This is a genomic window from Variovorax sp. Sphag1AA (assembly GCF_014192575.1).
GTDB lineage: Bacteria > Pseudomonadota > Gammaproteobacteria > Burkholderiales > Burkholderiaceae_C > Variovorax.
Window position 1 is genome coordinate 164,294 of the sequence record NZ_JACHYC010000001.1, and the last position, 55,502, is coordinate 219,795.

The following is a 55,502-nucleotide window of genomic DNA, read 5'->3' on the forward strand; positions in this document are numbered from 1 at the left end:
AGCCTTCGGTGGCGCCGATGCGCACCAGTCCCGACAACCCTTCGTTGGAAGCTGGCGCAGTGCTTTCGACAGCACGGAAGGCGCTTTCCATCGCCTCGACCTGCGGCTGCAGCCGACGGCCGGCTTCGGTCAGCCGGTGCCCATCCGATTCGCGCGAGAAAAGGGCGGTGCCGATTTCCTTTTCGAGCGCCTGGATGCGCCGTGCGACGGTGGTGTGATCGACCGTCAGCCGACGCGCCGCGCCGACCAGCGTGCCGGTGCGCGCGAGTTCGAGAAAGAAGCGCAGGTTGTCCCAATCCATGCGTTGCAATTATGCAGATCGGTGATGCGTATTTGTCTATTGCAACGGCAAAAGTGCAAAGCTAGCATCCTTGCTCGCTTCGAACACATTGCATTCAGGAGACAAGGTTCATGGACGCCACCACCACCCCCGCGACGAAGGTCGCCACCGTCAAGCTGCTCATCGGCGGCAAGTTCGTCGAGTCGAAGACCACCGAGTGGCGCGACATCGTCAACCCAGCCACGCAGCAAGTGCTGGCCAAGGTGCCGTTCGCCACGCAGGACGAAGTCGATGCCGCGGTCGCTTCCGGCAAGGAAGCCTTCAAGACTTGGCGCAAGACGGCCATCGGCGCGCGGGCGCGCATCTTCCTCAAGTACCAGCAGCTCATCCGCGAGCACATGGGCGAGCTGGCCGCGATCCTCACGGCCGAGCAGGGCAAGACGCTTCCCGATGCTGAAGGCGACGTGTTCCGTGGCCTCGAAGTCGTCGAGCATGCGGCCGGCATCGGCAACCTGCAGTTGGGCGAGTTCGCGAACAACGTCGCGGGCGGTGTCGATACCTACTCGGTGCTGCAGCCGCTCGGCGTGTGCGCGGGCATCACGCCGTTCAACTTCCCCGCCATGATTCCGCTGTGGATGTTCCCGATGGCGATCGTTACCGGCAACACCTTCGTGCTGAAGCCGTCCGAGCAGGACCCGATGGTCACCATGCGCCTGTGCGAGCTGGCGATCGAAGCGGGTATTCCGCCCGGCGTGCTCAACGTGGTGCACGGCGGCGAAGCGGTGGTCAACGCGATCTGCGATCACAAGGACATCAAGGCGATCTCGTTCGTCGGCTCGACCAAGGTCGGCACGCACGTCTACAACCGTGCATCGCTGGCCGGCAAGCGCGTGCAATGCATGATGGGCGCGAAGAACCACGCCATCGTCATGCCTGATGCGAACAAGGAGCAGACGCTCAATGCACTCGCCGGGGCTGCCTTCGGTGCAGCGGGTCAGCGCTGCATGGCGGTGTCGGTCGCGGTGCTGGTGGGCGATGCGCGCAATTGGGTTCCCGATCTCGTCGAGAAGGCCAAGACGCTGAAGGTGGGCGCGGGCACCGAGAAGGGCGTGGACGTCGGCCCGCTGGTCTCGTGCGCGGCGTTCGATCGCGTCACGGGCCTCATCGAGCGCGGCGTGGCCGATGGCGCGACGCTGGCGCTCGACGGACGCAAGCCCACAGTGCCCGGCTACGAGAAGGGCAACTTCGTCGGCCCGACGGTCTTCGCGGACGTGAAGCCCGGCATGTCGATCTACGAGCAGGAAATCTTCGGCCCGGTGCTGTGCCTCGTCGGCGCGGACAACATCGACGATGCGATCGAGCTGATCAACGCCAACCCGAATGGCAACGGCACTGCGATCTTCACGCAGTCCGGTGCGGCGGCGCGGCGCTTCCAGGAAGACATCGACGTGGGGCAGGTCGGCATCAATGTGCCGATCCCGGTGCCGGTGCCGATGTTCTCCTTTACCGGTTCGCGCGCGTCGAAGCTCGGCGACCTCGGCCCGTACGGCAAGCAGGTGGTGCTGTTCTACACGCAGACCAAGACGGTGACTTCGCGCTGGTTTGACGACAGCACTGTCTCGCACGGCGTCAACACGACCATCAGCCTCAAGTAAGCTCGTCCGCATGGACTTCGAGCTGACTGAAGAGCAGCGCGCCTTCGCGCATACCGCGCGCGAATTCGCGCTCGCCGAATTCGCGCCGCACGCGGCCCGGTGGGACGCCGAGGCGATCTTCCCCAAGGAAGCGATCGCCAAGGCGGGTGAACTGGGTTTCTGCGGCCTCTACGCACCCGAGAGCATCGAAGGGCTGGCGCTGCCGCGCCTCGATGCGACGCTGGTGTTCGAGGAGATGGCGGCGGTCGATCCGTCGACCACCGCCTTCATCACGATCCACAACATGGCGACGTGGATGCTCGGCACCTGGGGAGGCCCTGCGGTGCGCGAGCGCTGGGGTGCCGACCTGACCAGTGGCCGCAAGCTCGCCTCGTACTGTTTGACCGAACCCGGTGCGGGCTCCGATGCCGGCTCGCTCAAGACGCGCGCCGAGTTGCAGGGCAACGAGTACGTCATCAACGGCGGCAAGGCCTTCATCTCCGGCGCCGGTTCGACCGACGTACTTGTGCTGATGGCGCGCACCGGCGGCGGCGGCCCGAGCGGCATCTCGGCCATCGCGGTGCCGGCCGATGCGCCCGGCATCAGCTACGGCAAGAAGGAACACAAGATGGGCTGGAACAGCCAGCCCACGCGCACCATCAACTTCGACAACGTGCGTGTGCCCGCGGAAAACCTTCTCGGCAAGGAAGGCGAGGGCTTCCGCATCGCGATGAAGGGGCTCGATGGCGGGCGCATCAACATCGCGACCTGCTCGGTCGGTGCTGCGCAGGGCGCGCTCGATGCGGCTCGGCGCTATCTGCATGAACGGCAGCAGTTCGGCAAGCCGCTCTCGAGCTTTCAGGCGCTGCAGTTCAAGTTGGCAGACATGGCGACCGAACTCGTCGCCGCGCGCCAGATGGTGCGTATGGCCGCAAGCAAGCTCGATGCGGGTCATGCCGATGCGAGCACCTATTGCGCCATGGCCAAGCGCTTTGCGACCGATGCGGGCTTCACCGTCTGCAACGAGGCGCTGCAACTGCATGGCGGCTATGGCTACCTGAGCGAATTCCCGCTGGAGCGGCTGGTGCGCGATGCGCGCGTGCACCAGATCCTCGAAGGCACCAACGAAATCATGCGAATGATCGTCGCCCGCAAGCTGCTGGATGGCGACGCCGATATCCGATAACAACCAGAACCAATGACCGATCCCGTCGTTCTCTTCAACGAAATCAAGACCGCCAATGGCAAGCGCTTCGGCGTGGCCACGCTCAATTCGCCCGCATCGCTCAACTCGCTCTCGGTTGCGATGGTGCGGCTGCTGATCCCCAAGCTGCGCGAGTGGGCGCAGGACGATGGCGTGGTTGGCGTACTGCTGGATGCATCGGGCGAGAAGGCCTTCTGCGCCGGTGGCGATCTGCGCCAGCTCTACCAGACGCTGCTCGAATGCGGGCCCGCGCGCAACACCTATGCCGAAGAGTTCTTCAGCGAAGAGTACGAACTCGACCACCTGATCCATACCTTTCCCAAGCCTTTCCTGTGCTGGGGGCACGGCATCGTGATGGGTGGCGGCGTGGGGCTGATGGCAGGCGCGTCGCATCGTGTGGTGACGCTGCAAAGCCGCGTGGCCATGCCCGAGATCAACATCGGCCTGTATCCCGACGTGGGCGGAAGCTGGTTCCTGCGCCGCGCGCCCGGGCGTGTCGGGCTGTTCCTGGCGCTCACCGCAGCGCCATTGAATGCAGCCGATGCGATCTTCTGCGGGCTCGCGGATATCGTCGTGCCGCACGAACGCAAGGCACAAGTGCTCGAAGGCATTGCGGGTGCAGCCTGGCAGGGTGAATCGAAAGCGGATCGCGCGTTGCTGTCGCGCCTGCTTGCCAAGGCGGGCGAAGGCGCCGAAAGGCAGCCGTCGAAGTTGCGCGACCACTTCGACACCATCAACGATCTGATGGCCGGCGACGATCTGCTCGACATCGCGAATCGCCTGCGCCAACTGAAGTCGGACGATGCATGGCTGCAGACTGCGGGCGCCACGTTCACGAAGGGCTCTCCGAGTTCCGCGGCACTGTCTTTTGCGCTCTGGCAGCGCGTCACACGCATGTCGCTCGCCGAAGTGTTCCGCCTCGAATACTGGGCGTCGCTCGGTTGCTGCGCGCACAAGGACTTTGCGGAAGGCATTCGCGCGTTGTTGATCGAGAAGGATCGCAATCCCCGCTGGAGCCCTGCGACGCTCGAAGAGATCACGCCCGAGTTCATCGAAGACCACCTGCGCGTGCGCGCGCCAGGGCCGCATCCGCTGGCCGCGCTCGTCTGAATTCCATTCATCGCCAACAAAGCAACGGAGACAAAGGATATGAAGATCGCATTCATCGGCCTCGGCAACATGGGTGGTCCGATGGCCCTGAATCTGAAGAAGGCGGGCCACGAAGTCCGGGGCTTCGACCTGTCGAAGCCGGCCTGCGAGAAGCTCGCGGCCGATGGATTGGGCATCGCCGCATCGACTGCCGAAGCAATCGCCGGTGCGGAAATCGTGATCAGCATGCTGCCCGCGAGCCAGCACGTCGAATCGCTCTATCTCGGCAGCGATGGCAAGGCTGGGCTCATGGAGCAGATCCCCGCAGGCACGCTGGTGATCGACAGCAGCACCATCGCTGCGGCGACCTCGCGCAAGGTGGCAGATGCCGGTGCGAAGCGTGGCGTGGCGGTAATCGATGCGCCGGTCTCCGGCGGCACCGGCGGTGCGATCGCGGGCACCCTGACCTTCATGGTGGGTGGCTCTGAAGCCGACCTCGAACGTGCACGCCCTGTGCTCGAAAAGATGGGCGCCAACATCTTCCACGCTGGTGCTGCGGGTGCGGGTCAGACAGCGAAGATCTGCAACAACATGCTGCTCGGCATCCTGATGATCGGCACGTCGGAAGCCATTGCACTGGGCGTTGCCAACGGGCTCGATCCCAAGGTGCTGTCGGAGATCATGCGCCGCAGTTCGGGCGGCAACTGGGCGCTTGAAAAGTACAACCCGCTGCCGGGCGTGATGGAAGCCGCGCCCGCTTCAAAGGGCTATGCAGGCGGCTTCGGCACCGACCTCATGCTGAAGGACCTCGGCCTTGCGCAGGAGAACGCAGCCGCCGTGCGCGCTGCCACGCCGCTCGGCGGGCTCGCACGCAATCTCTATGCGGCGCACAGTCTCGCAGGGCATGGTGCGCTCGATTTCTCGAGCGTCATCAAGCTGGTGCAGGCGAAGTCCGCCTGAGACCGAACGCCGCGTGTGCCGTTACTGCGGCACGACGCGGGCCATGTGGCCCTGGCCCTGGATGAATACGCGCTGACCCACGCGCAGGCCAGGCGTCGTGGGCTGGGTGACTTCCACCAGCACGCCGCTGTCGGTGCGCACGAAGATCTCCTGGCCGGGCATCTGCGCTGCGGCGTTGTTCGCGATTTGCGCACCGGCCATGGAGCCGCCGATTGCGCCTGCCACCATGGCCACGTCGCGACCCGTTCCGCCACCAATCAGGCTGCCGAGACCTACGCCGGTCAGGCCGCCGACCACGGCACCCACGCCGGTGTGGGCTTCGCTGCGGATGGTGGTGGGCGTGATCTGCTCGATCTTGCCCTGCGTGATCGCCATCGGTGCCTGTTGTTGCGGCGCCGCGCAGGCGGTCAGCATCAGGGCCGTCGTGATGGCTGCAATGCGGCCGTGCAGTTGGAATGCCATGGTGAACGTCGCTCCTTCGTTGAGATGAGTTGTCGTTTCTAGACTGCGAAGCGGAGTCTGACGCGAATCGCGATCGTCGCCAAGGGTCTTCGGGGCGCTTCCTTCCTCGTTCGGCTTCTGCTAGGACGCGAGGCCCGGCATCAGAACGCCAGCGTTGGATTGCGGTGCAGTTCGTCCCGCTTGCGTTGCTGGCGCACCAGGTCGCAGCGTGGGTGACTGGCGTACTGCGGCTTGTCGCAATGGGCGGCTTCGCAGCGTGCGGCGAAGACGAAGTTGAGTGTTTCGCAGCCGCTGCGTGGGTCGAGCGCGCCGACGCGGGTCGGGGGTGCTGCCCTGGGTGGCTGCCTGCGTTCAACCGGCGGGGGTGTGGGCGTCAAAGCGGCGACTGGGGGGGACGCCGCAGCAGGAGGCAGCGCCGGACTGGCGGCCAGTGTGACTGCGGTCTCGCCTGGATCGAGCGAAGCACCAAGGGACACGGTTTCAGGCGTCGCGGGCGATGTCTTGGACTTGTCGGTTGCAACCACTGGTGGTGCGCCGGTGGCCGGCCGCTCGACATGGGAGGCCACGGCGGGCGGAGGCACGGGAGGAGAGGGCTTGCGCAGCAGGTGCACGTACCACGCAGCAATGCTCGCCAGCAGCACGAACACCGCGACACCGACGCCGACCCACAGTCCCACGAGCGAGCGCGGTTCGATCTGTAACGGCGTGGCGATGGTCGCCGTCGAAACGATCGGGCGGGCCGGCATTGCCCGCATGGTTTCCAGCATCGACGGCTGGGTCGGGTGAAAATTCGGCAGCTTGCGCGCGCAGCCATGACAGAACATCGCAGCGTCGCGGTTTTCCGTCTGGCAGGCCGGGCAGATCACTGACATGGGGCACTCCGAGCGCGTCAGCGACGCGAAGCAACCACTTTCGGTCGAGTCTGGCGCGAAGTCTGCCAGCCGCGACCTACTTTTAGAAGTGCCCTCAGGCCCCGAGTTGGTCCTTGAAGAAGTCCATGGTGCGGGACCAGGCGAGCTTGGCCGCCTCGGCGTCATAGCGCGGCGTGGTGTCGTTGTTGAAGCCGTGTTGCGTGCCGGGGTACTGATAGGCGGTGAACTTCACGTTCGCAGCCTTGAGCGCGGCTTCATAGGCCGGCCACGCCGCGTTGATGCGTTCGTCGATGCCGGCTTGATGGACCAGCAGCGGCGTCTTGACCTTGGCGGCTTCGGAAGGTGCGGGCGTATTGCCGTAGAACGCCACCCCCGCATTGAGCTCGGGCAGGCGCGTGGTGAGGATATGGACCATGCCGCCGCCGTAGCAGAAGCCCACGACGCCGATCTTCCCCGACGAGTCCGGCCGGTCCTTCAGCCAGTTGGCCGCCGCGACGAAGTCTTCTCGCGCACGCGCCTGGTCGAGCTTGGCGAAGGCTTCGCGTGCCTTGTCTTCGTCGCCCGGATAGCCGCCGAGCGGCGTCAGTGCGTCGGGCGCGAAGGCCATGAAGCCATCGAGCGCGAGGCGGCGCGCGATGTCTTCGATGTGCGGATTCAGCCCGCGGTTCTCGTGGATCACGAGTACCACGGGCAGCTTTTTCGAGCCCGCGTTCGCAGGTCGCACGAGATAGCCGTTGACCGTCCCGTTGCCTGCCGTCGAGGGATAGCTGACGCGCTCGGCCTTGAGCCGTGTATCGCCGGGCGGCACTTGCTGGCCGGCGGCGAAATCGGGGCTCAACGCCGCGAGCAGCCCGGCCGCGGTGACGCCGGCCTTCGCGAACTTCTGCGCTTGCGCAAGAAAGCCGCGGCGATCGAGATTGCCATGCACGTAGGCGTCGAAAAGGATGAGCAGTTCCTGGTCGAAATCCTTGGCAGTGAGACGTGGTTGCATCGGAAGCTCCTGAGTAGAAAAGGATGTGTCGGCTCAGATCTCGCGGCCGAGCCCCTGCGCGCGCAGCACGGACTTGAGCCGGCGTACCTCATGCTCGAGGTCGAGGATCAGCGCAGCAGCGTCGACCTGCACGCCGAAGTCGCGTTCGAGGCGGCGGACTTCGAGTGCGCATTGCAGGTCGCTGCTGTAGAAGCGCCACTGCTCAGGGCGTTCTCCGGGTTCACGCGATTCGATGATGCCGACCTCGACCAATTGAATGACCCAGTCGATCTCCGCACCGCAGGCATGGGCGAGCTCCGCGGCGGCGAGGGGATTCGATGCGCTGAGCGCGGTCGTCGTGACAGTCACGGTAGCCATGGTCGTCAAACTCCAAGATGGCGGCGCGGGTTGAAGGGCGCAGCCTGTGCCAACTGTTCGTAAGCCTTTCGCGCCGCATCGGAGTCGGCCGGCGGCAGCGCAATCTCAAGCAGCAGGTACAGGTTGCCCGGTGGCTTGCCTGGCAGGCCGCGTTCCTTGAGCCGCAGCTTGAGGCCGTTGCGCGCGTTCGGCGGCACCGTGACTTCGACGATGCCGCCGGTCGGTGTGGGCACCTGTACCTTCGCGCCGAGTGCGCCCTCGGTTGGCGTGATCGGCAGCGTCATGTAGAGGTCGCGGTCCTCGATACGGTAGAGCTTGTGTGGCGCGATGCGCACTTCGAGGTACAGGTCTCCCGCTGGCTCGCCGCCATGGCCCGGCATGCCCTGGCCCGCGAGGCGGATGAACTGGCCCGGATGCACGCCCGGCGGGATCTTCACGCTCAGCGTGCGCGTCTTCCATTGAGGATGGCCCTTGTTGTCGATCTCCTGCGAGCGCAGCGTGATCTCGCGCTCGGCGCCCTGTAGAGCATCCTCCAGCGCAATCTCGATCGCGGCATGGTGGTCCTCGCCGCGCGCGCGGTAGTTCTGCCGCTGAGCGCCTCGTCGCTCAGCCGCACCGAACAGCGACGAGAAGAACTCGCTGAACTCGGCGTGATCGGCCGGTCCCGCATGCGGGCCACGGTGGAACTCGAAGCCTTCGTCCCATCCGGGTGGCGGCTGGAATCCACCATCGGGACTGCCGCCGCGCGCCACGTGATCGGCGAGCTGGTCGTAGGCCGTGCGCTTTTCCTTGTCGCGCAGCACGTCGTTCGCTTCGTTGATCTCGCGCATGCGCGCATCGGCGTCAGGCTCCTTGCTGACGTCGGGGTGGTACTTGCGCGCGAGCTTGCGGTAAGCCTTGCGCACATCGTCCTCGGAGGCGCCGCGTTCGAGCCCGAGGATCTTGTAGTAGTCCTTGAATTCCATGGCGATGGGTTCCAGAAGAATGCGGCGAACGGCGTGTTCAGGCCAGTGCGGCCCCGCCATCCACCTGCTGCAGGAGGGGTTTCAGGCGCCAAGTGGTGCCGCTGCGTTCGAATCGCAAGGGCTGCGCATTGCCGAGCACGCCGAGGTCCACCGGCACGCCCAGCAGCGCCGCGAGCACGTAAAGCGTGCCGCCATGCGCAACGATGAGTACTGGCCCTGGATGTGTCAGCGCATGCTCGAGCGCCGTGCGCGAGCGATCGATGAATTCGGGCAAGGTCTCGCCGTTCTCGGGCTCGCAGGCCCAGTCGATGTGGGCCGACGACGTACCGATGAGCGCGCCGAAGTTGCGTTCGCGCAGGCCCTCGACCACCAGTGGCGCGATGCCATGCGGCGCCGACACCGTATGCGCGGTCGTCAATGCGCGCACCACGCCACTGGTGAGGATGCTGCGCACCGGCTCCCCGGCAAGGATCGTGGCGGCGTTGTGCGCCTGCTGCACGCCGAGCTCGCTCAGCGGCTCATCAGTGGCCTGGAAGATGCGGCGCGCGTTGCAGGCGGTCTGTCCATGACGCAGAAAGTAGAAGTGGTCGCACGCGGGCGAGAGCGGCTGTCGGGCAGCCATTTTGGCAAGGAGTTTCAGGCCTGTTGTCATCTGAATGTTTGTCCTGTGTGGCAAGGGGCCCCCGCTGGGGCACCCGCGGAACCGGCTTGGCCGGGCCGCAGGGGTGCGCCCCCTTGAGGGGGTGCTGAGCCACACGAAGTGGGCGAGGCTGGGGGAGGGCTCAAAGAAGCCATTCGATGGGGAGGATTTCGAGGAAGTCGATCCACAGGCGCTTCATCGGGCCGGCACCGGGTTCGGTGGAATACCTCGTTTCGCCGGTCGGCTCCACGTCGATCCATTCGAGGCCGTGTCCGTCGGACTGCCGGCGCACAAGGTAGGCGCGTGTGGGGATGGTGGTGTCGAACTGCTTCGACAGGATGCCGGCGAGGGCCGGGCTTTCGATGACCACGCCCATCTCGGTGTTGAGCTTGGCGGAGCGTGGGTCAAGGTTGTAGGAGCCAACGAAGATGCGCTCGCGATCCACCGCGAAGGTCTTCGCATGCAGGCTCGCGGCCGAACTGCCGCGGCTGCCGCTGCCCGGCAGCCCGCGCGACCGCTCTTCGTCCTTGTCCTTGTCGGGTGGCGGCACGGCTGAGCCCGGCTTCAGCTCGTAGAGCACCGCACCGCCCTTGAGCAGCTCATCGCGGTACTTGGAATAGCCCGCATGGACCGGGCTCACATCCGTCGCCGAGAGCGAGTTGGTCAGCACGCGCACCTTCACGCCGTTCTGCGCGAGTTCGACGAGCGACTTGGTGCCATCGGCGCCCGGCACGAAGTAGGGCGACACCAGATCGAGTTCGCGCTTCGGCTGCCCCATGGCCTTGAGCAGCTGCGGCAGCATCTGGAGATCGCTGCGGTCCATCGGTTGGAGCACCTTCGACGGGTCGTCGTGCAGCACACGCGCGTTGGTCCACTCGAAGTCCACCTTTTCGCTTGCAAGCTGAGCCATCAACGGCGTGTTGCGAACGGCTTCCAGATACCGGACGGCTTCGGGGTTCTGGTGGACCTTGTCCCATGCCTCGCGCAGCGTCGCGGCGCTGTCAGGCTTGGCGGGCGCGAGCACGGTCGCGGCGGGGTAGGCCGAGGCGCTGTTCCAGAACAGGTCGAACTCGTTCGACACTTGCTGCACCACCGGACCGATGCCCAGCACGTCGAGGTCCTGGAAGCCCACTTCCATGTTCGCGCCGTAGTACTCGTCGCCGACATTGCGGCCGCCGACGATGGTCGCCAGGTTGTCGGCAGTGAAGGACTTGTTGTGCATGCGCCGGTTGACGCGCGAGAAGTCCGAGACGAAGTCGCCCGCGCGGAAGCCGCGATTCGCGAACGGGTTGAACAGGCGGATCTCGATGTTCGGATGCGCATCGAGCGCCGCGAGCGTCGGGTCGAGCCCGCCGGTGTTCGCGTCGTCGAGCAGCAGCCGCACGCGCACGCCGCGCTCGGCGGCATCCCAGATCGCCTGCCAGAGCAGCTGTCCGGTGGTGTCGTTGTGCCAGATGTAGTACTGCAGGTCGAGGCTGCGGTCCGCGAGTTTCGCGAGCACCACGCGCGCCGCGAAGGCGTCTTCCGCGAGGACCAGGGGATGGATGCCGGACTTGCCGGCGTGCGCTGACGTCAGCGGCCGGGTCGCCTTGCCGAGTCGCGTGTCGGCGGTGTTCGTGAGTGCGGTCGTCGGCGTTCGTTCGACGCTCGCCGGAAGACTCGCGCAGCCGGTCAGCAGCAGGCCGAGGATGAAGGCAACGATTGCGCGTGAAGCGGTCATGGTCACGATGCCGGCAATGACGATGCGGGCATTCTAGGGACCTGATGCCGCGACACGATTACAGCTTGGGGATGCGCAGGGTCTTGCTGATCATCAAGGTGCCGGAGAGCGCGAACAGCAGGGCCAATGGGTGAAGCACCCATGGGCCTAGCGTCCATGCGCCACCCCAGATCTGGCTGCCGATGCGCCCCTGCCATGCCGCAAGCGCGAGGATGCCCACGAGCACCACGCTGGTCGGGATGGGCGTGCCCTCGAAGTACTTGACCTTGGCCGCACCTTCCGAGAGGGCCTCGGCGGTGACGTTGTAGCGCGCGAGCCGGCTCACGCCGCAGCAGACGAAGTAGATCAGGATCACGCAATCCCAACCGCCGTTGAGGCCCGCTGCGAAGGCGAGCGAAGCGGGCAGCACGCCGAAGGAGATGACGTCCGCCAGCGAATCGAGCTCCCGCCCCAGTGCCGAATGCGTCTGGCGCCAGCGCGCGATGCGGCCGTCGAAGACGTCGAAGACGAACGCAGCGGGCGCGAGCGCTGCAGCCCAGAGGAAGTGCGCGACCGACTGGCTTGCGATGAAGGCCATCGCAAGAAAGATGGCACCGACGCCGCAGGCCGCATTCGCGAGGGTGAAGAAATCCGCGAGGTGGAAGCCGCGGATCATCGAGAAGTGCTTCGGGGCGGGGCGCGTGCCGGAGGCTGTGTTGGGCATGGGCTGTTCCTTGATCGGACCTGCGGGACACCTTAGCGCAAGTCGGGGCGGCCGGGTGTAGTTGCTACACCGACGCCGCCGACCGTTCCTCGACGATGCGTGCGAATCGCTGAAGCAGCCCTGAGGCCGCCGGCGTGGGCTTCACGTGCGCTTCCACCGCGTCAGGATCCGCACCTTCGGCCCGAATCGGATCGGCGAGGTGCTCGACGTAGCCGCGCATGATCTCGTCGTCGAACTCGGGGTGAAACTGCAGTCCCCAGGCGCTGTCGCCGATGCGGAAGGCCTGCGTCGATTCGAAGTCATTGCCCGCTAGGCGCACCGCATCCTTCGGCAGGCGCAGCGCGCTTTGGCGGTGCACTACGTGTGCGTCGAAGCGTGGCGGCAGTCCACTGGTGAGCGGATCGTCCGCCGCCTCGGGCTGGAGCTCGACCTGCACCGTGCCGATCTCCATGCCCACAGGATGGTCGCCGGCCTCGCCGCCGAGGGCATCCGCCAGGAGCTGGTGGCCGAAGCAGATGCCGAGCACCGGCGTGTGATGGGCGACGAGCTGCCTGAGCCATTCGCCAGTGCTTTCGCTCCAGGGTTCGCGGTGCGACACCATCGCATGCGAGCCGGTGACGATGGCGCCCGAGAGCGTGGCGGGGTCGGGCAGTGTGTCGCCGCGACGCGGATCGAGCACCACCACGGGCAGGGGCGTGTCGCCGAGTCCGGCGGCGATCCAGTGTTCGAAATCGCCGCGGCTTTCGCGCAGCGTCTCGAAGGTCTCGCCGACCTTGATGATCGCGAGGGGACGGGGTTCGATGTCTTCCATGCCTCGAATCATGCCGGAATCAGCGCGATCGCCTCTTGCAGGCGTCGGGCGGCATGCGAAACGAGCTCCTGCCGCTGCGGCGCCTCGCGCCGGCGCAATCGCGTGCCGGATTCCCAATCGGGATGGCTGCGCGCTGGCTGCGCAGTGCGCACCACGTCGGCCAGCGCATGGTGGTCGATGCCGTCCAGCCCATCGGCGCCGATCCGGTCCACCGCCGCATGCCCACGGTATTCGAGCGCGCGAAGAAGGCGCAACTGCCAGCCCATGAGAACGAACAGTACCCGGTCTTCCACGGTGAGTTCGTGCAGGTCGCGCAGCTTGTTCGCGAGCTTGCGTCCGAGTGGTCCCAGCCCTTGCGACATCGCGCCGCCGATCGCTCCGCCCAGCGCAGCACCGGTGCCGAGCGAAAGTCCGGCCAGCGCGAGATCTGCCACTACGCCCACCGCCGCGCCCACGGCCACGCCCTTGCCGAGAAGGATGCTCGCGTCCTTCAGCGCCTCGGGGTGGAAGAAGTCCATGGTCCAGCGGCCCTCGATCGCGGGCAGCGGCGCCTCGTCGGCATCGCCTTCGCGGAATCCATAGAGCGTCAACAGGTCGTCGGCGCAGCGCTGCGCCTTGTCGAAGAGCGACTTCTGCAAGTCGGAGATCAGGCGATGGCGTCCCTGCTCGTCGGCGAATTCGGCGGCCGTCGCAGTGCGGCGCATCGCGGTAGCGTCGACGAGCAGTTCGGCGATGCGTTGGCACGCGGCTTGCCGGCGCTGCGCGAACTCGGCTTCGAGCGACGCGGCCACCTTGTCGAGTTCCGTCCGGCGATCGCGCAGCAGCGTCGACAGGTCGCGGTACAGCTCGCGCTCAGCACCGACGAAAGGTGCGGCCGCGTCGAAGCGCACCACCACATGCAGGCCGTAGGCGGACAGCAGTTCTTTCCATGCGGCTTCTCGGTGCGCGGCACTGTGCAGGAAGTTCAGCACCGGCAGTACCGGCCGTGCGCAGGCGTTGAGCAGTTCGATTTCCGCGCGGAACTTGGGCAGCACGGCCTCGCGCGCATCGATGACGAGAAAGGCTGCATCGACGTCGAGCATCGCGCGAAGCACCTTCGCTTCCTGCTCGAATACGCCATGCGCTTCAGGGCTCTGCAGAAAGCGGCGGATGCGATCCGGCGGCGTCAGGCTCTTGTCGAAGACTTCGAGATGCTCGCGCAATGCAACAGCGTCTTCGAGGCCGGGCGTGTCGAAGAAGCGCACTGCCGGCTTGCCTCCGACGTCGAGATCGGCCGATTCGACGTGCCGTGTAGTCCCGGGCTGTTCCGACACCTCGCCAAAGTTCACCCGCCGCGTGAGGGTGCGCAGCAGCGAGGTCTTGCCGGCGTTGGTGTGGCCGACCACGGCGATGCGGATGGGCGGGGGAGTCGTCATGTCCAGTCGTGGAGCATAGGCTGCAGCGCGTCGGCAGCGCGGATGCCGTCGAGACCGGAATCGGCCAGCCAGGTGTGCCAGCGTTGACGCGCCTCGTCATCCGCAGTGCCAATGAGCCACAGACGGCATTCGCCGCAGAGCGCCAGCACTTCGCGCAGGAAGCGTTCGGTGCCGCGATCGGGGCTGGAGCCTGCATGGCAGCCCACGAGCACTCGCCTCGGGCGCAACTGTGCCAGCGTGTCGAGCACCTGGCGTCGCGATGCAGCACTGCCATCGATACGCATCGCGCGGGCGCCGCGCATGTCGAGTGCCGCGGGTGGCCAGGGCAGTTCGTCGGGCAGTTCGAAGCCGACGGCCATCAGCGTGTCGGTGGTGTCGCCTTGCGGCAGATGCTGCGGCGCAAGATGCGGCGCCTGACCCGGATCAGCGTCGACGATGCGCGGCGGCGCGAGCGCGTCGAAGCGTGCGATGAGCTTGCGGTAATAGGGCAGCGAAAGATCGGGCGATAGTGCCTTTCTACGCATGCGCCAGACGGCGGTGCACAGCAGCGCGAAGGCGGCGCGCGGCATCAGTCCGTAGACCACGATGCAACCGGTGAGCCATAGCGCCCAGTCGCGCTGGCTCGAGGCGGCAGCCGTCGGCGAAAGCACCGCCTGCGCATCGGGTATCGGGAAACCCAATCGCGCCGGCGCATAGCCCAGCCACTGCACTGCGTGCACGAAGAAGGACGGGTCGAGGATCGTGGTTTCCCAGTTCAGCGTGTAGTTGCGAAACGCCAGCGCGAAGAGCATGGCCGCGATCACCACCGCGAAGGAGAGCGCCCAGATGGCGTGGCTGACGAATCCCAGTGCCCATGGGAGCAGGCGAGCCTGTCCGAGCAGCCGCGTGGTGGCGCGCAGCAGGACCGGCGCCTGCCCGCTCTGGCCGCCTGCGACCCGCGCGGTGAGCGCCATCCAGATCCAGCCGAAGGATGCGTTGAAGGAGCCGAGCGGCACCAGAAGCCCGAACAGCCATAGCAGCAGCGTGAAGAGGTGCAGGCCCAGCAGGCTCGCGAGTGCGACGACGACGTTGATCCGCCGCTCGCCGTCGCCGAGGACATTGCCCGCGAGCGAGAGGCCGGCGATCACGACGACCGCCACGAGCGCGAGCAGCACCCACGGAGCCCATGCACGCGCGCGTGCGAGTTCGGGGGTGAGTCCGGTTCGGTCGGCGAGGATGCGCGCGCGCATGGCGATCCGGTGCGCAGCGCCGGCGGCGGCCGCCTCGCGCATGGCTTGCGAATCCTCGAGCGGACCGGTCTCTTCGATCAATCGCACCGCTTCGGTGAGCGTTGCGTCCTGGAACGAAGAGGGTTGCGCCACGGGTTTCGACAGCTTTCTTTTTTCACGGCTCGGGCACTCCGGCGCGCCGGAGAGGAGCGGGAAATTATGCCCGTGGCGAACAGGCAAGCGCCCCCATGGAAATGGGGGCGCAGGGCAGGGGATAAAGGAGGATTTCAGCGCAGGCCGAAGAACGAAAGCACAGCGACCACGACCACGACCAGACCGACGATGTAGATGATGGAATTCACGGTTGAAACTCCTCTGTTGAAGACGAATCCAGAATGCCCATCGCACCGATCCGCCGGTGTCGGCGGGGTGCACTGTCCACTGTAGGACTCGCGGGTCAGACTGTCGATGTCTCCGTCTCTTCGTTGTCTTCGTCCTCGCTCCCGTCGCCGAGGAATCCGCCGCTCTGGTGGGCCCACAGGCGCGCGTAGAGTCCGCCCTTCGCGAGCAGCGTCTTGTGATCGCCTTCCTCGACCACGCGGCCTTCGTCGAGCACCACGAGCCGGTCCATCGCGGCGATGGTCGACAGCCGGTGCGCGATCGCGACCACCGTCTTGCCCTCCATCAGGCGATAGAGGCTGGCCTGGATCGCCGCCTCGACCTCGGAATCCAGCGCACTGGTGGCTTCGTCCAGCAGCAGGATTGGTGCGTCCTTCAGCATGACCCGCGCGATCGCGATGCGCTGGCGCTGCCCACCCGAGAGCTTGACGCCGCGTTCGCCCACATGCGCCTCATAGCCCTTGCGGCCCGCCGGATCGCCCAGTGTCTGGATGAAGGCATGCGCCTCGGCCCGGTCGGCCGCGGCCCGGATCGCCGTGGCGGTGGCATCCGGCTTGCCGTAGCTGATGTTGTCGGTCACAGAGCGGTGCATCAGCGAGGTGTCCTGCGTGACCATGCCGATGTGGGCGCGCAGGCTGTCCTGCGTGACGTGCGCGATGTCCTGTCCGTCGACGAGGATGCGCCCGCTGTCCAGGTCGTGGAAGCGCAGCAGCAGGTTCACCAGCGTCGACTTGCCGGCGCCCGAGCGGCCGACCAGCCCGATCTTCTCGCCCGGTGCGACGGTGAGCGTCAGGTCGTCGATGACGCGCCGGCCCGCATCGCCGTAGCGGAAGCTCACGTGCTCGAAGCGGACCTCGCCGCGCGGCACGTCCAGTTCAGCGGCATCCAGCGCATCGACCACGGTTCGCGGACGCGACAGCGTCTTCATGCCGTCCTGCACCGTGCCGATGTTCTCGAACAGGCTCGTCATCTCCCACATGATCCAGTGCGACATGCCTTGCAGGCGAAGCGCCATCGCGGTTGCGGCGGCCACCGCGCCGACGCCGATCACGCCTTGCGACCACAGCCAGAGCCCCATGCCCGCCATGCCGGCGGTCAGGCCCATGCTGAGGGTGTGGTTGGTGATCTCGAAGGCGCTGACCAGCCGCATCTGTGCATAGCCGGTCTGCATGAACTCCTGCATTGCCGAGCGCGCGAAGCCGGCCTCGCGGTGTGCGTGCGAGAAGAGCTTGACCGTCGCAATGTTGGTGTAGGCATCGGTCACGCGGCCGGTCATCAGCGCGCGCGCATCGGCTTGCGCCTTGCCGATGCTGCCCAGGCGCGGCACGAAGAAGACGAGCTGCACGACATACAGCGCCAGCCAGATGACGAAGGGCAGCATCAGCTGCCGGTCGAGCACCGCGGCCAACACGATCATCGTCGCGACATACACGCACATCGCCACCAGCACGTCGGCCAGCACGAAGATGGTGTCTCGAACGGCGAGCGCGGTCTGCATCACCTTGGCCGTGATGCGACCCGCGAATTCGTCCTGGTAGAAGGCCATGCTCTGGCCGAGCATCAGGCGGTGGAAGTTCCAGCGCAGGCGCATCGGCAGGTTGATCGCGAGCGTCTGGTGCTTGACGATGGTCTGTAGCCCAACGACTGCAATGCTTGCGACCAACGCGAAGCCGAGCCATGCCAGCGTCGTGCCGCGATCTTCCCAAAGCCGCGACGGCGCCTGCCCGCCGAGCCAGTCGACGATGCGGCCGAGGATCGCGAACAGCAGCGCCTCGAAAGCCGACATCGCCGCGGTGAGCAGCGCCATCAGGGCGATCGAGCCGCGCAGCCCCTGCGTGCACGACCACACGAAGGCAAGGAAGCCGTTCGGCGGCAGTCCAGGTTCGGCGGGTGGATAGGCGTCGAGGCGTTTTTCGAAGAAGCGGAACAAGGCGAACGGTCTCCAGTGAGGGGCCGACTGTACCGGCGTGCGCGCTCCTGCGTGTGCCAATGGGTATGCAGTGGCGTGGTACCCGGCAGCTGATCCCCTGGATGTCTGAAGCGCCGATTCGACCTAAGGGCGTGGTCTTGCCTGCCTGTATTGACGCTTGTCGCCAATCCGCTGCCCATCGGGATCGATGTTCACGCAGACGCGCCCGCCACAGAGGACGGCATCAGAGGCAGTGAAGGCTTGCACGATGGGAAGGGCGTTCTCGTACCGCTGCAACTCGTCCTGGATGGCGGAGAGTTCGCGGCGGTAGTAGCCCAGGACCGCCCAGCCGACAAGAAGCACCAGCAGCAAGATCGATCCTGCGGCCCCGAACCATAGCCAGACGGTTTTGCTGGCTTCTTGCAGGTGCGCGGAGGTAGTCGAGACAGCGCGATCGTATTCGGCTGCGACGGGGGAAATTGCGCCCTTGGCCTCCTTTGCTATCTGGCTGCCGGCGCCGCTGACGATATCTGCGACGTCTCGGCGGAACCGGCTTGCATCTTCCCGGAGTGACTGAACCTGCTGATTGAACGACGCGTTCATGCGCGCCTCGCGCTGAGCCATTTCAGAACGCAGCATCAAGATGGCCTTCGCTGCATCCTGCAGGCCAGGTTGCATCGATCCCATGTCACCACTATTCATCGCAATGTTCCCCTGATCTTCTCGTTTCGGTATGGTTCATAGGCGCATGACGGGGCTCTGGCGGGCTTGCGTCATTTGCTGCTCCTGCAACTGTTGCTGCTCCTGCGCTTGCTGCTGGGTGAACAACTGGTCGCCAAGCTGAGCCATCCGCAGCCCTTCCGGGGACTGCGCGAACTCGATGGCGATCCGGTCGAGCTGATTGCTGTCGCCCGCTTGTAGCGCCGCGTAGGTTCTGTCGAGATAGGGGGCGTTGAACGGTCCTCGCTCTGGCAGATGACTGGCCTGAACCTCTTGCTCGCTTGGCTGTTGCTCCGCGGTCCACGGGCGAATGTCGACATTTCCATTGGGTCCGAACAGCGTGATTCCCAACTGCCCGTTCTGGAAATTCTCGATCACAGCTCGTTCCCGCAATGCCTCATCTGTCGCGAGCGAATCCGTGACCGAGAGATTGTTGCCTTCTACGGCATAGGTGAAGCGACCATCTTCGCTGCGGTAGCTATGGATGGGATCGGACGCCGTTCGCTTGCCGCCGGCCAGCCGTTGTCCGGCCCATTGCACCTCGCCCACGCCATCGCTGTCCATCACCGTGTCGCCGGCGCCAATCACGTAGGTGTCGTGGCCTTCGCCGCCTTCCATTCGGTCGTGGCCTGATCCACCAATGAGGATGTCATCGCCAAGGTGTGAACGGAGAGTATCGTTTCCGCCTTGTCCGATCAGCACGTCGTTGCTGGAAACCTCCTGTGGATTCAGCCCGCGCGACATCCGCTTCGAATCGATGACTGCGGCGTGATCTACATCGATATCTTCTGTGGTCGAGTTGCGCTGCTCGCGGCCAATGGCATTGATTGACGCAGCCCGGAGCGGATTGCGCCGGTTGGGCATCGCCGCAAGGTCCTGATCGACGTTTGCGGGATCTCGCAAGTCTCGATTCGGATCAAGGTGGATTCGGTCTGCCGAGAAGTTCTCTGGGATGAGACGGGCCGCCAGTGCAGGGTTCTCCTCGCGCACCTGCCCCAGCAGCGCCACACGGGCCGGCTCGAGCGAGTCGGCAATATTCTGGATGCGTCCATACTCACGGACGATGGCAGGGTAGTCACGGTTCGCCTCTGCGATCCGGTTCCGTTTGGCCTGATCGCCTCCGATCGATACGCCGTGGGCCCCTTCCACCCGGTCGATTTCGTCCCGGTGCAGGCCATGCATCTGCACAACGCTTTGGGCTTCTTCTGGCGAGACATTGCTCGGATCGTCGTAGAGCCCGAACATATGCGCCTCAGCGAACCGACGCTTGCGCAACCCGCCCTCGAACTTCACTTCGGCAGAGCCCCAGCAGTTGTATCGCATCTGGAACCACGCTTCGGCCCTGTTCCCTTCCCGAATGGCATCCATGATGGGGTGCTCCGGGATATTCCTGGTGCCCAACAACGCCCCAGGGCCGCGGTTGTAGGTCAATGAGACGATGGCGACGCGCTCTTCGGACAGCGGCATGCGCAGGGAATTCGCGGGTCCTTCATATTCCCGCATGGACGCACGCAGCAACTGCGCCGATTCCGCTTCGGTCAGCTCGCGCTGAAAGGTTAGTCCGAGACGCGTTCTGTCCTCGGCGGGCGCAGCATCGATGGCTGCGAGGGCTGCGACCTCTCGAGGTGTCAGCCTTATCCCGGAGTCATGCCAGATGTCGGCGTTATTGCCTCGATTGAAGGTGTATCCATAGCCGATGGTGGCCTTTCCATCGCCTACGTCTTGCGCCCGCGCATGGAGTCCTTCGGCTTCACTCACCACGATGCGAAGGCGATCGTAGTATTCCTCGTCGGTCAGTCCACGGTAGTCCATGCGTCACTCCGTCCCTTGCTGCTTACGCTGATTCCTACTCGTTGCCTTGCTGAGCTTGGCAGTCAGCCGCGATCTCTGCGTGCTTCAAAGCCAGGTCGCCTTCCAGAGGTCTTTTGTCCAGCCTTTCGTCAATCGCGATGATGTCGATGTCCCGATGGGCCTTGAGGACTGTTCCTCCCAATCTCCAATGGAGCTTGTCGCCGTCGAGCATTGCGTGGGCAATGTACTTTCCGCCGCTGCGCTCGCTTTCAATCGTCAGAACCGCGCTGTCACCCTTGGCTATCCCGAGAACGCTTCCACCATCAATCTGGGATAGCCTTACCCGCGCGCTGTCGTAAGTGCCGCACAACCGATTCCCCCTTTGGACAAGGCCAAGGTTGAAGCCTCCGCAATCCGCCTCCGGATTCGATTTGTCGCACCATGTTGCTGACCACTCGCCATCGAATGGCTTGTTGCCGCCATCATTCACATTGCGACGGCATGAAGCGATCGTCGTCCGCGCAGTGCGGACGATCGCTAGGTGGCGGTCGGCAAGCACAGGTGTCCACCCGTCTATCGCCGAGTTGTCATCCTTGTCGGCGTCTTCGATGTACTTGTCGAGCGTAGCCAGGCACTCCGTATACAGCCCGTTCTCGTATTGAGTGACCGCCAAGTCGTTTCGGATGTCGCCTTCTTCTTCCCACGCCAAGGTCCGCAGGCACCTTGTCAGTACGGGGGACAAAGTGGTCAAAGCTGCCTTGTAGTCTTTGGCCTGATAGAGGCGCTTGAACTCGTTGCGAGTACGCTCAAGATTTCCTCGGCCGCACTCGTGCTCGAGCTTCAGATAACGGCCTTCAAAGTCGCCGTTATAGCCACAGAACTCTTTGCATTGGGCAGAGGTGTTTGCGGTCACGTCTATTCCCTCTGAGGAGCTCGAAAACTTCACGGCACAGGCGGATGGGCCGTTGTCGTCCGTGGCGATACCTTGGTCGTCTCGGATCGTTCCACTTAGGGTGCAATAGTCTTCTCCAACCAAACTCTCAATGACGAACGAAAGTACGCCGCCCCGTTCCTTGAGTTCAAGCTGCCCCCAACCCTTCTCCGTCGCATATTCACCCGGTGACAGTGGATTGCTCCGACGGACCTCTGTCGTGGCTATCGAAACTCGATTGGTCCCTGGCGAAGGCAATGACGATGAGGCTGACGCCTGTACCGAGCAGATTGCGGAAATCAACAAGACAACGATGGCGCGAACGACCCGACGTATCTCATAGCCAACCATCGTCCCTCCCATGCACTTCTCCGCCGCTTCTCAGATGGGCGGCAGTCTAGCCATGGATCAGCGCTGGACGTTCTCTTCCGAGCGACGAATCTTCTTGCTCGGTAGCTACAAGCCTTTAGGCTAGCCCGTGCCCAATCGCGCACCGAGGAAATCGATGAAGCTGCGCAGTTTGGGAGCCATGTATTGCCGGCTTGTGTAGACCGCGAACAGGGTGACGGGCGGCGCTGCGTATTCCGGCACGAGACGAACCAGCCGGCCCGCGGCCAGGTCCTCGTCGATCAGCCATTCGGGCAGGAACGAAATGCCGATGCCCGCATGCACCGAGTGCAGCGTCAGGTTGGTGTCGTCGGACTTCATCACCGGCTGCAGCCGCAGTGGCGCTTGCCGGCCGCCGGGGCCTTTGAGCGTGAAGCCTTCGAGGTTCACGTAGCTGGGCACGATGGCATCGAGCTTCGCGAGGTCGGCCGGCGAGGTGGGCAGCCCGCTGCGCGCGATGCATGCGGGCGCGGCCACCAGATGGAACTGCAGCTTGCACAGCGTCCTTGCAATCAACGCGGGGGAGGGCTCCTGCGTTGCGCGCAGCGCGAGGTCATAACCGTCAGCCGCCAGGTCGACCTTTCGGTTCTCCAGATGCATGTCGACCACGACTTCCGGGCACTGCTGGCGGTAGCCAGCGAGTACGTTTGCGAAACGCGGAGTCGCGCACCACACGGGCGCGCTCACCTTGAGCTGTCCGCGCGGCGTGGCGCTGGTCTGGCCGATGGCGGCCTCGGCTGCATCGAGCAGATCGAGCGCGCGGCCGCTTTGCTCGTACCAGGCTTGTCCGGCTTCGGTGAGGCTCAGGTGGCGGCTGGAGCGATGAAGAAGCCGTGCGCCGAGCGAATTTTCGAGCTGCGCGACATGCTTGCTGGCCATCGGCGGTGAGATACCGAGACGCTCCGCCGCTGCAGCGAAACTGCCGGATTCGACCACCTCGCGGAAGAGGCGAAGGCTTGTCAGGCGGTCCATGTCGATTTCCTGTGGAGAAACGAATCGATGCATCGTAGCCCATCGATTTCTCATGCGGAAATCTCTAGACTCGCCCTCAAGGAGTAATCCATGAGCAATACCAACCCACGTCTTCCCACCTATTTCATCTCGCACGGCGGCGGCCCCTGGCCGTGGATGAAGAAGGAAATGGGCCACGCGTACGACAAACTCGAGGCCGCGCTGGCCGATATGCCGCGCCAGATCGGCCGCAAGCCGGACGCGATCCTGATGGTTTCCGCGCACTGGGAAGAGCCTGCCTTCACCGTGATGGGCAATCCGCGCCCGCCGATGATCTATGACTACGGCGGCTTTCCCGCGCACACCTACGAGGTGCACTACGACGCACCGGGCTCGCCCGAACTCGCGCGCCGTGTGCAATCGCTGATCGAAGCGGCCGGCCTGCCGGTGCGCATCGATGCCGAGCGTGGTTTCGACCACGGCATGTTCTCGCCGATGGCGGCGATGTATCCCAACGCCGAAGTGCCTGTGGTGCAGCTGTCGCTTCGTCGCGGGCTCGATCCGGCGGAGCACATCGCGCTCGGGCGTGCGATCGCTCCGCTGCGCGACGAGAACGTGCTGATCGTGGGCAGCGGTTTGAGCTATCACAACCTGCGCGCCTTTGGGCCGCAGGCGCGCGATGTGTCGAAGGCGTTCGACGACTGGCTCGGGCAGACTGCGGCGGGCACAACGGGCGACCGGCGCAACGAACGACTGCTGCAATGGTCTGCGGCCCCCGCAGCGCGCATTGCGCATCCGCGTGAAGAGCACCTGATTCCGCTGATGGTCGCCATCGGCGCTGCCGAGAACGAGGCGGGCGAGCTCGTCTATCACGAGGACGCTTTCATGGGCGGGATCGCAGTCTCGAGCTTCAGGTTTGGCGAGGCGGGCGCCTCGGCCAACGCCTGAGCGCCTGCTGAATCGCCACCGGCGCGTCACAATGCGCCGGTGCCTTACTTTTCCACCTTCGAACCCCTCGCGGAAGCAGAAGCCGTCCGCCTGATCGAGCGCGTCGATGCGCTCGCTACCCACCACGACGTCGAACATGGCGGTGTCCGCGTGCGATGGCGCCGATTCGGCAAAGACTCGTCGAATCCGCCGCTGGTGCTGCTGCATGGCGGCCACGGCAGCTGGATGCACTGGCTGCGCAATGTCGAGGCGCTTTCGGCCGCGCATACGCTGTGGCTGCCCGACATGCCGGGCTTCAACGATTCGAATGCGATGCCCGAACCGGCAGCGGGGCAGTCGCTCATCGACGCATTTCTCGACACGCTTCGCGCGACGCTCGACACGCTCGTCGGCGCCGAAACCGAAATCGACCTTGGCGGCTTTTCTTTCGGCGGCCTGATCGCGTCGAAGCTCGGCGCCCGCCGAGGCCGCATCCGCCGGATGATCCTGATGGGCAGCGGCGGCCACGGCACCCTGCGGCGCATGACGGTGGAAATGATCAACTGGCGCGCCGCCAGCGATCGCGATGAGGAGCGCGCCGCACTGCTGCACAACCTCGCTGCGCTGATGCTGCACGACAAGGCTTCCATCGACGCGCTGGCCTTCGCGATCCACGACATCTCGTGCCACGGCACCCGCTTCCGTAGCAAGGAGATCTCGCTGTCGGGCGGTTTGCAGGTGGCGTTGGAGACCATCGGCGGTCCGCAGTTGCTGGTCTGGGGCGAGCATGACGTCACGGCCGATTCGCGCCCACTGGTCGCGCAGCTCGTCAAGGATCATCCGCTGCGCGAAGGTACGGTGATCGACGGGGCGGGGCACTGGGTGCAGTTCGAGCGCGCGGATGAAGTCAACGCGCGGGTGCTGCGCTTCCTGTCGGAGTCGCGCGCATGAGCATCGTGATTGCCAAGTATTCGGATGGGGCCCATCGCGCGGGTGTCGTCGCGCTCTGGCGCAAGACCTTCGACTACGGAACGCCGCACAACGACCCGGACTACTCGCTCGACATGAAGCTGAAGGCCGACGATGGATTGCTCTTCGTCGCGCTCCAGGATGGCGCGGTGATCGGCACCACCATGGCGGGCTTCGACGGCCATCGCGGCTGGATCTACTCCGTTGCCGTCGATCCTTCCGCTCGCCGTCGCGGTGTCGGCGCCGCGCTGGTCCAGCATGCCGAGCAGGCGCTTGCCGCCATCGGCTGCCCGAAGATCAACCTCCAGATCGTCAGCAGCAACGAAGAGGTCGTCGGCTTCTACAAAGCGCTCGGGTTCAGCGTGGAGCCGCGCATCAGCATGGGCAAGCGGCTTCCCTGGCGTGGGTGAGGCGGCCGCTGCCTATTGCGCCTGCTTGACCAGACCCAGCTTGCGGATGGTGTCGCCCCATTCGTCGTAGGTCGATCGCGTCAGCGCGGCCAGTGCTTGCGGGGTCGATGATTCCGCCTCGTAGGCGCCCTGGCGGAAGAAGTCGCGTGTGGCCGGCATGGCAAGCACTTCCACCAGCGCGGCATTGAGCTTCGCGACCACGGCTTCGGCCATGTGCGGCGGGCCGTAGAAGCCGAGCCAGCTTGCCATGTCCACCCCCTTCACGCCTTGCTCGGACATCGTGGGCACGTCCGGGAGCATCGGGCTGCGCTTCGGTGCGGCGACCGCCAGCATGCGGACCTTGCCGGTGGCGGTGTTCTGGATGGCATTCCGAGCCGCGTCGAAGTAGTACTGGACGCGACCCGCGAGGAAATCCTTCGCGGCATCGCTGCCGCCCTTGTACGGCACATGCACCACGTCCAGCCCGGCCTGCCGCGCGAAGGCCTCGCCATAGATATGCGAGGACGTGCCGGTGCCGAAGGAGGCATAGCTCATCTTGCCCGGGTTGGCCTTGATGTAGGCGATGAGCTCCTGCACCGTCTTGGCAGGCACGCTCGTGTGGACCGTCAGGATCAGCGGGCCGCGTGCCCCGAGCGAGATCGGCGTGAGGTCCTTGAACGGGTCGTAGCGGACTTGCGCCAGCGTCTGCGGGTTCTGCGCCACCACGGAAGAGGGCGCATACATGAAGGTGTAGCCGTCGGGCGCGGAGCGGATCACTTCTTCCGTCGCAAGGATGAAGCTCGCGCCCGGCTTGTTCTCGACGATCACCGTCGTCTGCAGCACTTCGCCCAGCTTGTTGGCGACGAAGCGCGCCTGCGCGTCGGAGGCGCCGCCCGCGGCGAGGCCCAGCACGATGCGGATCGTTCGGCCCTTTTCCGGGAAGGGCGCAGCGGCGGACGTAGCTAGCGGCAACGCGCCCGCGCTCAGCGCCAGCCAGGCGGAGAAGCGGCGGCGGTTCAGGTTCGGGCGTGGGTGCATGGTGCTCATTGTTTGGTCAATCCGACTTGCTGGACCATCGTGCCCCAGCGCTCGTAGGTGGACCGCGTGATGGTCGCGAATTCTTCCGACGTGGTCGCGCCGGCCTCGTAGCCGCCGCTGCGATAGAACTCCTGCACCTGCGGCATGGACAGCACCTTGGTGAGCGCGGCGTTCAACTTTGCGACCACTGGCGCCGGCATGCGCGCCGGTCCGTAGAAGCCGAGCCAACTCGGCAGGTCGAGTCCGGCGAACCCTTGTTCGGCGAAGGTCGGTACATCGGGCATCGCGGCGATACGCGCACTGGCGGCCACCGCGAGGATTTTCACCTTGCCCGTCGCGGAGGTGATGACCGCCGACGAGGCCGAGTCGAACATGTATTGCACGCGCCCGCCGATCAGGTCCTTGGCCGCATCGGAGCCACCCTTGTACGGGATGTGCACGGCATCGATGCCGGTCTTCTTCACGAAGGCCTCGCCGTAGATGTGCGAGGAGGTGCCGGTGCCGAACGAGGCGTAGCTCACTTGGCCCGGGTGCGCCTTCACGTAGGCGACCAGTTCCTTGACGTTGTTGGCGGGCACCGTGGTGCTGATCGACAGGACCAGCGGTCCGCGCCCGCCCATCGAGATGGGCGTGAAGTCCTTGAACGGGTCGTAGGGCACCTGGGCGAAGGTGTGCGGGTTCTGCGCCATGGTCGACGAGGGCGCGTAAAGCAGCGTGTAGCCGTCGGCCGGTGCGCGGGCGACTTCGCTGGCCGCCAGCATGGTGCTGGCGCCCGGCTTGTTGTCGACGATGACGGCGGTGTTCAGCACCTCGCCGAGCTTCTGGGCAACGATGCGCGCCTGTGCGTCGGTGCCGCCGCCGGCGGTGAAGCCCACGACGATGCGGATCGGTTTGCCCGGCACGGGAAAGGCCTGTGCCAACGCGGCGACCGGCAACAGGCCTGTCAGGGCCGCCGCGCCCAGCACCGAGGCGAAGGCCCGGCGGCTGGCGCTCGATCTCTTCATGGATGTCTCTTTGGTTTTCATGGATATCAATCATCATGTCCATAAAACAAATCATCATTCAGGGAATACCCTGAAAGAAAACGCAGATAAATTCGAAAAATGGAAGATGAAATCAAAATATCATTCATCGCATCGAATCAGACATCCCGCAAGAACGCATGAAAACCGTCGTCCGCACCGATGAGCGCATCCTGTCCTCGGACATCTTCGAACGCGACAGCCGCGCCAAGCGCCCCGACCATGGCCACTGGGCCGAGCCCGGCAAGCAGATCCCGGTCTATCACCGCTGCGGCGTGCTGGTGGTGGGCGGCGGGCCGTCGGGCACCGCCGCGGCTGCCGCGGCCGCGCATGCTGGCGCCGACGTCGCGCTGCTCGAGCGCTACAACCACCTGGGAGGTCTGTCGACCGGCGGTCTTGTGATCTGGATCGACCGCATGACCGACTGGGAAGGCAAGTTGGTCATCCGCGGCTTCGCGGAAGAACTGTTCGACCGCCTGCCGGCCGACGCCATCGCCGGTCCGTCGAGTGGTGACTGGGGTTCGCAGGACGAGGCCAAGGCCGCGCACTGGTCTCAGCGTACCGCCGCGTATCACGGCATCGTTACCTGGTCGCCGACCATCGACCCCGAGCGCCTCAAGCTGCTCTCGCAAGAGATCGTGCTCGAGCGCGGCGTGAAGCTCATCTATCACTCGTGGGCCGCCATTCCGATCGTGCAGGACGGCGCGGTCAAGGGCGTGGTGTTCGAGAGCAAGGAAGGGCGCATGGCGATCATGGCCGACGTGGTGGTGGACGCCACGGGCGACGGTGACCTCTTTGCGCGCGCTGGCGCCGCCTACGTCAACGACATCGAGGAAGCGGACGTGCATCACTGCATGAATACGTCCTGGCTCTTCGGTGGCGTGGACATGAACCGCTGGATTGAATTCAAGGCCGGCCAGCCCGAAGCCTTCTCCGCCTTCATGGCGCGTGGGCGTGAGCAATGCGGCCTGTTCGAGCGGCCTTTTGTCTCGTGGCGCAACGACGTGGCGCTTTTCATGGGGCCGCGGCAGTCGGGCTATTCGGCCCTCGACGTGGACGATCTCACCGCGGTGGAAGTGCGCTCACACCGCGCGATGGTGGCGCATCTCGACTACTTCCGCGCCCATGCGCCGGGTTTCGAGAACGCGTTCCTGATGTTGAGTGCACCGCAGATCGGCGTGCGCCACGCGCGTCGGCTGACCGGCGTGGGCGCGGTCCTGCGCAGCCAATGGCCTGAAGGCGTCGCGCTGCCGGACGAGATCGGCGTGTCGCCCGCGGTGTCGCCCAAGTTCCCGAATATCTCGATTCCCTACGGTGCGCTGGTGCCGCAGCAACTTGATGGCCTGCTCGCCTGTGGTCGCCACATCTCGTGCGACCGCAACTCGCACGGCTTCATGCGGGAGATTCCGCAGTGCTGGATCACGGGGCAGGCGGCAGGCGCAGCGGCGGCGCTGGCTTCGCGCGGCGGCATCGCGCCACGCTTCGTCGATATCGGGGCACTGCAGTCCGAGCTGCTGCGTCAGGGCGTTTATCTGCGTCCGGGCGCTGAGCAGGGCAAGGCGGCGGTCACCGCCGAGGCGGACGTCTGAAAGCGTCCCATGCGAGCCTCTACATTGGAGCCTCTTCCAAAGGGTTCCATCATGTCCACTGACAAAAACGACCTCACCATTTCCGCCGCCGAGACGGCCGATGCGCGCGGGGAGCGCTCCGACACCGTCAGCGCGCTGGAGCGCGGCATCTCGGTGCTGCGCTGCTTCAGCGAAGAGCAGCCCGTGCTCGGCCATGCCGACGTTGCCCGGATGACCGGCATTCCGCGTCCGACGGTAAACCGGCTCGTCGCTACGCTGCTCTCCATGGGCATGCTCAAGCCCGCGCAGGCCGCCGACCGCTTCATGCTTGGCCCCGGCGTGGTGTCGCTGGCGCGCGTGTTTCTCGGCAGCCTCGATGTGCGCGCGGTGGCGCGGCCCAGCATGCAGGCGATGGCGGAGGAGATGGGCGCATCGGTCTACCTCGCAGTGCGCGATGGCATGGAAATGGTGCTGATCGAGGCTTGCCGTCCGCGCTCGTCGATGTTGTCGGCGCGACTCGATGTGGGCTCGCGTGCGCCGCTGGCCAACTCGGCGCTCGGCCGGGCGTATCTCTCGGCATTGCCGGAGGCACAGCGCAACCAGCTCGTCGACTCGATGCGCCTGCTGCGCGGCCCCGAATGGAGCGGCATCGAGCCCGCCATGAACCGCGCGATCGGTGAATCGAAGCGGCTGGGTTTTTGTCTCTCGCTCGGCGAGTTCCATCGGGAGATCAATTCGGTGTCCGTGCCGCTCATCGGCCCGGACGGCGAAGTCATGGCGCTCAACGGCGGCGGTGCGGCGTTCGTCTTTACCGAAGAACGCCTGCGCAATGAACTCGCCCCACGGCTGCACGACATTGCGCTGACCATCGCGCGCGACATCGGCGGCCACGTACCCACACCCTCGTCGGGCTAGCGCGCCCGGCGGGGGATCCCCCACGAATGCGCACAGAAGAACGGAGACACAGGTCATGCACCTGAGCGATGAAGAAAAAGCCATGCGCGACGGCCGCGACGGACCGGCAGTGCAGAAGGCGATGGACCTGCTGATACGTTATGGCGAGGCATTGGATGCCGAGCGGCTGGTCGAGACGCGCAACGTCTGCGCTTCCATCACATCGACCACGCCCTTCCAGCGCGACTTCGCGATGGCCCGTGGCGGTGGCATGGATGCCGTGTTCTCCGAGTTCAGTCTCGACAGCCAGGAGACGGTCGAGATTCCGAAGTTCAAGGTATTCACGAGCCACCTCCAGCTGGGCTTCGACCCCGGCCAGCCCGAACGAATGGGCGTGAGCGAGGAGATCGTCCAGTTCTACGGCAAGAGCGAGCGGCACGCGGCGAGCCTGGGTGCGCAGATCATGAACACCTGCACGCCTTACCAGGTCGGCAACATCCCGACGCGCGGCGAGCACTGCGCATGGATGGAGTCGTCTGCAGTGGTGTATTGCAATTCGGTGCTCGGCGCGCGCACCAACACTGAAGGTCGCGAGAGCACGGGCGCCGCGATGCTCACCGGGCGCATTCCGTACTGGGGTTACCACCTCGATGAGAACCGCCGCGCCACACATGTGGTGGAGCTCGACATCGAAGTCGAGTCAGTGCAGGACTGGGGCCTGCTCGGCTATTACATCGGCGAGCAGGTGCAGGAACGCGTGCCCGTGGTGCACAGCCGGCGCGGCATCTCGCGCGTGCCGAACCTGCCGCGTCTCAAGCACTTCGGTGCTGCCGCGTCTTCTTCGGGCGGCGTGGAGATGTATCACATCGTCGGCGTCACACCCGAGGCGATCACGCTCGAACAGGCGCTCGGCGCACGCGCGCCAGTCGAGGTGCTGCGCTACGGCGAGGCCGAGCGCCGCGCCACCTTCGAGAAGATCAACAGCACCGGCAAGGACGCCGAGGTGCAGTACGTGATGCTCGGCTGCCCGCACTACACGATCGAGCAGATCTGGGAAGCCGCACAACTCATCGAGGGACGCAAGGTGCACCCGGACTGCGAGCTGTGGATCTTCACGCCGCGCGCTATCAAGTCGCTGGCCGACCGCAATGGCTACACGAAGATCATCGAGGACGCGGGTGGCATCCTGATGACCGACAGCTGCTCCGCCATGAGCCGCGCCGTGCCCAAGGGCACGAAGACCGTCGCGCTCGACTCGGCCAAGCAGGCCCACTACCTGCCCGCCATCCTCGGCGTGCAGGCCTGGTTCGGCAGCACCGCCGAATGCATCGATGCGGCCTGCACCGGCCGCTGGAAAGGATTCCACGCATGAGCGCAGCAGTCATTGCAGAAGCAACCATCGTCATCCGCGGCCGAAGGGTGGTCGGCGGTGTGTCGGAAGGCGAGGCGCTGGTCACGCGTGATCGCATCTCGGGATGGGGCGGCATCGACCCGCGCACGGGCAGCGTCATCGAAACGAGGCATTCGCTGCGCGGGCAGAGCTTTGCGGGCAAGGTGCTGGTGTTTCCGGGGGCCAAGGGGTCGTCGGGCTGGTCGGCCATGTTCCACATGACGCGGCTCATGAAGACCGCGCCGGCTGGGTTCCTCTTCAACGAGATGACGACCAAGATGGCGCTCGGTGCGGTGGTCACGCATTCGCCCGCGATGACCGATTTCGATCGCGATCCGCTCACCTGTATCGAGACCGGTGACTGGGTGCGCGTGGATGCCGATCGCGGCGTCATCGAAATCACCAAGAAGGCACAACGAGGAGATGCAGCATGACCCGGCCCCTGCGCAGCAACTTCCCGCGCGGCTCGTACCTCTGGTCGGTGCGCAATGCGCATTGGCGTGCGCTCGGCATTCCTGAAGAGGATTGCGAGAAACCCAAGATCGCGATCGTCAACAGCTCGTCGGAACTCGCGGCCTGCTTCAGCCACCTCGACATCGTGGCCGCCGAAGTGAAGGCCGCGATCCGTGCCGCTGGCGGTGTGCCTTTCGAGATCCGCACCGCTGCGCCGAGCGACTTCATCACCGGCGCGGGTGCACGCGGCGCCTACATGCTGGCCGCGCGCGACCTGGTCACCAACGACATCGAGGTGGCCGTCGAAGGCGCGCAGCTCGATGGCATGGTGTGCCTCACCTCGTGCGACAAGACCGTGCCGGGCCAACTCATGGCGGCGGCGCGGCTCAACATCCCCACCTTGCTCGTGCCCTGTGGTTACCAGCCCAGTGGCGAGTACAAGGGACATCACGTCGACATCGAGGAAGTGTTCATCGGCGCGATGCATGCGGTCGCCGGCAAGCTGCCCGTCGAGGAGCTCGTGGGCATGAGCCGCGAGGCGATCCGTGGGCCTGGCGTGTGCTCGGGACTCGGCACGGCCAATTCGATGCACATCGTCTGCGAAGCGCTCGGCATGGCCTTGCCAGGCAGTGCGCCGGTTGCTGCGCTGAGCCCGAAGATGATGGCCGACGTGCGCGACGCGGGCGCGCGCATCGTGCAGATGGTGTGGGACGACCTGAAGCCGCGCGACATCCTCACGCCCGGTGCCTTTGCGAACGCGGTACGTGCGGTGCTCTCCGTGGGCGGATCGCTCAACACGGCCAAGCATCTGCAGGCCGTCGCGACCGAAGGGCAGGCTGGTGTCGATGTCTACGGGATGTTCGAAAAGCTCGGCCCGACCACGCCGGTGCTGTCTGGTGTGCGGCCAGTGGGCGAGAACTCGATCGAAGACTTCGAGGCTGCCGGCGGCTGCCGGGCGTTGCTGAAGCAGCTCGAGCCGCTGCTCGATACCAGCGCGCGCACCGTCACAGGCGGCACGCTCGCGGACAACCTGCGCGGCGTCGAAGTTGTGAACGCGGACGTGATCCGCCCGATCGACCGCCCGGTGGCGCCGCTGCCTGCGATCGTCCTGCTGCGCGGCAACCTCGCGCCGGAGTCGGGCCTCATCAAGACCGGCATCGCCGAACGCAAGGTGCGCCGCTTCACCGGGCCCGCCATCTGCTTCTGGACCGCCGATGCAGCCATCGCCGCGCTCAAGCAGGGCGACATCGTGCCCGGCCAGGTGATGGTGATGCGCGGTGCCGGTGCGTGCGGTGGACCAGCCATGGGCGGCGGTGCATCGCGCGTGGTGTTTGCGCTCGACGGTGCGGGGCTCGGCGATGAAGTCGCGCTGCTCACCGACGGCCATCTCTCAGGCCTCGTCTGCAAGGGGCTGGTGGTCGCAGAGGTGTCGCCCGAAGCCGCGCTGGGCGGCCCGCTCGGCCTGCTGCGCGACGGCGATGTCATCACCATCGATCTCGATGCACGGCGCCTCGACGTCGCTCTGAGCGACGAGGAAATCCAGGCGCGCCGCGCCGGCTGGCAACCGCCACCGCGGCTGCATGACACCGGCTGGCTGCAGCAATACCGCCGCAACGTCGGCGCGCTCTCGCAAGGCGCGGTGCTGGTGCGCGCCGAGCGCTCCGAGGCGCCGGGCTAGACCCGCTTTCTCCCAGGTCTCGAACCATCCCGGCGCGCGATCTTGCGCCCCGGGTGGCGGAGCCCTGCGCGTGTTCCAGGTTTGTTCAACCAAGAGAAGAAGCGACAGTGAAAAAAAGAGACATGAAAAAGCAATGGACATGCTCGGCCATCGGTGCCGTGCTGGGGCTGATGGGCGGCGCGGTTCACGCGCAATCCAGCATCACGATGTTCGGGGTGATGGACGTGGGCGTCCAGTACACCAAGGGCGACGGTGTGGGGTCGAGGACGGCGCTGTCGAACGGCGGCCTGTCGACGAGCCGGTTGGGCTTTCGCGGTACCGAAGACTTGGGTGGCGACCTGCGCGCGAGCTTCTGGCTCGAAGGCAGCCTGAATCCCGACGACGGCACCGGCCGCGCGACCAACACCAACAACCAGGCTAACGGCGGCACGCCGGCGGGGCCGTTCAACTTCGACCGGATGTCCTTCGTCAGCCTGACCTCGGGCACCTTCGGCGAAGTGCGGCTGGGGCGGGACTTCATCCCGACGCACTACAACAGCATCTACTTCGATCCTTTCAACGCCAACGGTGTGGCGCGAGCGGGCAACCTCACGTTCGCCGGCGTCGGCACGGGGCCGCTGCCCACGGCGATCACCGGTAGTAATGCCGTGAGCTACTGGCTGCCGAGCGGGCTCGGCGGCTTCTACGGCATGGTGATGGCCGGCACGGGCGAGAACAGCTCGCGCGAGACCAACCGCGACGACGGCAACTTCGCGGGCACGCGCTTCGGCTATGCCTCGGGGCCGATCGATGTCGCTGCGGCCTACACGCGCACGCGATTCGATTCCACCGCGACCATCGGCGACTACACGCACGCCAACATCGGCGGCACCTGGGATGTCGGCCCCGTGAAGCTCTTCGGGCTCTACAACGCGGTGCGCGTGCAACTCGCGGCTGGCACGGTGCGCAAGAACACGGCCGAGATCGGCGCGCACATCCTCGCCTTCGACGTCGGCCGCATCCGCATCAGCTACGCCTACCTCGACGACCGCAGCGACGACAGCCTGCGCAACGCCAACGGCCTGCCGCGCAATCGCGACGACGCGCGCCAGGTCGGCATTGGCTACGTGCACAACCTCTCGAAGCGCACCGCGTTCTACGGCAGCTATGCGCGCCTGATGAACAGCGGACAGGCGCGCTATGTGGTGAGCGGTGGCGTGGTGCCCGCCGCGGGCCGCGTGTCGACCGGCACGGAGGTCGGCATCCGTCATGTTTTCTAACCCGGAAGGACAAGACCATGCGACGCAGAACCTTGACCGCCGCGGCCCTGTGGGGCGCGGCCGCTTTGACGAGCCTGCCCCTCCCGGCGGGCGCCGATGAAGCCTGGCCCCAGAAGCCGATCCGCCTGATCGTGGGCTTCGCGCCCGGCGGAGGGGCGGATGCGCTCACGCGCATCATCGCGGACGGGTTGTCGAAGCAGCTCGGCCAGCAGGTCATCGTGGACAACCGGCCCGGCGCCGACGGCGTACTTGCTGCTCAGGCCACTTCATCCGCAAAGCCTGACGGTTACACGCTGCTGATGGGCACGAATACGGCGATGGTCGCGGCGCCCACGCTGCGGCCGACGCCGCCGTACGACCCGTTCAAGGCCTTCACGCCGATCAGCTCGGCCGGTCAGTTCTCGATGTTCCTGGTCGTGCCGTCGACCTTGCCGGCGAAGAGCGTGAACGAATTGCTTGCGCTCATCGCGGCCAAGCCCGGTGCGTACAACTCCGCGTCGAGCAACAGCGCTTCCGAGCTCGCGATGCTGCAGCTGCTGGGCGATCGCAAGGTGGTCAATGCGCGCTACAAGGGCGACATGCAGGCCATGACCGACCTGCTCGGCGGGCAGGTGCAGATGATGTTCACCACCGGCACGCTCGCGCCGGCCTACGTGAAGGACGGGCGCATCCGCGCGCTCGTCACGCTGCTGCCGGAGCGCAGCGAACTGCTGCCCGATGTGCCGACCGGTGGGGAGCTCAGTCTGGGCAAGCTCACCATCACGCCGTGGGCTGGCTTCTTCGGCCCGCCGGGCATGCCGCAAGCCTTGACCGACAGGCTTTCACGCGAATTGCAGAACACGCTACAGCGGCCGGAAGTCCGCAAGCAGCTCGCGCAGCAGGGCTTCGAAGGCTACGGCATGAGCCCCGAGAAGTTCAGGGAGTTCTTCCGCCAGCAGTACGACGCCTTCGGTGCGACCGTGCGGGAGCACAACGTGAAGTTCGAGTAGAGCGCGTTACGGAAGGACGGGTGGAGGCGTCTGCGTCACGCCTTGCTCCCAATCCGCGGCGCGTGTCCTGCGCAGGATAAAGATGCCGATCACGGTGCCGATGGGGATGCTGATCAGCATCAGAATGCCCACCGCACGCGATAGGCTGCGCGACCACGGCTTGCCTCGCCGTACGCCGGCGAAGGCGAGAGCATGCACGCCGAACGGCAGGGCGAAGATCAGCGTAAGGAGCACTGCCGCCTCGATCTGCGCCGTTCCGCCCGCATGGAGCACTTTCAGAATGATCCCGGCCCAAAAGACGAGATAGAGCGCGGCCATGACGATGTGGACACGGGCGAGAGCAGTGTTGAGCATGTGTTTCCCTGAATTTGCGCGGATTCGACGGCCGCGTGTTCCGCCGAGTCTATAGCCCCGCGCGCAGGGACTGCGCGGTAGTCAGATGCCAATGGATGGCGCGTGCCTGCTCCAGAACGCCGCATCCGGAATCGCCCCCGCACCAGCCGCCGCGTTGTCCGCCATGTGCTCGGCGCGGCTCGTGCCCGGGATGGTGCATGTCACGGCGGGGTGGCTCAGTACGAACTTGATCAGCACTTGCGCCCAACTCGTGCAGCCGATCTCGGCGACCCAGTCGGGCAGCGGCTTGTCGCGCAGGCGGCGCAGCAGGCCGCCGCCACCGAAGGGCATGTTGATGATCACCGCCACGCCGCGCTCGGCCGCCAGTGGAAGCAGGCGCTTTTCGGCGTCGCGCGCGTCGATCGAGTAGTTGATCTGCAGGAAGTCGAGCTTCTGCGCGCGCAGCACCGATTCGACTTCGCCGTAGGCTGAGGCCGTGTAGTGCGTGATGCCGATGTAGCGCACCCGGCCCTGGTCCTTCCAGCCGCGCAGCGTGGCAAGGTGCGTGCGCCAGTCGACGAGGTTGTGCACCTGCATCAGGTCCATGCGCTGGGTGCGCAGGCGGGCGAAGGATTGCTCCATCTGCGCGATGCCGGCCTCGCGGCCCGAGGTCCAGACCTTGGTCGCGAGAAAGGCCTTGGCGTGCTGGTTCGATGCGGCCAGCAGCTCGCCGGTGGTTTCCTCGGAGCGGCCGTACATCGGCGAGCTGTCGACGACCGAGCCGCCAGCCGCGAACAGCGCATCGAGCACGCCAGACAGCCGCTGGTATTCGGGGGTGCCGGGGCGCTGGTCGAAGCCGAGCCAGGTTCCGCAGCCGACCACCGGCAAGGCTTCCTTCGTCGAGGGAATGGGGCGAGTGTTCATGCGGGGCCTGCCTGGCTGCTGTTGCTGCTGTTGCGCTAACGCGGGAATGACGGTTCCCGCGCACAGCGCCATGCCCAGCCGCAGCAGCCGGGCGCGCGTGAGGGGAAGGAGGGCGCCTGCATCGGTCATCGGACGCAGTATCCGGAGCTGATCTCCCGCTTGCGCAGGCTTCTCTCTGTTCCCGGGATGGCTGCTCGGGATTGCAAGAAATTTCTCTGGTCAGACGCACAAATGCTGTATAAAAATACAGTAAAACTGCATCATGGGCCTGCCTTTCCTCGACTCCTTTTCCGCTGCCGCCCGTCACGGCGTCTGGCATGCCGACGAACTCGGCAGCGCCGACGCGCAGGTCATCGGCACCGGCCATGCCGCACTCGATGCCGAGCTGCCAGGCGGCGGCTGGCCGGTCGGAGCGATGACGGAACTGCTGCAGACCGCGCCGCAGGACCCCATCTGGCCGCTGCTGCTGCCCGGCCTCGTGCAGGCGGTGCAGGCGCGCGGCGGGCCGGTGGTGCTCATCGGTGCGCCTTGCGAGCCCTTCGGCGCTTCGCTGGCCGCGCACGGGCTTGCGCCCGAGTCCCTGATGTGGGTCCGCAGCGATGCATCGGCCGCGCGCCTGTGGGCCTGCGAGCAAGCTTTGCGCTGTGCTGATGTGGGCGCGGTGCTGGCCTGGCTGCCGCAGGCCCGGGTCGGCGAGCTGCGGCGGTTGCAGCTCGCTGCGGCGCAGCACGACGTACTGCTTTTCGTCTGCCGGCCAGAAACGGTGGCGCAATCGGCTTCTCCGGCGCGGTTGCGGCTGCACATCGTGCGCAGCACGGCCGATGCGGGGCAGGTCGAGCTTCACATCCTCAAACGACGCGGCCCGCCGCTGACGACGCCGGTGATGGCTCCGGCGCGCAGCGAGCGCATGAGCGCCTTGCTCGCGGCCGCGCGCGTGCGCCGCAAGCTGCGGCTTCGGCAGGGCGCGATGCCGCAGCCGGTGACGGTGGATTCGACCACCGTGGTCCACATCGACGCGTGGAAGGAAGGGCGCCATGCATTGGATCGCCTTGCAGTGGTCGCCTGAACCCGATGCGCCCGACACGCCTCTGCCGCCCCCCGAAGCCTTGAGCTGGTGGGCGCTGCAGTTCACGCCGCACGTTGCCTGGCAGGACGAAGCCCTGATGCTCGAAGTCGCCGCCTGCGAACGGCTCTGGGGCGGGCGCCTGAGTCTCATGCGGCAGCTCTCTGGCACCAATCCCGCGCCCGACACGCGCCTGCTCGGCGCGCAAGGCTCCACCAGCCTGGAGGCGCTCGCGCGCTTGCGGCTCTTCGTGCGCGGCGAACGCCGGCCTGATGACATGCCCGGCGGCCTGCCGCTCGACACACTCAGCGTTGCCCGCGATCACCTCGATCTGCTCGCACGCCTCGGCTGCCGAACCTGGGGCGACGTGGCCGCATTGCCTCGTGGCGGGCTTTCGCGGCGTTTCGGCGCTGCGCTGCGTGAGGCGCTCGACGTCGCTTGGGGGCAGCGCCCCGAAACCCATGTATGGCTCGAACTGCCCGATGTGTTCGAGCAAAAGCTGGAACTGCCCGCGCTGGCCGAAAACGCCAACGAGCTCATGTGGTCCGCCAATCGCCTGCTCGCAGCGCTGCAGATCTGGCTGCGTGCACGCCAACGCGGCGCACGCGCGCTCGAACTGCAATGGACGCTCGACCTCAAGCGCTTCAACGGAGTGGACCTGCCGCCCCATCAGCACATCACTGTGCGCACCGCCGAGCCCACGCAGGACATGGCGCACCTGCGCCGCCTGCTGAGCGAGAAACTCGCGCTCACCACGCTCGCTGCGCCCGCGAGCTGGCTGCGATTGCGTTCCCTCGAAACCGATCCATGGGCCGGCGCCAATACCAGCTTTCTGCCGGAGGACAACCGCAAGGGCGACAAGCTCCATGAGATGGTCGAGCGGCTCAGCGCGCGGCTCGGTCCGCGGCAGGTCCTGGTGCCTGTGCCGCATGCCGATCGTCGCGCCGAGCGCACCCAGGCGTGGCAGCCGGCCTTGGCGGCAAATCGGCCGCAGGAAAAGAAGGAGAAAAAGAAGGAGCGCGCAGCCACCGCGCCATCCCAGCCGGATGCGATCTACCCCACTTGGCTGTTGCCCGAGCCTCTGCGGCTCGACATGGACGGCGAGCGCCCCTGCTATCGCGGCCCGCTGCGCAAGCTGATCGGGCCGCAGCGCGTCGAAGCCGGCTGGTGGGGCGGTGCGGAAGAGGGCGGCCGCCCGGCGGTGCGCGATTACTACGTCGCTGAAAGCCCCGAAGCCGGCCTCGTGTGGATCTACCGCGAGCGCGTGCCGACCCGTTTCGCCGACGCTGAAGTGCGCTGGTATCTGCAGGGCCTGTATGCCTGAACTCAGCGACAAGAAGCAGCGCTCCCTCGTGCTCGCCGAGGTGCATGCGCTGCCGCAGCGGCCGCAACCGGTGCCGGGCCTGCCCGACTATGCGGAGCTGCACTGCATTACCAACTTCAGCTTCCAGCGCGGCGCATCCACGCCCGAGGAAATGGTGGAGCGTGCTTACCAGCTTGGGTATTCGGCGCTCGCGATCACCGACGAGTGCTCGGTCGCCGGCATCGTGCGTGCGCACGTCGGCCTGCGCGAGTTGCCGGCCAAGCTCGATGAATGGGAACTCAAGCACCCGGAAGAACCGCCGATCCCGCGCAACCCGGATTTCCGCTTGCTCTTCGGCAGCGAGTTCCGCTTCGAGCGTTTCCGGCTCGTGGTCATCGCGAACGACACCGAAGGCTGGGGCAACCTCTGCGAGTTCATCACCGCTGCGCGAACCACCGACGAACTGCCCAAGGGCGACTACCGCGTGAGCTGGGAAGAGAGCGATGTCGCTTCGCTCACGCATTGCCAGATCCTCTTCGTGCCTGACCGTCCGCCCGGCGGCATGGTCGATCGCGCCACGCTGCACGAAGACCTGTGCGCCGCGAAAGCACTGTATGGCGACAACCTCTGGATCGCCCTCGAGATGCTCAATGAGCTTGATGACGACCTCTGGTTCGTCACGCTGGTCGAGGCAGGCGAGCAGGCCGGCGTGCCGCTCGTCGCGGCCGGCGACGTGCACATGCATTCACGCGGTCGCAAGCCGTTGCAGGACGTGCTCACCGCGGTGCGCGAAGGCTGCACTGTGGCCGAATGCGGCTTCGCGCTGCAAGCCAACGCAGAACGTCATCTGCGCATGCGCATGCAGATCGCGGGTCTTTACACCGACGAGATGCTCGCTAACACGCTACGCGTGGCCGACCGCTGCCGGTTCGATCCCGGGGTGATCCGCGAGAACTACAAGTACCCGCTCGAAAGCGTTGGCAACAACGAGACGCCGGCAGAGACGTTGGAGCGCAAGACATGGGAGGGCGCGAGAGAAAAATATCCCGAGGGCATTCCGAAGAAGGTTGCCGACCAGCTGGAGCGCGAGCTGAAGCTGATCATCGAGATGAAGTACGAGATGTTCTTCCTCACCGTGGAGGACATTGTTCGCTTCGCCCGCTCGAAGAAGATCCTCTGCCAGGGCCGCGGCTCGTCGGCCAACTCGGCGGTGTGCTTTTGCCTCGGCATCACCGCGATCAATCCCGACAAGGGTCATCTGCTGTTCGAGCGCTTCCTGAGCCGCCATCGCCACGAACCGCCCGACATCGATGTCGACTTCGAGCACCAGCGGCGCGAAATCGTCATTCAGTACATCTACGAGAAATACGGTCGCGAGCGTGCCGCCATTGCCGCCGTCGTCATCTGCTATCGCACGCGCAGCGCGCTGCGCGACGTGGGCAAGGCGCTCGGCGTCGATGCGCGGCTGGTCGATGAATTCGCGAAGGACCACTACTGGTTTGACGATGCAGTGCTCGGCGATCAGTTGCGCACTGCCGCCGCGCGCGTGAACGTGCAGGAGGACGAGCTCAAGCTGCGGCAGTGGATCGATCTCACGCATGCGCTGCGCGGCTTTCCGCGTCATCTGAGTCAGCATGTCGGCGGCTTTGTGCTCACGCACACGAAGCTCACGCGGCTCGTGCCGGTCGAGAAGGCCTCGATGAAGGATCGCTCCGTCATCCAATGGGAGAAGGACGATCTTGAAGCCATGGGCATGCTCAAGGTCGACGTGCTCGCGCTCGGCATGCTCAGCGCGATTCGGCGCGGGCTCGAACTCATGAACCGTTGGCGCGGCAGCGCGATGGAGATGCACCACATCCCCAACGACGATCAGAAGGTGTTCGACATGATCTGCGACGCCGACACCATCGGCGTCTTCCAGATCGAGAGTCGTGCGCAGATGTCGATGCTGCCGCGTCTGAAGCCGCGCTGCTACGAAGACCTCGTGATCGAAGTCGCTATCGTGCGGCCTGGGCCGATCCAGGGCGGCATGGTGCATCCCTATCTCAAGCAGCGCGAGCGGGTCCGCAAGAAGCTGCCGATCCACTATGAAAAAGACGAGCTCCGCCCCGCGCTGGAACGCACGCTGGGCGTGCCGATCTTCCAGGAACAGGTGATGCAGATCGCCATGATCGCGGCCGATTTCAGCGCCGACGAGGCCGACCAGCTCCGCCGCGCGATGGCCGCCTGGAAGCGCAAGGGCGGTCTCGGCAAGTTCCACGACAAGCTTGTGAACGGCATGGTCAAGAAGGGGTACAAGCCGGCTTTTGCCGAATCGATCTTCAAGCAGGTGCTGGGTTTCGGTGACTACGGTTTTCCGGAGAGCCATGCCGCGAGCTTCGCGCTGCTGGTCACCGTGAGCAGTTGGCTCAAGAACTACGAGCCTGCGTGCTTCCTGGCTGCGCTGCTCGATGCCCAGCCGATGGGCTTCTACAGCCCTTCGCAGCTTGTGCAGGACGCGCGGCGTCATGGCGTCGAAGTGCGGCCGGTCGATGTGAGCATGAGCGAGTACGACAGCAGCATCGAGGCCCGTGCGGCCGACGCACCGCGCATGCCGCCCGAAGCCGATGCGCGCTACGCCGATCGTCTTGGCAACGAGGATCAACCGGCCGTGCGTCTAGGCCTGCGCCGTGTCTCCGGCCTCAGCGAAGCCGGAGCGAAGCGGCTGATCGAGGCGCGCACACAGGCGCCTTTCACCAGCACCGAAGATCTCGCGCTGCGCGCCGAACTCGATGGCAAGGACATGGGCGCACTCGCCGCTGCTGATGCGCTGATGTCGCTTTCCGGCCATCGACGCCAGCAGGTGTGGGATGCGACCGCTCAACGCCGCGCACCAGCCTTGCTACGGGGCGTGCCCATCAACGAGCCCACCTTGCAATTGCCCGCCGCATCCGAAGGCGAGGAGATCGTCGGCGATTACGCCTCGCTCGGCCTCTCGCTACGCCGCCATCCGTTGGCGCTGCTTCGCGCGCGGCTGGCTCGGATGAATCTCATGAGCGCGGAGCAGTTGCGCCCGCTGCCCAGCGGCCAGACCGTGCGTGCCTGCGGCATCGTCAAGGGCCGCCAGCGCCCTCAGACCGCCAACGGCACCATCTTCGTCACGCTCGAAGACGAGACCGGCAACGTCAATGTGATTGTGTGGAGCCACGTGATCGAGGCTTGGCGGGAGCCGCTGCTCAAGGCAACGCTGCTGGCGGTACAGGGCACCTGGCAGCGCGACGTGGACAGTGGCGGCGAGGTGCGGCATCTCGTGGCGACGGGGTTCAGGGATCTGACGCCACTGTTGGGGCGTTTGGCGCAGAGCAACAAGAGTCGGGACTTTCACTAAATTTGCCCTCGATTCGCCAAACGAAGTTTCATTGCCTTTCAGCTCTGAATTTCAGAATCTTCCGAGGGACGCATTCGAAGCTGGTCCATAGACTCGCGCGGTGCCATCAATGCATCTTCTGTATTGGTGTCGACTTGTGCGAGCCGGCAAATCGGTTTGGCGCAAAAAAATCCTATCTGCACATTCCGTTTGTTACTTTCGAATTGGACTTCCAACCTATGAAGCGCGTACTTCTTCCGGTCCTGGCGGCCGGCCTCACGACCCTGGCGGGGACTGGCCATGCCGCGGACGGCACCATCAACTTCACCGGCTCGGTCATCGGGACCACCTGCAATATCTCCATCAATGGAACGGCAGCCCCCGCCGGCGCGACCGTTACGCTGGCACCGGCCACTGAAAGTGACCTTGATGCGCCCGGCAAGACTGCCGTACCGACTCCATTCGACATGATGCTGACTGGATGCGCTTCAACGGGCAAGGTCTCGGCTTACTTTGAATCCGGCCCCGGCGTCAGCGGAGGTCTGGTGGTCAATACTGGCACGGCTACAAATGTCAGTCTGATGGTGTACGACAACGCCGTTGGCGCAGGCAATTTCATTCCGCTTGGTGCTGTGGACCAAGACGACACCACGCGTGTCAATATCGTAGGCGGCAATGCGACCCTCAAATATGGCGTGAAGTACATTGCCATTGGAGGAGCGGCAACCGTCGGTTCCGTCAAAGGCGCCGTCACCTACCACATCCTCTACGAGTAAGCCGAAGGCGCCTTCGGCCAAGACTGGGCTGGCGCAACGCCAGCCTTTGCGGATCTAAATAAATCATTTAGACCGAATTTGGGAGTTTTCTCAAAGACTCACCAAAGATCAATCACGAGACTTCATCTCGTGCAAATCGATGCCTAGCGGATGCAAAAATCCTAATTGGAAGTTGCAGACCATCAAGGCGAACGCTCTTGCACGTTTTTTAACTGAAGCCTTTTGAAGCAATGAAACGCATTCTGTTCCCGATCGTCGCCGCTGGCGCTTCCCTCTTGACCATTTCGGCTCACGCCGCTGACGGTCAAATCAACTTCGAAGGCGAGTTGTTCGCTCAGACCTGCCTCATTGATGTCGACGGCGATACGGGCAATCCCGCAATCGTGACGCTGGCCAAGGTTGCGACCGCCGGTCTGCAAACCGCTGGTGCGACGGCTGCTCAGCGCAATTTCAACATCAACCTGAAGAACTGCATTGAAGCGGCTGGTGGGCGCTTACTTATTCGTACGCGATGCTGTAGGTCACGCTGCCGTTGACCTTGCCGGCCGTTGCAGCGCCCTGGGAGATGTACTGCACGGCGTACGGCAGCGTGGCCACGCCAGCGACGATGTCGCGAGCGGTGTTGGTACCGGTTGCGCCGAGCTGCGAGCCCGAGCCAGCAACGATGGCAGCGCCACTGATGCCGTCAACGAGTTGCAGGCCCACCAGCGTGGCGGCGTCAGTACCCGTTGCCAGGTTCTTCAGCGTTCATCACCAGCACACGGCTCAATGGCGAAGCGCTGCCTTTCGGCGCCGAAGTCACCGATAGCGAAGGCAACAACGTGGGTGTGGTGGCGCAGGGTGGGCGCATCTTTGCCCGCCTGAAGGAAGACGTCCGCGAACTGCAAGTGAACTGGGGTGCAGCTGGCAAGCCCGAGACCTGCCGCATCGACCTCTCGACCCTGCCAGCGCGTAGCGCTCCGGAAGGCAACCAGATCGAGACCTTCGACATTACCTGCCTGCCCTCGGCCGTTTTGGCCGCACTGAATAAATAGGCGCGCCATTCTTGCTCAGGGACAAACCAGGCCGGCGCGAAATATCGATGGATATCTACGCGACCCGGCGCAGAAAGAGATAGAAAATGATCAATTGGATTAAGAATTCATTCAATTTGCTTCCCAAGCGCGGTTTTCTGGCTTTTTGCCTACTTGCCGCGGCAGGCGGCGTAAGCGCGCAAACGTGCTCGCACAAGAGCGGCAGTATGGCGCAGACGCTCACGGCGCCGATGAGCAGCGTTTCGATCACCTTGCTCCGAGATATGCCGGTAGGCACCGCGTTTCACAATCAAAGCTGGATCGGTTTCTCGAACGCGTCTTTGACATGTTCCGGTGATACGTTCCCTGCGACGCTGAAATTTGAGAGCGTCGGCATGCGGCAAACGGGGCTTATGTACGGAAGCGCGCCGATCTACCAAACGGATCTTGCCGGCGTGGGGGTTGCATTCTCGTCAGCTGCAGTTGGCACGTTGCCGATCAATTCGACCGTGAATGAACTGAGCGCAAACGCGGCGAATCATGCGAAGGGAAGCATGGATGCCATTTTCATCAAGATTGGCGATATCCCACCGGGAAAGATCAGCACAGCCGGTTTCCCGACATTTTCTTACAGCGTTGGGAGCAATAACCTGCGGGTCTGGACTTTGAACTTCGCGGGTGGTTTCGTCGACATGGTTACCCAGACCTGCACAACGCCTAACCAACTTGTTCCGCTCGGAGATCACCCACAGACCGACTTCACGGGAGTCGGAAGCGGCAGTCCCTTTAAGGACTTTGTGATTGAGCTCAAGAATTGCCCGGCCTTTCATGGAAGAGGCTTCGGTGTTTGGCAGCACTATTCAAATACGGTCGGAACACCTACTACCAACTTGGTCGACACTACCTCTAATACTCGCTATGGCAGCAGCATCAAGTTTCGATTGAGCCCGCCGGCGGCGAACATCCTCTCTCCAGGAATCCTGAAGCTGGGAGCACCCACTGGCGGAGCCACCAACGCGACCGGCATTGGCATCGAGATACGGCAACGCGGCGCGACGAGCCCGATCCAGTTCAATACCTACATCGATGGACTCAACCTCCTGAACGTCGCGGCCAACAGCACTCAGACTATCCCGCTGTCCGCGCGATTGGTACAGACTGGCGCTCGAGTCACACCGGGTCAGGCCAATGGCTCGGTCGAATTCCTGCTGAACTACGAGTAGCCGTGATTCGAGAGGGCCGTTCCTGCGCAGTGACGGTCCGTGTGACGAGTCGGCCATCGCGAATCAGCGACAACTCGACTGCACGCCCGATGCGATCCGCGCCGAGCAAGCGCAGTAGGTCATCCGCGCCCGCCACCACGACACCATCGAGTGCGACGAGGATGTCGCCCACACGCAAGCCCGCCCGCTCGGCTGCGCTGCCGGGTTGTACTTCGTCAATGCGTACCGCGTTCGCTCCAGAGCGAATCGCCAGCGCCACGCGCCGCGGCAGCGGTACTGTCTGTGCTGCTATGCCGAGATGCGCGCGCCGCACGCGGCCATGCGCGATGAACTCGCCGATCGCGAAAGCCGCCGTATTGCTCGACACTGCGAATGCCAAGCCTTGCGCGCCAGCGATCATCGCGGTGTTGATGCCCACGACCTGACCCGAAGCCGTCACTAGGGCGCCGCCCGAGTTGCCGGGATTCAATGCGACATCGGTCTGGATCACGTCGTCGATCAGGTGTCCGCTTTGCGAGCGCAAGGAGCGGCCGAGCGCCGAGACAATGCCCGCGGTGATCGTTGACTCGAAGCCCAGAGGATTGCCGATGGCCACCACCAGATGGCCGCGCTTGAGCATCTTCGAGTCGCCCAGCTTTGCCGTCACGGCGCCGCGCGGCAACTCGACGCGCAACAGCGCGAGATCGGTCGCAGGGTCGTCGCCGATCACTTCGGCTTCGTGGTCGCCCGCCTCGTTGCTGCCGACGCGCACGCGGCGCGCACCGGCGACCACGTGGCTGTTCGTCAGCACGAGCCCGTCGTTCGCGATGACCACGCCCGAGCCCAACCCGCCGCGCCGACCAGGCGTGCCGCTCTGCACGCGCACCACCGCAGGGCCGACGCTGTCGGCCACCGTGGCGACCGCATGGGAATAGGCATCGATTAGCGCTTCCTGATCCAACTCTGGAGCGCCATCTTCCGCGCTCGATGATGAAGGCGTGTTGTCGTCGAACATGTTGGTCTCACAAATGGATGACGCCTTGCCGCACCGCCTGTGCGACTGCGTCGGTGCGGCCAGTTGCATCGAGCTTGTCGAGCAGCGAGCCCACGTGGAACTTGGCCGTGTGCACCGAGATGCCGAGCCGTCGCGCGATCGCCTTGTTCGATGCGCCTTCGGCCATCAGTGCCAGCACTTCGAGCTCGCGCGGCGTCAGCGCCGCTTCGTTGTTGTCGGATGCGGGCGTGGATTCGGTGGCAGCCACCACCGTTACATCGGCTGGCTCGCCGCGCTGCGCGATGCGCAGGCCGCGCGCATCCACGAGCGATGCGAAGAGGCGCTCCGACAGGTCGGTGTCCTCGATGTCGATCGCGACCACGATCGGTTCCGCGACGCGCGATGTGCTCAATCGGCGGGCCTTTCTCCTACGGTGAGCGACAGATCGGCCGGCTCACCTGCGCGCCGTAGCGAGAGCTTGACGACCGTGCCCACGCTCGCTGGCCCGAGTGCCCGCAGCAGCATGTGGGCGCTGCGCACCGGCTCGCCGTTCCACGCCAGGATCACATCCCCTTGTCGCACGCCCGCCGCTGCGCCGGGGCCGTCTCGGTCGATCCCCATCACCATCGCACCGATGCCATCGGGCTCGACCTTCACGGGTTGAAGCGCGACGCCGAGGTATCCACGCGGCACACGGCCGTGTGCGGCAAGTTGCGCTGCCACGCGCTCGATCGTCGCGCCCGGAATCACGAGCACGCGCCCGCGCGGCCCAAACACGCTCATGCCGATGGCGCGACCGCCCGCGTCCAGCGCCAATCCGCCTTCGACACTGCGGCGCATCACAAGGCCGAGCTCGATTCGCATGTCGATGTCGCCACCGCGCAGACTGCGCCATGCTGGCCCTACCAGCGACACCACGCCTGCCGCTGCGACCGCCGTGCCGGCCTGCGAGCCAACTGCGAGTGCGATCGACCCGGCGCGCACGGAAGTGGCGTCGAAGGCAATCGGGGAGGGCGCTGCACCTTCTACGCGGAGCAGCGCGATATCGGTAGCTGCATCGCGCCCGACGATGCTCGCGCGCAACTTGCCGCCGTCAGGCAGAAGTACGGCCACGTCGCCTTCGTCGGGCAGTGCTTCCTCGGAGGTGACGATCAGCCCGTCTCGCCAGACAAAGCCGCTGGCGCGCGACCGCGCGGCATGCACGGCGACCACGCTACGCGAGGCGGCAGTCACCGCATCCGCCATGGCGGCGGACAGTTGTTCAAGAGACGAGGAAAGCGTCGTGTCAGCCATGTGAACTCCTTAGATGGCTTCATTGTGTGAAGCCACAAGGGGGTGGCGCTACTGCCCGGTTGGGCAGGGACGCCGTTGGCCAGACGCCCAGAACGAACGAAACCTACGCCTCGCCGCGTGACGCAAGCAGTTTCTCTGCGGCCAGCCCGACAAACCGTCGTCCCGGATTCGCTCCGGCAATCCAGTCCTCGGCAGGGAATAGATCGAACAGTCCGACCTTGATGAGCGTCGGCACGGACAGTTCGAGTTCCTTTTCGACCTCTCCTCGCTCACCGTTGTTGTAACGAGCCACGTTGTGGAGCATGGTTGCCACTGTCCCGGTTTGCACCGTCGTTCCGTCCTTGAGCTTGACGGCTGGGAGTTGCTCGCCCTGGGCCAGGATCTTCTGATTCACCTGGGCTAGTTGGGAAGTGGTGTCGGACATGTTGCGCTCCATGGCGTGGCTTTGAACATCGCCAGAAGCTGGGGACGCCCGGCCGTTCAACAAGAAGGCAGCAGCAAGAGCTCACACGATGCGCACGCTCAGGTTCGGCAACCCATCGATGTGCATCTCGATCACATCGCCGCGGACCACGGGCCCGACGTTCTCCGGCGTGCCGGAGTAGATGATGTCCCCGGCGAACAGCTCATTGGCTTCGGAGAGCTTGCTGATCTGCTCGGCCACTGACCAGATCATCTGGTCGAGATCGGCGTTCTGCTTGGTCTGGCCGTTCACCTTCAGCCAGATCGCGCCCTTGGTGAAGTGGCCGGTCTGCGCCACGCGATGCACGGCGCCGATCACCGCGGAGTGATCGAAGCTCTTGCCGATCTCCCAGGGCTTCTTCTCGTCGCCCATCGCGCGCTGCAGGTCGCGCCGGGTCATGTCGAGTCCGAGCGAGTAGCCATAGACATGGTCGAGCGCCTGCGCCACCGGAATATTGCGGCCGCCCTTGCCGAGCACGGCGATCAGCTCTGCTTCGTAGTGGTAGTTCTTTGTCAGCGTCGGATAGGGGTGGTTGCCCACGGTACTCGCGGGCACGTGCTGGATGGCGTCGGTGGGCTTCTGGAAGAAGAAGGGCGGCTCCCGGTTCGGATCGGACCCCATCTCGCGCGCATGTGCTGCGTAGTTGCGGCCGATGCAGTAAATACGGCGCACCGGAAAGACTTCATCGCTGCCGACGATGGGTACGGTGACGTCCGCCACCTGGAAGGGCGTTCGTTGCGTGCCTGCCGATGTCGGCGTGGTGCTGCACGCGGCGAGCGCGGCGGTCGTGAGGCCGGTGGCGATCGCGCCGCGTCGCGTGAGTCGGGATGTCTTCGAATGAGTTGTCATGTCTCCGTTCAGTTGTCACTGGTGGTTGTTGTTGTCGTTCCCGTGTCCGGGGCCGTTGCCATTGTGATCCCCGTCATCGTCGTTGTCGTCGCGCACTGCCACGCAGACGAAGTTCGCAGCGTCCTCGATGCTGCCGTGTCCTGTGTAGCGTGGCTGGGCGGGGTAGGCGCAGATTGGCCGGGTGCGTCCGGGCCACGGGGTGTCGGCAGGTGCGGTGCCGATCAGCGCCGATGGTCCCTGTCCTTTCTCGACCCATTTGACGAGCGCGCTGAAGGCGTCGAACTGCGACGTCGCGTATCCACCGCCGCAGTGGTTCATGCCCGGCACGACGAAGAGGCGCGCGAACTGCTGCGTGTCGCGCACGCCGCCGGTGCGGTCGATCAGGTCGCGATACCAGCCGATGTGGTATTTCGACGAGAACACTGGATCGGCCTGCCCGCTGTAGACGATCAGCTTGCTGCCTCCGGCGCGGAAGCGGCGGTAGTCGGTCGAGCTGGTGCCCATGAAGTCCATCGCCGACTGCGAGTAGATGCCGCTGCGCGCGTAGATCTTCGGCGCGTCCGCGTCCATGTTGAAACTGAGCAGCCATGGCATGAAGGCGTCGTTGAGCCCCGGCAGACTCGGCGCCGGCCCTGCGGTCGTGATGACCGTGCCCGCGTAACCCGGCCTGCCGGCGGTCTTCGAATTCGGCGGGGTGGTGAAGACGAACGGCAATGCCGAGCCGCCGAGCGTCGTGTTGAGCGACGTGTTGCCCGGGCCGGGGAAGAGCGGTCCGATCTTCCAGAGGCGCCAGCCCGGCGCGGCGATGCCCGGATCCCAGAACCAGCCGGCATACAGCGCCCGGCCCTTCGAGTCCCTGGCACCGTCGAACACATTCCTCAACGCGGTGACCTGGCTGGCGGACAGCAGTCCCGAGCCCTGAGGACCAAGCGTGCGTGGATCGAAGCGGCAGGCGTGCGGGTTGGAGATGATGCCGTCGACGAGGCCGTCCTTCGCATCGCATTCCTTGAGGATCGCATCGCCGATCGCACTTAGCTCCGCTGCGGTGAACGAGGTCGCGAGGTCGGGAAAGCCGAAGGGCGTGAGCGAACGCGCGGCGCTGGCGAATGCCTGCGTGTCCCACGCTTCGGCGACCGCGGCCTTGGGCAGGTCTATGCCGGGGTTGCCGGCGATCACGCCATCGAAGAGGTCGGGATAGCGCTGCGAGAACATGAGGCCCTCGCGGCCGCCTTCCGAGCAGCCTTCGAAGTAGGCGTACCTGATCTTCTGGCGGTAGTAGGTTCGCGTGATGGCCTTCGCGGCCTGTACGACGCGGGCGGGGCCGTCGTAGCCGTAGTCGAGGCGCGCCTGGGGGTCGAAGCCGAACTCGGCATTGCCGGCGACGGCGGAGATGTTGGTCGCGGCGTCGTGCCCACTGTCCGTGGAGACCACGGCGTAGCCTTGATTGATCTGCGCGGCATCGGCACCGCCGACGCTGCCGTCAAGCCCGCCGCCGCCCTGGTAGTAGAAGCGTTCGCTCCATGACGTGGGCATGCGCAGATGGAACTTCACCGCGTAGCTCTGCCCGTCGGCCCCCGTGTGCTGGCCGATGCTGCCGAGCACTTCGCAGTGCTCGGGCAATGTCGCCGTTGCCACGTTGAGGACGGCACTCGTGATGGTCGCGCCCTCGATGGTCTGGTTGAGCAGGGCGTTGCACGCAATGGGCGTCGCCGCATGGCTGTAGGCCGATGCTCCCAGAAGGAGCAGTGCAAGCGGCGCAGGAAATCGATCCTTGAGGTTCATTCCGAGTCTCCTGATTGTTGTACTGGAGGAATGCGCGCAAGGTTCTGTTTTATAACTAGTTGGCCCTGATCCGCAACTGGTACTTCCGATCTTGTTGCTACGCCAGAAGATCGCGACATCCGAGGTCGTCGGCAGCCTGGTGAATGCGCTCGAAGTTGTTCCACCAGATCACCGGCGGGATGCCGATCGCGTGCTGCCAGATGGGCGTTGCAAGCTGCCAGAGGACCGAGAGCCGGTAGTCGTCACTCAGTGCCTGGCGGTCATAGCCTTGCACTCCTTGTGCGGTCAGCTCGCGATGAAAGGCGTCGAGCAGGCGTGACTCGAAACGCTGCCGCAGTTCGGGATACCAGTGCATGGCCATCATGTAGGCCAGGTCGTGCGACCCCATGTCGACGCGCCATGCATCCCAGTCGAAGAGGCGCGCAGTGTTCGTCGAGTTGGCGCGAGGAAGAAAGCAGTTCCAGACATGCGCGTCGCCCTGGATGACGGTCATGTTGCGGCGCGTCCTGTAGCGTGCCGCGAGGCGAGGCGCGGCTTCGAGGAAGCGCTCGTGGAGCGCACGTCGTTCGTCGGAAAGGCGGTCGCCCATGTCGCCTGCGAACCCGGCAAACTGCGCCGCCATATTGCTGAGCACTTCGTCATCGGCACTCCAGTCCCGCCACGTGCCCACCGTGACCCCGAGTCGCGTGTCGTCCCACCACGCGGCCTGGCATCGCGCGCGTGCGCGGATGATGGCCTCGCACTGTGCGAAGGTGGGTGGCACGGGCCACCGTGTCGCAACGAGATGGGTTTCCGTCAGGTCTTCGAGCAGCAGATACCAAGTGCCCGTTTCACCATCCCACTGCGCATCGAAGCAGCGAGGGGTGATGCCCGCAGGCATCGCAGGTGCGAGGTCTCGATAGAAGGCCACTTCGTGTTGACCGCCGAACCACGGTCCATCGGGACGGTCTGCGAGGCCGGCTTTCAGGATGAGCGTGGCGGGGGCGTCTGCGCCAGCGTCGGCGTAGTTAAGCCGCAAGCGAAAGATGTGCGAAAGCACGGTGGCGAACGATATCTCGACTGCGACGTCAATGACCCGTCCCCTGTCGATCGCGCCAGACGTGCGCAGCGCGTCGGTGAGGTCCGCAGGCGTGATGGCTTTCGGGAGCGAAGGATTCGTCATGCCGGATTGTGCTTAGCATCGCTTCGAAATGAACAGTCCCAAAGCCACCCCCGCAAGCCAGGACCCGGCGCTGTTGCGCCGACTGCTTCGCGCCAAGGACCGCATGGATGCCGCATCGCACGAGGAATGGCCCGTCGGGCGCCTTGCGGAGGTAAGCGGCGTTTCCGAGGCGCACTTCGCGCGTTCGTTCAAGCAGGCTTTCGGTGTCCCGCCGCATCGGTACCTGCTCACGCGACGCATCGAGCGAGCGATGGCGCTACTGCGCGATACCGATCAGCCGATCACCGACATCGCGTTCACGACCGGCTGGTCGAGCCTGGGTACTTTCGGGCGCACGTTCCGCGACATCACCGGCGACAGCCCGAGTGCGGTTCGTGCGCGCGCGAGGGCGGTCACGCACGACCTCGGCCGGGTGCCCGAATGCATCGTCAATGCCGCGCATCGGCCTGATCTCAAGACCGCAGTTTCGGAGAAGCGGCGGCGATCCCTGGACGGTACAAACGAAACCGTTTAACAGGAGATTTCATGACACAAGGTATTGAAGTGGTCGGTCTGTACGTGCGCGATCAGGATGAAGCGCTCGGCTTCTACGTGGAGAAGCTCGGCTTTCGCGTACACACCGACGTGCGCAACGGCGACTATCGATGGCTCACGGTGCAGCACCCGAACCAGCCATCGTTCCAGCTTGGCCTGAACGTGCCCGGGCCGCCGGTGCTTGATGCCGCGACCGCGCAGGCCGTGCGCGAGATCGTGGCCAAGGGCGCGATGCCGCCGCTCGTGCTGGCGGTGGACGACTGCCGCGCTGCCTATGACCGCATGGCGGCGAAGGGCGTGGAGTTCACCCAGGAACCGATGGAGCGCTACGGCACCGTCGACGCCGGCTTTCGTGACCCGTCGGGCAACGGGTGGAAGATGATCCAGCGGCGCGGTTGATCTACAGGAGCACTACTGCTGGCCACCCTGGAGCATGGCGGCCATCTTCTGATGGACCAGGTTGATCGCCTTCAGCGGGCGGATCATCACCTTGAAGTCGGTGATCTTGCCTTCGTCGTTCCACTTGATCATGTCGACGCCATTCACTGCAATGCCGTCGATCTGCACCTCGAATTCGAGGACAGCGTCGCGCTCGCTCTTCAGTTCCCGCACGTAGTGGAACGTCTCGTTGAAGAAGACATGGAACGCCGCAGCGAGATACGCGCGGGTGAGCGCGCGGCCGACCTGCGGCGTATGCACGACAGGCGAGTGAAAGACCGCGTCATCCGCAAGAAGGGCGTCGAGCCCCTGGGCATTGCGGTCCTTGAGGAGTTGGTGCCACGCGGCGATCGGATCGGGAGACATCGTGAGTCACTTTCATGGGGACAGATGGCTCGCGACGGTACCCGATCGCTGCGAAGCGGGCAATCGAGGCGACTCAGCTCCGCCAGGGAAGGTCCAGCAGCTGGCCGTCCGGCAGGCAGGTGACGACCGGGCTCGCGCCGAAGATGCCCATCGTTTCCATCGGCACCGCGCCGGTGTTGAAGATCTGGTGATCGCGCCCGCGCGGCAGGATCAGGGTGCTGCCGGGACCAAAGCGATGCACCTCGCCATCGACATGCAGTTCGCCGAACCCAGCCTGGCAGAGAACGACCTCGTCGCATTCATGCCGATGCGGCGGCGTGGCGGCGCCGGGTTCGAGGGTCTGGCGCCAGATGGAAATCTGGTCCACGCCCTCGTCATGGCCAGCCCAGGTGGCATGGGCGATGCCGGGAATGGCCGCGGCGCTCGGGGATGTCTGTTCGATCACATACATGGTTCGCTCCAGTCGAAAGAGTGGTTGAAGGAATGCCGTAGCGCCACGGACGACTGAAGTTTGGGCCGCATCCCGATCGAGCGGAAGCAGCGGCGGCGGCCTAACATTGCCGACAGAATGTCCGCAATGGAGAGTCGCAATGCATGGCTTGCAAGCGCTTCTGGCTTTCTCGGAAACCGCCAAGCGGGGTGGCTTTGCCTCCGCCGCGCGGGAACTCGGCACTTCGTCTTCAGCGCTCGCCAAGTCGGTGGGTCGACTGGAGGATTCGCTGGGCTTGCGGCTCTTTCATCGCACCACGCGACGCGTGACGCTCACCGTCGATGGCGAACGCCTGTTCAGGCGTTGCCAGCGCGTGCTGGCCGAACTCGACGAACTGCAATCCGAAGCCTTGGGCGTGCGTTCCGCGCCGAGCGGCACGCTGCGCATCAACATGCCCATCGTGTTCGGTCGCATGTTCGTGCTGCCGGTGCTTGCGCGGCTTGCGGCGCAGTACCCCGGGCTCGAGATCGACGCACGCTTTTCCGATGCGTACGTGGACCTGGTCCAGGACGGCATCGACGTCGCCATTCGCGCGGGTGATTTGCAGGATTCGACGCTTGTGGCGCGCCGCTTCGCGAGCCAGCAGCTCGTGCTGGTGGCCGCGCCTTCCTACCTGCAGGTCAATGGCGAGCCGAAGGCGATCGAGGACCTCAGCGCGCACCGGCACATCCTCTTTCGCATGCCAACGACCGGACGCGACCGGCCACAGCAGTTCACGGTGAGGCGCAAGACGATTTCGCTCCACCCCGCGCATGGCACCCGCCTGAACGACGGCGAGGCCATGGTGCAGGCGGCGGTCCTGGGCATGGGGCTCACACAGGTGCCCGACTACATGGCCGTGGCCGACATCGCCGCGGGGCGGCTCGTCGAAGTGATGGCGCAGCATCGACCGCCCGCAATGCCGATCCACGCCGTGATGCCCGGACATCGCATGGTGCCGCCGCGTGTGCGGGTGCTGATCGATGCGCTCGAGGCGTCGCCGCAAGGGTTTGTCCGGAACGGTAACAAGATGAAACTAAATTTATGATCGATATGTAAATACATCGAGGAGAAGAACTTTGTCGGTTTTCATTCGTGGCGTGTCCGCATTGCGACGCGTGTCCCTTGTTGCGTTCGCGGGCGTCACCATCGCGCTCACTGGTTGTGCGACTCACTATGTCGACGGCGCGACCCGCGAAGTCGCAGCCAGCGAATATCACAAGCCGGCCGCGGCGCAGCCCGTCCAGGTCTTCTTCGAGTTCCAGACCAAGGGCGTGGCGAACACGGCGGCCACCTCGTTGTTGAAGGCGCAGGTGGTGCAGAAGGTGAAGGACAGCGGCCTGTTCTCGACGGTCGAAGAGACACCGGTGAAAGGAGGCGGACTGCTGAGCGTGAAGCTGAACAACGTGCCGATCGGCGATGACGCTTTCAGCAAGGGCTTCGTCACCGGTCTCACGTTCGGGCTGGCGGGTTCACAGGTTTCCGATGGCTATGTCTGCACCGTCACCTACATGGTCGACGGGCACACGCCGATCACGAAGAGCGCGCGTCACGCGATTCACACGACGATCGGAGCGGCGCCCACGCCGGGAGCCGCCAGGAAGGCGAACTCGGTCAACGACGCAGTGACCCAGATGACCAGCCAGGTCCTGAGCACCGCGCTCAATGATCTTTCGCATGATTCCGCCTTCACGGCTCAGTAAGGGGAGGACCGAATGACGAATGCAATGAATGTGCTGCGCCGTCTGTCCATCGGCCTGACGTGCCTGGGCGCGGTTCTGCTGGTGGGATGCGCGAACGTGAAACTGGCGGAGCCTACCGCCGCGGTCGAGAACGTCCAGAAAGCCAAGGCTTCGGGCATCGCGCCGGTGGCGGTCGGCAGCTTCAAGCTGGCGCCGGGCAAGGACCAGTCTCTCGATCAGGTCGTGACCATCCGCAGCAACAGGTTCTATTCGCCCTACGACAGCTCTTTCTCGAAGTACCTGGGACAGACGTTGAGCGCCGACCTGCGTGCCGCAGGCCTGCTCTCGGCGGATTCGCGACGCACGATCCAGGGCGAGCTGACGCAGAGCACGGTCGATGCGTCGATCGGGCAGGGCAAGGGCAGCCTGGCCGGGCGCTTCTCGGTGCTCGATGAAGGCAAGAAGACTTACGACAAGGAGTTGAAGGTCGACGCGAGCTGGGATTCACCCTTTATCGGCGCGGTGGCGATCCCGG

Annotated in this window: 57 protein-coding genes (2 of these 57 running past the window's edge); 26 read left to right on the forward strand and 31 right to left on the reverse strand. The window is 65.1% G+C overall.

The features are described from left to right. Window positions 1-301, reverse strand: the beginning of a protein-coding gene (locus tag FHW64_RS00870) for a LysR family transcriptional regulator (protein WP_184524148.1). The gene continues 611 nt to the left of window position 1, outside the view; only the first 301 of its 912 coding nucleotides appear in the window; the start codon lies at window positions 299-301; the stop codon falls past the left edge of the window. A gap of 110 nt (window positions 302-411) precedes the next feature. Here FHW64_RS00870 and FHW64_RS00875 point away from each other — a divergent pair, with 110 nt between their 5' ends. Genes FHW64_RS00875 through mmsB form a run of 4 tightly spaced genes read left to right on the forward strand, consistent with a single transcriptional unit; the run spans window position 412 to window position 5,167 of the window. Beyond that, window positions 412-1,935 (forward strand): CoA-acylating methylmalonate-semialdehyde dehydrogenase, encoded by a 1,524-nt coding sequence (locus tag FHW64_RS00875; RefSeq protein WP_184522121.1) that lies wholly within the window; start codon window positions 412-414, stop codon window positions 1,933-1,935. Between the two features lie 10 nt (window positions 1,936-1,945). Beyond that, window positions 1,946-3,100 (forward strand): acyl-CoA dehydrogenase family protein, encoded by a 1,155-nt coding sequence (locus tag FHW64_RS00880; RefSeq protein ID WP_184522123.1) that lies wholly within the window; start codon window positions 1,946-1,948, stop codon window positions 3,098-3,100. 12 nt (window positions 3,101-3,112) lie between these two features. Continuing rightward, a complete protein-coding gene (locus FHW64_RS00885) occupies window positions 3,113-4,228 on the forward strand; it encodes an enoyl-CoA hydratase/isomerase family protein (protein ID WP_184522126.1) in 1,116 nt (371 codons plus the stop codon). Between the two features lie 39 nt (window positions 4,229-4,267). After that, complete coding sequence (gene mmsB / locus FHW64_RS00890; RefSeq protein ID WP_184522129.1) at window positions 4,268-5,167, forward strand: 3-hydroxyisobutyrate dehydrogenase; 900 nt, start codon at window positions 4,268-4,270, stop codon at window positions 5,165-5,167. Window positions 5,168-5,188: 21 nt separating this feature from the next. On the opposite strand, the gene FHW64_RS00895 is transcribed toward mmsB, so the two are convergent. The 16 genes from FHW64_RS00895 to FHW64_RS00970 form a co-directional block, all read right to left on the reverse strand. After that, window positions 5,189-5,629: a glycine zipper 2TM domain-containing protein gene (locus FHW64_RS00895; protein WP_184522132.1), complete on the reverse strand. Its 441-nt coding sequence runs from the start codon at window positions 5,627-5,629 to the stop codon at window positions 5,189-5,191. A 140-nt stretch (window positions 5,630-5,769) separates the two neighbouring features. After that, complete coding sequence (locus FHW64_RS00900; RefSeq protein ID WP_184522135.1) at window positions 5,770-6,501, reverse strand: hypothetical protein; 732 nt, start codon at window positions 6,499-6,501, stop codon at window positions 5,770-5,772. 94 nt (window positions 6,502-6,595) lie between these two features. Then, window positions 6,596-7,492, reverse strand: a complete 897-nt coding sequence (locus FHW64_RS00905) for a dienelactone hydrolase family protein (protein ID WP_184522138.1) — start codon at window positions 7,490-7,492, stop codon at window positions 6,596-6,598. Between the two features lie 33 nt (window positions 7,493-7,525). Next, a complete protein-coding gene (locus FHW64_RS00910; protein ID WP_184522141.1) occupies window positions 7,526-7,849 on the reverse strand; it encodes a chaperone modulator CbpM in 324 nt (107 codons plus the stop codon). 5 nt (window positions 7,850-7,854) lie between these two features. After that, window positions 7,855-8,814 carry a DnaJ C-terminal domain-containing protein gene (locus FHW64_RS00915; RefSeq protein ID WP_184522144.1) on the reverse strand — a complete coding sequence of 320 codons (960 nt, stop codon included), beginning with the start codon at window positions 8,812-8,814 and terminating at the stop codon, window positions 7,855-7,857. A gap of 37 nt (window positions 8,815-8,851) precedes the next feature. Continuing rightward, window positions 8,852-9,436: a histidine phosphatase family protein gene (locus FHW64_RS00920; protein ID WP_260303592.1), complete on the reverse strand. Its 585-nt coding sequence runs from the start codon at window positions 9,434-9,436 to the stop codon at window positions 8,852-8,854. Window positions 9,437-9,596: 160 nt separating this feature from the next. Continuing rightward, a complete protein-coding gene (locus FHW64_RS00925; RefSeq protein WP_184522150.1) occupies window positions 9,597-11,174 on the reverse strand; it encodes a phospholipase D family protein in 1,578 nt (525 codons plus the stop codon). Window positions 11,175-11,232: 58 nt separating this feature from the next. After that, entirely contained in the window at window positions 11,233-11,877 is a 645-nt protein-coding gene (locus FHW64_RS00930; protein ID WP_260303593.1) for a phosphatidylcholine/phosphatidylserine synthase, read from the reverse strand. Window positions 11,878-11,941: 64 nt separating this feature from the next. After that, entirely contained in the window at window positions 11,942-12,688 is a 747-nt protein-coding gene (locus FHW64_RS00935) for a glutamine amidotransferase (RefSeq protein WP_184522154.1), read from the reverse strand. A gap of 8 nt (window positions 12,689-12,696) precedes the next feature. Next, window positions 12,697-14,103 (reverse strand): GTPase/DUF3482 domain-containing protein, encoded by a 1,407-nt coding sequence (locus FHW64_RS00940; protein ID WP_184522157.1) that lies wholly within the window; start codon window positions 14,101-14,103, stop codon window positions 12,697-12,699. Beyond that, on the reverse strand, window positions 14,100-15,464 hold the full coding sequence (locus tag FHW64_RS00945) for a DUF2868 domain-containing protein (protein ID WP_311733240.1): 1,365 nt from the start codon (window positions 15,462-15,464) through the stop codon (window positions 14,100-14,102). The genes FHW64_RS00940 and FHW64_RS00945 overlap by 4 nt, the downstream gene beginning before the upstream one ends. A 304-nt stretch (window positions 15,465-15,768) precedes the next feature. Next, a complete protein-coding gene (locus tag FHW64_RS00950) occupies window positions 15,769-17,640 on the reverse strand; it encodes an ABC transporter ATP-binding protein (RefSeq protein WP_184522160.1) in 1,872 nt (623 codons plus the stop codon). Between the two features lie 123 nt (window positions 17,641-17,763). Further along, window positions 17,764-18,306: a hypothetical protein gene (locus tag FHW64_RS34180; protein ID WP_221220700.1), complete on the reverse strand. Its 543-nt coding sequence runs from the start codon at window positions 18,304-18,306 to the stop codon at window positions 17,764-17,766. A gap of 51 nt (window positions 18,307-18,357) precedes the next feature. Next, a complete protein-coding gene (locus FHW64_RS34675) occupies window positions 18,358-20,151 on the reverse strand; it encodes a glycoside hydrolase family protein (RefSeq protein WP_184522163.1) in 1,794 nt (597 codons plus the stop codon). A 34-nt stretch (window positions 20,152-20,185) separates the two neighbouring features. Then, entirely contained in the window at window positions 20,186-21,043 is an 858-nt protein-coding gene (locus FHW64_RS00965) for a hypothetical protein (RefSeq protein WP_184522166.1), read from the reverse strand. 489 nt (window positions 21,044-21,532) lie between these two features. Beyond that, window positions 21,533-22,420, reverse strand: a complete 888-nt coding sequence (locus FHW64_RS00970) for a LysR family transcriptional regulator (protein WP_184522169.1) — start codon at window positions 22,418-22,420, stop codon at window positions 21,533-21,535. Between the two features lie 90 nt (window positions 22,421-22,510). Here FHW64_RS00970 and FHW64_RS00975 point away from each other — a divergent pair, with 90 nt between their 5' ends. The 3 genes from FHW64_RS00975 to FHW64_RS00985 are packed head-to-tail and all read left to right on the forward strand — an operon-like array spanning window position 22,511 to window position 24,705. After that, a complete protein-coding gene (locus FHW64_RS00975; RefSeq protein WP_184522172.1) occupies window positions 22,511-23,347 on the forward strand; it encodes a class III extradiol ring-cleavage dioxygenase in 837 nt (278 codons plus the stop codon). A 39-nt stretch (window positions 23,348-23,386) separates the two neighbouring features. Then, on the forward strand, window positions 23,387-24,277 hold the full coding sequence (locus tag FHW64_RS00980) for an alpha/beta fold hydrolase (RefSeq protein ID WP_184522175.1): 891 nt from the start codon (window positions 23,387-23,389) through the stop codon (window positions 24,275-24,277). Continuing rightward, on the forward strand, window positions 24,274-24,705 hold the full coding sequence (locus FHW64_RS00985) for a GNAT family acetyltransferase (RefSeq protein WP_184522178.1): 432 nt from the start codon (window positions 24,274-24,276) through the stop codon (window positions 24,703-24,705). Before FHW64_RS00980 ends, FHW64_RS00985 begins: the two co-directional genes overlap by 4 nt. Window positions 24,706-24,717: 12 nt before the next feature. On the opposite strand, the gene FHW64_RS00990 is transcribed toward FHW64_RS00985, so the two are convergent. Both FHW64_RS00990 and FHW64_RS00995 read right to left on the reverse strand, forming a co-directional pair. Next, a complete protein-coding gene (locus FHW64_RS00990) occupies window positions 24,718-25,731 on the reverse strand; it encodes a tripartite tricarboxylate transporter substrate binding protein (protein WP_260303594.1) in 1,014 nt (337 codons plus the stop codon). Further along, window positions 25,728-26,726, reverse strand: coding sequence for a tripartite tricarboxylate transporter substrate binding protein (locus tag FHW64_RS00995; protein ID WP_184522181.1), 999 nt, complete (start codon window positions 26,724-26,726; stop codon window positions 25,728-25,730). The genes FHW64_RS00990 and FHW64_RS00995 overlap by 4 nt, the downstream gene beginning before the upstream one ends. 158 nt (window positions 26,727-26,884) lie before the next feature. Between FHW64_RS00995 and FHW64_RS01000 the strand changes: the two genes are divergently transcribed. From FHW64_RS01000 to FHW64_RS01030, 7 genes are all read left to right on the forward strand, one after another. Then, window positions 26,885-28,333, forward strand: coding sequence for an FAD-dependent oxidoreductase (locus tag FHW64_RS01000; RefSeq protein WP_184522184.1), 1,449 nt, complete (start codon window positions 26,885-26,887; stop codon window positions 28,331-28,333). Between the two features lie 51 nt (window positions 28,334-28,384). Next, window positions 28,385-29,227, forward strand: coding sequence for an IclR family transcriptional regulator (locus tag FHW64_RS01005; RefSeq protein ID WP_184522187.1), 843 nt, complete (start codon window positions 28,385-28,387; stop codon window positions 29,225-29,227). A 55-nt stretch (window positions 29,228-29,282) separates the two neighbouring features. Continuing rightward, on the forward strand, window positions 29,283-30,578 hold the full coding sequence (locus tag FHW64_RS01010) for an aconitase X catalytic domain-containing protein (RefSeq protein ID WP_184522190.1): 1,296 nt from the start codon (window positions 29,283-29,285) through the stop codon (window positions 30,576-30,578). Then, entirely contained in the window at window positions 30,575-31,030 is a 456-nt protein-coding gene (locus tag FHW64_RS01015; RefSeq protein WP_184522193.1) for an aconitase X swivel domain-containing protein, read from the forward strand. Before FHW64_RS01010 ends, FHW64_RS01015 begins: the two co-directional genes overlap by 4 nt. After that, window positions 31,027-32,727: a dihydroxy-acid dehydratase gene (locus FHW64_RS01020; RefSeq protein WP_184522196.1), complete on the forward strand. Its 1,701-nt coding sequence runs from the start codon at window positions 31,027-31,029 to the stop codon at window positions 32,725-32,727. Before FHW64_RS01015 ends, FHW64_RS01020 begins: the two co-directional genes overlap by 4 nt. A 122-nt stretch (window positions 32,728-32,849) precedes the next feature. Next, window positions 32,850-33,986 (forward strand): porin, encoded by a 1,137-nt coding sequence (locus tag FHW64_RS01025; RefSeq protein ID WP_184522199.1) that lies wholly within the window; start codon window positions 32,850-32,852, stop codon window positions 33,984-33,986. A 17-nt stretch (window positions 33,987-34,003) separates the two neighbouring features. Then, on the forward strand, window positions 34,004-34,975 hold the full coding sequence (locus FHW64_RS01030; protein ID WP_184522202.1) for a tripartite tricarboxylate transporter substrate binding protein: 972 nt from the start codon (window positions 34,004-34,006) through the stop codon (window positions 34,973-34,975). Between the two features lie 6 nt (window positions 34,976-34,981). Here FHW64_RS01030 and FHW64_RS01035 read toward each other — a convergent pair whose 3' ends face one another. After that, a complete protein-coding gene (locus tag FHW64_RS01035; RefSeq protein ID WP_184522205.1) occupies window positions 34,982-35,329 on the reverse strand; it encodes a hypothetical protein in 348 nt (115 codons plus the stop codon). An 81-nt stretch (window positions 35,330-35,410) separates the two neighbouring features. Further along, entirely contained in the window at window positions 35,411-36,361 is a 951-nt protein-coding gene (locus FHW64_RS01040) for an aldo/keto reductase (RefSeq protein ID WP_409350584.1), read from the reverse strand. 133 nt (window positions 36,362-36,494) lie between these two features. On the opposite strand from FHW64_RS01040, the gene imuA reads away from it, so the two are divergent. The 5 genes from imuA to FHW64_RS01065 all read left to right on the forward strand — a co-directional run bounded on the left by imuA (window position 36,495) and on the right by FHW64_RS01065 (window position 43,256). Continuing rightward, on the forward strand, window positions 36,495-37,298 hold the full coding sequence (gene imuA, locus FHW64_RS01045; RefSeq protein WP_184522208.1) for a translesion DNA synthesis-associated protein ImuA: 804 nt from the start codon (window positions 36,495-36,497) through the stop codon (window positions 37,296-37,298). Continuing rightward, window positions 37,267-38,619: a DNA polymerase Y family protein gene (locus tag FHW64_RS01050; protein ID WP_184522211.1), complete on the forward strand. Its 1,353-nt coding sequence runs from the start codon at window positions 37,267-37,269 to the stop codon at window positions 38,617-38,619. The genes imuA and FHW64_RS01050 overlap by 32 nt, the downstream gene beginning before the upstream one ends. Further along, window positions 38,612-41,965 carry an error-prone DNA polymerase gene (locus FHW64_RS01055; protein WP_184522214.1) on the forward strand — a complete coding sequence of 1,118 codons (3,354 nt, stop codon included), beginning with the start codon at window positions 38,612-38,614 and terminating at the stop codon, window positions 41,963-41,965. Before FHW64_RS01050 ends, FHW64_RS01055 begins: the two co-directional genes overlap by 8 nt. A gap of 218 nt (window positions 41,966-42,183) precedes the next feature. Continuing rightward, a complete protein-coding gene (locus FHW64_RS01060; RefSeq protein ID WP_184522217.1) occupies window positions 42,184-42,720 on the forward strand; it encodes a fimbrial protein in 537 nt (178 codons plus the stop codon). A gap of 230 nt (window positions 42,721-42,950) precedes the next feature. Then, the gene (locus FHW64_RS01065; RefSeq protein WP_184522219.1) at window positions 42,951-43,256 is read left to right on the forward strand and encodes a fimbrial protein; all 306 of its coding nucleotides are present in this window, start codon (window positions 42,951-42,953) and stop codon (window positions 43,254-43,256) included. On the opposite strand, the gene FHW64_RS01070 is transcribed toward FHW64_RS01065, so the two are convergent. Then, window positions 43,219-43,425 (reverse strand): hypothetical protein, encoded by a 207-nt coding sequence (locus FHW64_RS01070; RefSeq protein WP_184522222.1) that lies wholly within the window; start codon window positions 43,423-43,425, stop codon window positions 43,219-43,221. The genes FHW64_RS01065 and FHW64_RS01070 overlap by 38 nt on opposite strands. Before the next feature lie 23 nt (window positions 43,426-43,448). Here FHW64_RS01070 and FHW64_RS01075 point away from each other — a divergent pair, with 23 nt between their 5' ends. Both FHW64_RS01075 and FHW64_RS01080 read left to right on the forward strand, forming a co-directional pair. Continuing rightward, the gene (locus FHW64_RS01075; protein ID WP_184522225.1) at window positions 43,449-43,754 is read left to right on the forward strand and encodes a FimD/PapC C-terminal domain-containing protein; all 306 of its coding nucleotides are present in this window, start codon (window positions 43,449-43,451) and stop codon (window positions 43,752-43,754) included. An 86-nt stretch (window positions 43,755-43,840) separates the two neighbouring features. Beyond that, window positions 43,841-44,956, forward strand: a complete 1,116-nt coding sequence (locus FHW64_RS01080) for a fimbrial protein (protein WP_184522228.1) — start codon at window positions 43,841-43,843, stop codon at window positions 44,954-44,956. On the opposite strand, the gene FHW64_RS01085 is transcribed toward FHW64_RS01080, so the two are convergent. From FHW64_RS01085 to FHW64_RS01115, 7 genes are all read right to left on the reverse strand, one after another. Beyond that, the gene (locus tag FHW64_RS01085) at window positions 44,904-45,950 is read right to left on the reverse strand and encodes a S1C family serine protease (RefSeq protein WP_184522231.1); all 1,047 of its coding nucleotides are present in this window, start codon (window positions 45,948-45,950) and stop codon (window positions 44,904-44,906) included. The genes FHW64_RS01080 and FHW64_RS01085 overlap by 53 nt on opposite strands. Before the next feature lie 7 nt (window positions 45,951-45,957). After that, window positions 45,958-46,341 (reverse strand): response regulator transcription factor, encoded by a 384-nt coding sequence (locus FHW64_RS34275; protein WP_184522234.1) that lies wholly within the window; start codon window positions 46,339-46,341, stop codon window positions 45,958-45,960. Next, window positions 46,338-47,222, reverse strand: coding sequence for a S1C family serine protease (locus FHW64_RS01095; RefSeq protein ID WP_184522237.1), 885 nt, complete (start codon window positions 47,220-47,222; stop codon window positions 46,338-46,340). Before FHW64_RS01095 ends, FHW64_RS34275 begins: the two co-directional genes overlap by 4 nt. 103 nt (window positions 47,223-47,325) lie before the next feature. Beyond that, entirely contained in the window at window positions 47,326-47,646 is a 321-nt protein-coding gene (locus FHW64_RS01100) for a hypothetical protein (protein ID WP_184522241.1), read from the reverse strand. An 81-nt stretch (window positions 47,647-47,727) separates the two neighbouring features. Then, complete coding sequence (locus FHW64_RS01105) at window positions 47,728-48,534, reverse strand: fumarylacetoacetate hydrolase family protein (RefSeq protein WP_184522244.1); 807 nt, start codon at window positions 48,532-48,534, stop codon at window positions 47,728-47,730. Window positions 48,535-48,549: 15 nt separating this feature from the next. Then, entirely contained in the window at window positions 48,550-50,316 is a 1,767-nt protein-coding gene (locus tag FHW64_RS01110; protein WP_184522247.1) for a tannase/feruloyl esterase family alpha/beta hydrolase, read from the reverse strand. Window positions 50,317-50,413: 97 nt separating this feature from the next. After that, window positions 50,414-51,478 carry an aminoglycoside phosphotransferase gene (locus FHW64_RS01115; RefSeq protein WP_184522250.1) on the reverse strand — a complete coding sequence of 355 codons (1,065 nt, stop codon included), beginning with the start codon at window positions 51,476-51,478 and terminating at the stop codon, window positions 50,414-50,416. A 28-nt stretch (window positions 51,479-51,506) separates the two neighbouring features. On the opposite strand from FHW64_RS01115, the gene FHW64_RS01120 reads away from it, so the two are divergent. Both FHW64_RS01120 and FHW64_RS01125 read left to right on the forward strand, forming a co-directional pair. After that, window positions 51,507-51,992, forward strand: a complete 486-nt coding sequence (locus tag FHW64_RS01120; RefSeq protein ID WP_184522253.1) for a helix-turn-helix transcriptional regulator — start codon at window positions 51,507-51,509, stop codon at window positions 51,990-51,992. An 11-nt stretch (window positions 51,993-52,003) separates the two neighbouring features. Next, window positions 52,004-52,411 carry a VOC family protein gene (locus FHW64_RS01125; protein ID WP_184522256.1) on the forward strand — a complete coding sequence of 136 codons (408 nt, stop codon included), beginning with the start codon at window positions 52,004-52,006 and terminating at the stop codon, window positions 52,409-52,411. Between the two features lie 12 nt (window positions 52,412-52,423). Here FHW64_RS01125 and FHW64_RS01130 read toward each other — a convergent pair whose 3' ends face one another. Beyond that, complete coding sequence (locus FHW64_RS01130) at window positions 52,424-52,816, reverse strand: nuclear transport factor 2 family protein (protein ID WP_184522259.1); 393 nt, start codon at window positions 52,814-52,816, stop codon at window positions 52,424-52,426. Between the two features lie 73 nt (window positions 52,817-52,889). Further along, window positions 52,890-53,267, reverse strand: a complete 378-nt coding sequence (locus FHW64_RS01135) for a cupin domain-containing protein (RefSeq protein WP_184522262.1) — start codon at window positions 53,265-53,267, stop codon at window positions 52,890-52,892. A gap of 139 nt (window positions 53,268-53,406) precedes the next feature. On the opposite strand from FHW64_RS01135, the gene FHW64_RS01140 reads away from it, so the two are divergent. The 3 genes in view from FHW64_RS01140 to FHW64_RS01150 are tightly spaced (at most 31 nt apart) and all read left to right on the forward strand, a layout consistent with a single transcriptional unit that may run on beyond the window. Next, on the forward strand, window positions 53,407-54,333 hold the full coding sequence (locus FHW64_RS01140; RefSeq protein WP_184522265.1) for a LysR family transcriptional regulator: 927 nt from the start codon (window positions 53,407-53,409) through the stop codon (window positions 54,331-54,333). Between the two features lie 31 nt (window positions 54,334-54,364). Beyond that, window positions 54,365-54,988: a hypothetical protein gene (locus tag FHW64_RS01145; RefSeq protein WP_260303596.1), complete on the forward strand. Its 624-nt coding sequence runs from the start codon at window positions 54,365-54,367 to the stop codon at window positions 54,986-54,988. Between the two features lie 12 nt (window positions 54,989-55,000). Further along, a protein-coding gene (locus FHW64_RS01150) for a hypothetical protein (RefSeq protein ID WP_184522268.1) crosses the window boundary here: on the forward strand, window positions 55,001-55,502 show its 5' portion. It continues 89 nt past the right edge of the window; 502 of the gene's 591 nt are visible here — the first part of the coding sequence; it begins with the start codon at window positions 55,001-55,003; the stop codon falls past the right edge of the window.

Coding starts and splice junctions, on each gene's coding strand:
- FHW64_RS00900 (WP_184522135.1), bottom strand. CDS start 6,501: ATGTCAGTGATCTGCCCGGCCTGCCAGACGGAAAACCGCGACGCTGCG.
- FHW64_RS01060 (WP_184522217.1), top strand. CDS start 42,184: ATGAAGCGCGTACTTCTTCCGGTCCTGGCGGCCGGCCTCACGACCCTG.
- FHW64_RS01000 (WP_184522184.1), top strand. CDS start 26,885: ATGAAAACCGTCGTCCGCACCGATGAGCGCATCCTGTCCTCGGACATC.
- FHW64_RS00995 (WP_184522181.1), bottom strand. CDS start 26,726: ATGAAGAGATCGAGCGCCAGCCGCCGGGCCTTCGCCTCGGTGCTGGGC.
- FHW64_RS00880 (WP_184522123.1), top strand. CDS start 1,946: ATGGACTTCGAGCTGACTGAAGAGCAGCGCGCCTTCGCGCATACCGCG.
- FHW64_RS01140 (WP_184522265.1), top strand. CDS start 53,407: ATGCATGGCTTGCAAGCGCTTCTGGCTTTCTCGGAAACCGCCAAGCGG.
- FHW64_RS01100 (WP_184522241.1), bottom strand. CDS start 47,646: ATGTCCGACACCACTTCCCAACTAGCCCAGGTGAATCAGAAGATCCTG.
- FHW64_RS00990 (WP_260303594.1), bottom strand. CDS start 25,731: ATGAGCACCATGCACCCACGCCCGAACCTGAACCGCCGCCGCTTCTCC.
- FHW64_RS01035 (WP_184522205.1), bottom strand. CDS start 35,329: ATGCTCAACACTGCTCTCGCCCGTGTCCACATCGTCATGGCCGCGCTC.
- FHW64_RS00970 (WP_184522169.1), bottom strand. CDS start 22,420: ATGGACCGCCTGACAAGCCTTCGCCTCTTCCGCGAGGTGGTCGAATCC.
- FHW64_RS00975 (WP_184522172.1), top strand. CDS start 22,511: ATGAGCAATACCAACCCACGTCTTCCCACCTATTTCATCTCGCACGGC.
- FHW64_RS01085 (WP_184522231.1), bottom strand. CDS start 45,950: ATGTTCGACGACAACACGCCTTCATCATCGAGCGCGGAAGATGGCGCT.
- FHW64_RS01055 (WP_184522214.1), top strand. CDS start 38,612: ATGCCTGAACTCAGCGACAAGAAGCAGCGCTCCCTCGTGCTCGCCGAG.
- FHW64_RS00940 (WP_184522157.1), bottom strand. CDS start 14,103: ATGACGACTCCCCCGCCCATCCGCATCGCCGTGGTCGGCCACACCAAC.
- FHW64_RS00915 (WP_184522144.1), bottom strand. CDS start 8,814: ATGGAATTCAAGGACTACTACAAGATCCTCGGGCTCGAACGCGGCGCC.
- FHW64_RS00930 (WP_260303593.1), bottom strand. CDS start 11,877: ATGCCCAACACAGCCTCCGGCACGCGCCCCGCCCCGAAGCACTTCTCG.
- FHW64_RS00935 (WP_184522154.1), bottom strand. CDS start 12,688: ATGGAAGACATCGAACCCCGTCCCCTCGCGATCATCAAGGTCGGCGAG.
- FHW64_RS01020 (WP_184522196.1), top strand. CDS start 31,027: ATGACCCGGCCCCTGCGCAGCAACTTCCCGCGCGGCTCGTACCTCTGG.
- FHW64_RS01095 (WP_184522237.1), bottom strand. CDS start 47,222: ATGGCTGACACGACGCTTTCCTCGTCTCTTGAACAACTGTCCGCCGCC.
- FHW64_RS00920 (WP_260303592.1), bottom strand. CDS start 9,436: ATGGCTGCCCGACAGCCGCTCTCGCCCGCGTGCGACCACTTCTACTTT.
- mmsB (WP_184522129.1), top strand. CDS start 4,268: ATGAAGATCGCATTCATCGGCCTCGGCAACATGGGTGGTCCGATGGCC.
- FHW64_RS01105 (WP_184522244.1), bottom strand. CDS start 48,534: ATGACAACTCATTCGAAGACATCCCGACTCACGCGACGCGGCGCGATC.
- FHW64_RS01130 (WP_184522259.1), bottom strand. CDS start 52,816: ATGTCTCCCGATCCGATCGCCGCGTGGCACCAACTCCTCAAGGACCGC.
- FHW64_RS01005 (WP_184522187.1), top strand. CDS start 28,385: ATGTCCACTGACAAAAACGACCTCACCATTTCCGCCGCCGAGACGGCC.
- FHW64_RS00905 (WP_184522138.1), bottom strand. CDS start 7,492: ATGCAACCACGTCTCACTGCCAAGGATTTCGACCAGGAACTGCTCATC.
- FHW64_RS01115 (WP_184522250.1), bottom strand. CDS start 51,478: ATGACGAATCCTTCGCTCCCGAAAGCCATCACGCCTGCGGACCTCACC.
- FHW64_RS00925 (WP_184522150.1), bottom strand. CDS start 11,174: ATGACCGCTTCACGCGCAATCGTTGCCTTCATCCTCGGCCTGCTGCTG.
- FHW64_RS00875 (WP_184522121.1), top strand. CDS start 412: ATGGACGCCACCACCACCCCCGCGACGAAGGTCGCCACCGTCAAGCTG.
- FHW64_RS01110 (WP_184522247.1), bottom strand. CDS start 50,316: ATGAACCTCAAGGATCGATTTCCTGCGCCGCTTGCACTGCTCCTTCTG.
- FHW64_RS01010 (WP_184522190.1), top strand. CDS start 29,283: ATGCACCTGAGCGATGAAGAAAAAGCCATGCGCGACGGCCGCGACGGA.
- FHW64_RS01080 (WP_184522228.1), top strand. CDS start 43,841: ATGATCAATTGGATTAAGAATTCATTCAATTTGCTTCCCAAGCGCGGT.
- FHW64_RS01025 (WP_184522199.1), top strand. CDS start 32,850: ATGAAAAAGCAATGGACATGCTCGGCCATCGGTGCCGTGCTGGGGCTG.
- FHW64_RS00910 (WP_184522141.1), bottom strand. CDS start 7,849: ATGGCTACCGTGACTGTCACGACGACCGCGCTCAGCGCATCGAATCCC.
- FHW64_RS01120 (WP_184522253.1), top strand. CDS start 51,507: ATGAACAGTCCCAAAGCCACCCCCGCAAGCCAGGACCCGGCGCTGTTG.
- FHW64_RS00985 (WP_184522178.1), top strand. CDS start 24,274: ATGAGCATCGTGATTGCCAAGTATTCGGATGGGGCCCATCGCGCGGGT.
- FHW64_RS01030 (WP_184522202.1), top strand. CDS start 34,004: ATGCGACGCAGAACCTTGACCGCCGCGGCCCTGTGGGGCGCGGCCGCT.
- FHW64_RS01040 (WP_409350584.1), bottom strand. CDS start 36,361: ATGACCGATGCAGGCGCCCTCCTTCCCCTCACGCGCGCCCGGCTGCTG.
- FHW64_RS01125 (WP_184522256.1), top strand. CDS start 52,004: ATGACACAAGGTATTGAAGTGGTCGGTCTGTACGTGCGCGATCAGGAT.
- FHW64_RS01135 (WP_184522262.1), bottom strand. CDS start 53,267: ATGTATGTGATCGAACAGACATCCCCGAGCGCCGCGGCCATTCCCGGC.
- FHW64_RS00885 (WP_184522126.1), top strand. CDS start 3,113: ATGACCGATCCCGTCGTTCTCTTCAACGAAATCAAGACCGCCAATGGC.
- imuA (WP_184522208.1), top strand. CDS start 36,495: ATGGGCCTGCCTTTCCTCGACTCCTTTTCCGCTGCCGCCCGTCACGGC.
- FHW64_RS01015 (WP_184522193.1), top strand. CDS start 30,575: ATGAGCGCAGCAGTCATTGCAGAAGCAACCATCGTCATCCGCGGCCGA.
- FHW64_RS01065 (WP_184522219.1), top strand. CDS start 42,951: ATGAAACGCATTCTGTTCCCGATCGTCGCCGCTGGCGCTTCCCTCTTG.
- FHW64_RS34180 (WP_221220700.1), bottom strand. CDS start 18,306: ATGGGATCGATGCAACCTGGCCTGCAGGATGCAGCGAAGGCCATCTTG.
- FHW64_RS01050 (WP_184522211.1), top strand. CDS start 37,267: ATGCATTGGATCGCCTTGCAGTGGTCGCCTGAACCCGATGCGCCCGAC.
- FHW64_RS34675 (WP_184522163.1), bottom strand. CDS start 20,151: ATGGACTACCGTGGACTGACCGACGAGGAATACTACGATCGCCTTCGC.
- FHW64_RS00895 (WP_184522132.1), bottom strand. CDS start 5,629: ATGGCATTCCAACTGCACGGCCGCATTGCAGCCATCACGACGGCCCTG.